We start from the raw sequence: 57,671 nt of genomic DNA, 5'->3' as shown, positions 1-57,671 counted from the left end.
GGTGGATCAGCGACAGCCCCGCCTCGTCGGCCAGCGCGGTCAGCTCGGCGACGGCGGTCAGCTTGCTCGCGTTGGCCGGCACGGCCGGGTCGTACCGCGCCGGGAAGCGCTCGGCGCGGCGGGACACCGGCCCGTCCGCCCCGGTCTGCGGCCGCCCGGACAGCCAGCCACCGGCCAGCGGGCTCCACGGGATCACCGCCAGGCCGTGCCGCTGCGCCACCGGCAGCACCTCGCGTTCGGCGCCGCGCGCCAGGATCGAGTACGGCGGCTGCTCGCTGACCACCCGCTCCCGGCCCCGCTGCTGCGCGATCCACTGCCCTTCCACGATCGCGGACGGCTCGAACGTGGACGTGCCGAGGTAGCGGACCTTGCCCTGGCGGACCAGGTCGGACAGCGCGCCGAGGGTCTCGTCGAAGTCGGTGTCCGGCTCGGGCCGGTGCACCTGGTACAGGTCGATCCAGTCGGTGCCCAGCCGCCGCAGGCTGTTCTCGACGGCCCGGTGGATCCAGCGGCGGGAGTTGCCGCGGTGGTGCGGGTGCTCGCCGACCTGGCCGTGGAACTTGGTGGCGAGGAAGACGTCGTCGCGCCGCCCGCCGGCCAGCGACTTGCCGACGATCTGCTCGGATTCGCCGTGGGAGTAGACGTCGGCGGTGTCGATGGCGTTGATGCCCTCGTCGAGAGCCCGGTGGATGATGCGGATGCCGTCCTCGTGGTCCGGGTTGCCCCGGGCGCCGAAGTTCATCGCGCCGAGCGTCAGCGTGCTGATCTGCACGCCGGTGCGCCCGAAGGGGCGGTAGTCGACCATGGTGGGTCCTCTCTGCGGGTCAGTGGGCGGCGGCGGGCTGCCGTGTGTGCCGGTTGGCGGGGCGGGGCAGGCCGTAGTGCTCGCGCAGGGTGCTGCCGGTGTATTCGGTGCGGAACAGGCCGCGGCGCTGCAGGATCGGCACGACGTGGTCGACGAACGTCGCCAGCCCCGACGGCAGCACCGGCGGCATGATGTTGAAGCCGTCGGCCGCGCCGCTGCGGTACCACTCCTCGATGGCGTCGGCGACCTGCTCCGGAGTGCCGGCGAAGGTGCGGTGGCCGCGCCCGCCGCCGAGGCGGCCGATGAGCTGGCGTACGGTCAGCCGCTCGCGCTGGGCCAGCGTGACGATCAGCGTGTACCGGCTCTTCGCGCCCTCGATCTCGTCCTCGTCGGGCAGGTCGGCGGGCAGTTCCCGGTCCAGGTCGAGGTCTTCGGGGGCGACCCGCAGGGTGGTGGCGAGCTGCATTCGGGCGTACTCCGGCTTGATCAGCCGGTCCAGCTCGGCCTCCAGCGCGAGGGCTTCGGCCTCGGTGGACCCGATCGCGGGCACGATGCCCGGCAGGATCTTGATCGTGTCCGGGTCGCGGCCGGCCTGCGCGGTGCGCCACTTGAGGTCCCGGTAGAACGCCTGGGCCTCGGCGAGGGTCTGCTGGGCGGTGAAGACCGCCTCGGCGTAGCGGGCGGCCAGCTCCTTGCCGTCCTCCGACGAGCCCGCCTGCACCAGCAGCGGGTGGCCCTGCGGCGAGCGCGGCACGTTGAGCGGCCCGGCGACCCGGAAGTGCCGTCCGGTGTGCTCCGGTGGGTAGAGCAGCGTGTCGTCGCCCCACCGGCCGCCGTCCTTGTCGCCCAGCGGCGCGGCGTCGTCCCAGCTGTCCCACAGCTTCAGCGACACGTCGACGAACTCGGCGGCCCGCTCGTACCGTTCCCGGTGGGCGGGCAGCTCGTCGAGGTTGAAGTTGCGGGCCGCGTCCACGCCCGCGGTGGTGACGATGTTCCAGCCGGCCCGGCCGCCGCTGATGTGGTCCAGCGAGGCGAACCGGCGGGCCAGGTTGAACGGCTCGTTGTAGGTGGTCGACGCGGTCGCGATCAGCCCGATGTGCTCGGTCGCCCCGGCCAGGGCGGTGAGCAGCACGGTCGGTTCGAGGGTGCCGGACGGCCGCCGCCCGATGCTGTTCCACAGCACGGGGCTGTCGGCGAGGAACAGCGAGTCGAGCCGGCCCCGTTCGGCGATGCGGGCCAGGTGCTTGAAGTGCTCGACGTCGGTCTGCGCGAACGGGTCGCTCTCCGGCAGCCGCCAGGCGGCCTCGTGGTGGCCGACGCCCATCAGGAACGCGTTGAGGTGCAGCATGGTCATCCTTCCGTCTCGACGCCCAGCGAGCGCAGCAGCGACTCCCGGTACGCCTGGAACCGCGGCTGCCGGTGGGAGCGCGGTTCGGGCAGGTCGATGGTGGTGTCGACGGTGATCCGGCCCTGGTCGATCACCAGGACCCGGTCGGCGAGGGTGACGGCCTCGTCGACGTCGTGAGTGACCAGCAGGACCGCGGGCCGGTGGCGGCGGCACAGCTCGCGCAGCAGGTCGTGCATGCGCAGCCGGGTCAGCGCGTCCAGCGCGCCGAACGGTTCGTCGGCCAGCAGCAGGTCCGGCTCGGAGACCAGGGCGCGGGCCAGCGCGACGCGCTGCTGCTCGCCGCCGGACAGCTGGTGCGGCCAGGCCTGCTCGCGCCCGGACAGGCCGACCTCGGCCAGGGCCGCCCGGCCGCGCTGCGGGGCGTCCGGCCCGGACAGGCCGAGCACGACGTTGTCGAGCACGTGCTGCCAGGGCAGCAGCCGGGCGTCCTGGAACACGACCGAGGACTTCTCCGGCACGTCGATCGCGCCGGAGCCGGCCACGTCGCGGTCCAGTCCCGCGAGCGCGCGCAGCAGGGTGCTCTTGCCCGAGCCGCTGCGGCCCAGCAGCGCGACGAATTCGCCCGCGCCGATCTCCAGGTCGAGGCCGTCCAGGACGAGGCGGTCGCCGAAGCCGCGCCGCAGGTCCCGGGTGCGTACCGTGCGGGTGCCGGTCAGTCCGCCAGGGTGCGTCGCCATGACAGCGCCTTCCGCTGGGCGAGCCGTACGGCGCCGTCGGACAGCAGCCCGAGCAGGCCGTACAGCACGAGGCCGACGATGATGACGTCGGTCTGGCCGTACTGGCGGGCCAGCTCCATCATGTAGCCGATGCCGCTGGTGGAGTTGATCTGCTCGACGACCACCAGGGACAGCCACGCCCCGACGACCGCGAAGCGCATCCCGAGCAGGAAGCCCGGCAGTGCCCCGGGCAGCACGATCCGGCGCAGGAACACCCCGGGCCGCAGCCGCAGCGACTCGCCCAGCTCGACGTAGCGGCTGTCGATGCTGCGCAGGCCGTTGTGGGTGTGGATGTAGACCGGCACGAAAACGCCGAGCACGATCGTGATGATTTTCATCTGCTCGCCGATGCCGAGCCAGAGCACGAGCAGCGGGATCAGCGCGACGCCCGGGATGGCCCGTTTGATCTGGACCGGCCCGTCGAGGATCGCCTCGCCCCAGCGGCTGAGCCCGGAGAGCAGCGCGAGCACGGTGCCGATGGCGGTGCCGACGGCCAGGCCGAGCCCGGCCCGCTGGGCCGAGACGGCGAGGTTGTCCTGCAGGCGGCCGTCGGCGATGAGCTCGCCCGCCGTGGTCACGACGGTCCAGGGCGCGGACAGGGTGCGGGTGTCGAGCCAGCCCGCCGCGGAGCCGATCGCCCACAGCGACAGCAGCAGCAGCGGCCCGAGGACCGCCCCGAACGGGAGGGGCCGGCCGGGTCCGAGCCGGCGGCGCGGCCTGCGGGCGGGTACGGCAGCCGCGGACGTGCGCGGCCGGGCGAGCACGGAGGCGGTCACCGGGCACCTCCGGCGGCCAGCGCGTCGGCGGCGACGGTCTCGTACCGCCGGTCGTACAGGTCCTCGGCCTTGAGCGGCTTGTTGCCGGTCTCCTTGGCGAGCAGGTCGATGGTCTCCTGGTGGCGGGAGATCGCGTCGTTCCACGTCGGCGGGATGTCGGCGACACCGGCGTTGGCCACGATCCACCGGCCGTCCTCGACGGTCAGCCCCTGGTCCTTGACGTAGTACCGGTCGATCCACTCGTCGGGGTTGGCCTCGCGCCAGCGCCAGGCGCGCGCCCACACCTGCACGTACTGGCGGATCGCGGCCGCCTTCGCCGGGTCGGCGAGCACGGTGACCGGCGCGTACAGGTGACCGGGGTCGTCGCGCAGCCCGTGCGCGATCGTCGTCGCCCCGTCCTTGCCGTACTTGGACTCGTACCGCTTGACCTGCACGCCGCCGATCGGGGCGACATCGACCTGCCGGGCGGCCAGCGCATTGGCGTAGACGTCGCCGGTGCTCGGCAGCTCGATCAGGTCGACGTCCTTCTTTGCCAGCCCGGCCTTGTGCATCACCCGCAGCACCAGCGCGCCCTGGGCCTGGCCCGGGCTGTAGGCGACCTTCTTGCCCCGCAGGTCGGCGAGGGTGGCGACGGCGACCCCGGGCGCGATGCCCAGCCGGTAGACGGCGTGGTCGAGCGGGTCCTGGCGGAACTTCGAGGCCACGATCTTGGTGGGGATGCCGGTCCAGTGCGAGTGGATCGGCGGGATGTCGGCGACCGAGCCGATGTCCAGCGCCCGGGCGCGGAAGGCCTCCAGGGTCTGCGGGCCGCCGCTGAGGTTGGCCCACTCCACGTCGAACGTCAGGTTCTTCGCCTCGCCGGAGAACTCGATCGCCTTCTGGTGCTCCTTGTCGCCCACGACGAGCTTGGTGCCGGTCGGCGTGGACTCCAGCAGCGGCGCGGTGAGGGCCAGCGCGGCGGCCGGGGTCTCGTCCTGGGCGCACCCGGTCAGGCTCAACGCGACCGCGCCGAGGGTGGCGGACAGGAACGTGCGGCGGTCCAGGGATGGGGGTTTCACAGGGGTCTCCTTCGTCGTGCGGGGACGCAGAGATGGAAGGCGGCATGAGGGTTGTCCCGGCGACGGGGTGCGCGTCGGTCGGGTGTGGACGAGCACGGCGCGGCAGGGCGCGGCCGTGGATCGGGAGGGAGGCGGCAGCCGGTCGGCTTCGTCGCGAGAGGGGGCGGCGCTGCTCAGCAGCAGCCGCGCGCGGTGGTCCAGCAGCGGCAGCAGCCCCGCGACACCGCGACTGCGGTGGCGTCGAGCGGGGTCTGTCGGCTGGTCATGGTGGAGACGTTATCCCACATCTCCTATCTGTGAAATAGGAGTTCCAATTAGTGGGATTCGGCAGCAAAAAGTCGTGCCGGGCCAGGCGTTCGCCCAGCCCGGCACGAGAACCGGAGACGTGACTCAGCCGGCGCGATACGCCCGGATGATGGTCTGCTCCACCGCGCTGCCCGCGGAGGCCGCTACCTTGACCCGCAACGACACCGACTGCCCGGCCGACGGCGTCGGCAGCGTCGCGCCGAAGCCGTCACCGCGGGCCGTCACGGCCGCCGGCTGCCAGGTGGCGCCGTCGTCCAAGGAGGTCCACAGCCGGAACGACGTGACGTCCTGCCGGGGCACGCCGTGCGCCTGGCGGACCTTGAACTCGGCGGCGCCCCCGGTCGGCCGGTTCGCCACGTCCAGCGGCAGCGCGTAGTCGACCGACAGCAGCGCCACCGGGGCGCTGCCGGTGCCCGCGGGCCCGGCCGACCGGAACGTCCACGCGGTGGTCACCCGGGTGGAGACCGGCAGCAGGACGCTCGCGTCCAGGTCGTACGTGAGCCGGTAGGCACCCGCGGCCGCCGGGATCGCGAAGTCGCCGAACGACTCCGGGTACTGTCCCAGCAGGACCCCGTTGCGGTGCAGGGTCAGCGTCCGGGTCGTCTCCGACCAGCCGTCGCCCCAGCCCAGGCAGTCGAAACGCTGATGCTCGTCGGTCAGGTCGACCAGCTCGACATGCAGCACGCCGCGGGTGCGCGACACCGGCGCGGGCCGGCAGCCGCTCGACGACGGCGCCGGATCGTCGTACCAGTCCGGCCGCAGCGGCTGGCGCACCCACACCTTCTGCTGCCGGCTGCCCGGCTCGTACCGGCGCAGCGACTCCTGCGTCACCACGCCGTAGCCGATGTTCGCGTCGTAGAACGCCTCGTCCTTCCAGGAGTAGTCGGGCGTGACGTAGTCCACGCGGTCACCGGACAGGCCGTGGGTGTCCGCCTCGGCGATGTACCCGCCCGTCGGGCTGTACCCGTACCGCTTGTGGCCGACGTACGTGTCCTCCTTGTCCAGCAGGTGGAAGCGCTGGTCGATGCGGGCCAGCCGGGCCTGCTCGGCTACGCCGACCCGGTAGGCGAGATCGTCCGGGATCCGGTGGCCCAGCGGCCGGATCAGGTCGTACAGGAACGGGCTGGGCCCGTCACCAGGAGCGACCAGCGAGTACGAGGCGTACGCGTCGAACGTGCCGACGCCCGGCCCGTCGGTCGGGGTGGCGAACACGCTGCCCTTGCCCGCGTCCGCGCCCCACGCGAAGGCGAAGTCCGACCAGCCCGGCCCGTGCCGGGGCACCTGCTCGTAGGTGAGCCCGACCGCGTTCGCCACCGTCTCGACTCCGTCCACGGCGGCCGTCACCGGCTTGGCCCGCGCGCCGTCGAGCACGAACGCGGTGTCCGCGGCCACCGTCACATCGGGATCGCCGACCAGGCCCATCCGCGACGACGCCTCGCCCAGGTCCCAGATCGACGACACGATGCTGTACCGGCCGGCGGGCACCCGTGCCGTCACGGTCTCGCCGGGCGGGACATCCCACCGGCGCGCGTACAGCGCGCGGTCGTCGAGGTTCACCACGATCGCGGAGACGTACACGTCCGAGCCCTCGGGGGTCTGCGGCAGGGGAGTGGAGGTCAGCGTCAGGTCGTAGCTGGGCGGCTCCACGTAGAAGGTCACCGGCGTGCTGGACACGAACCCTCCGCCGAACGTGTGCGCGGTGACCACGGCCGTGTACAGCCCCGGCGCGGCCGCGAGCCGGGACCGGTCGATCCGCAGGCCGACCGTCGCCTTCGCGCCGGGCGCGAGGACCGCCGACGACGCCGACAGGGTCGCGGTGCGGGGCACGGCCGTCCCGTGCCGGTCGGTGACGGCGACGCTGAACCGGAGCTTGGCGGGTTCGGCTGAGGTGTTCGACCACGACAGCGTCGTGCGCGCGATGCCGGACTGCGGGTACGGGAACGTCCCGAGGTTGACGACCGGCTGCTCGCTGACCGCGCCGCTCAGCGCACGGACGACGTTCAGGCGGCCCGCGCCGACGGTGTACGGGTCCGCGCCGGCCAGCGGCTCGCTCGCTCCCACCAGCGCGGCCTTGTACTGCGCGGGTCTCCAGTCCGGGTGCCGCTGCGCCAGGATCGCGGCCGCGCCCGCGACGTGCGGGGCGGCCATCGAGGTCCCGGACACGGCCGTGTACCGGGCGTCGATCACCCGGCCGATGCCGGTGCCCGCCGCCCGCGCGGCGACGATCTCCACGCCCGGTGCGACCAGCTCGGGCTTGGCGGCCCACGTGTTGACCAGCGGGCCCCGACCGGAGAAGTCCGCCGGCACGTCGGCGGCGTCCACCGCGCCGACGGTCAGCGCCGAGGCCGCCGCGGCGGGCCACGACACGGTGCCGTCCGCCGGGCCGTCGTTGCCCGCGGCCACCACGAACAGCGCGCCGTGCTGCTCGGTCAGCGCGTCCACGGCCAGTGACAGCGGGTCGGTGCCGTCGCTCGGCTCCCAGCCGCCCAGGCTCATGTTGATCACATCGGCGCGGGTGGCCGCCCACTCCATCCCGGCGATGATCTGCGAGTCGGTGCCGTACCCGTAGTCGTCGAGCACCTTGCCGATCACCAGGTCGGCCTCGGGGGCGACACCGCGCCGCGCGCCGCCGGAGGCCGCGCCCGTGCCCGCGATCGTGGCCGCGACGTGGGTGCCGTGCCCGAACCGGTCGACGCCGTCACCGTCCTCGGTGCTGAAGTCGGCCCACTGGGTGACGCGGCCCTTCAGGTCGGGGTGGGTGAAGTCGACGCCGGTGTCGAGCACCGCCACCTTCGCGCCCCGGCCGGTGAAGCCCGCCGCCCACGCCTGCGGCGCGCGTACCTGGCGCAGGTTGGCGTCGAGGCCCGCGCCGCCCGCTTCGGCTGTGGCCCGCACCTGGCGGTCCAGCCACACCCGGGTGCCGGAGCCGGTCGCCGTACGGGCAGTGGTGAGCTGCGACAGCATGGTCGTGAACTCGGCGGCCTTCGCCTTGGGCCGGCGTCCGGCGACGGCCCCGATGCTCGCCAGCTCGCGCGTGCGGTCGAGCCCTGCGGTCAGCGACTGCCTTGCCTGCGGCCCGCTGCCCTGCCGCACGATCAGCGGGATGTCCTTGGCCCGCGCGTCGTCGTGGCCTTCGAGGATCAGGGTGGTCACGTCGAACAGCGCCTCGTCCAGCACCGAGCCGATCAGCGCAGCGGCCTGCGCCGGCACGACCCGCACGTGCCCGTCGGGGCCGCAGTTGCGGTGCAGCACGCCGCTCGGCTTCGCCGGCCGGACCGACACCAGCGGGCAGCCCTGCGGCCGCGTCTGCACCGTCACCACGTCGCCGGTCAGCAGCGTCACCGTGTACTGCTTGCCGGCCGGCAGCAGGGTGGGAGCCGCGGGCGCGGCCCCGGCGGGCTGCTCGGCGGCACCGGTGCCCGCGCCGCCGACCGAGGCGACGAGCACCGCGATCAGCAGCGCGAGCAGGAGATTTCGGGGTCCGATGTGGAACACACCGACTCCTTTCAGGATCGAGGCCGCCGTCGAGGGAGTGACCGGCGTGCCTCTGTCCATAACGGAACCCGGGCGGCGCATGGTTGTACGAGTCCACAGAATTGCCGTGTTCCGCTGTGAATCGCCTGGGCAGACGGCTGGGGCGGCCCGCCAAACGGCGGGCCGCCCCAGGGACCGGTGCCTCAGGCGTCGATCCGCTCGCGGCCCGGGGTGGCCTCGACCGGGGCGAAGGCCACCGTGCGGGGGGTCGTGAAGGCGTGCACGAAGCCCGCGACCGACAGCAGCGCCAGCACCAGGGCGGCGAGGTAGGCGACCAGCGCGGCCTGGCCCGCCTTGACGCCGAACTCGCTGAATCCGTAGGTGGTCAGCAGCAGGCCGCGCAGGGTCTCGCCCTTGAACACGGTCTCCCGCTGCGCGGTGACGTCGGTCAGCTGCTGCTGCAGGGCGGCGAGGTTCGGGTCGTTGTTCTTGGCCGCCTCGGCGACCTGGGTGCGGAGCTGGGCCTGCGGGACGCCCAGGTCGGCGTAGGTCCTGCCGCCCGCGGTGTTCTTCAGGTGCAGGCCGATGAACTCGTTGGCGTACACCTCGGCCTGCTTGCCGGTGGTCAGCTGCTGCCCGGCGTACTCGACCAGACCCGGCTGCTCGCGCTCCTCGGGGGTGAGGGTGTCCAGGGTCTTGAACGTGATGTTCTGCTGGGTGAGCTGGTCGGCGACGTAGGTGCGGGCGAAGTCGGCGTTGGCCGACAGCACCACGCCGGCGATCGTCAGCAGGATGGCGACGGCCACGCCGCCGAGGCTGAACATGAGGTCGAGGGTCCTGCGCTTCATCGTCGTCTCCTTGGACGTCGGGGGTCTGCACCCAGAATCCCGCCCGTCACACCGGTCACAGCAGAGTTCGACGGCCCCTCGTGACGGGACCAAAGACTCCCCACCGGGCGGACCGTGGACCCGCCTATCCTTTGCGGAGCAGCGCATTCGTCGAGAGGGGCCCGCAGGTGAGCGGGGAGCACCGGGTCGTGATCCGGGTCGCGGGAAACACCGGCGGCCCGGCGCTGTTCGCGTTGCGGGCGAAGGGCTGTGCAGTCTCGCTGAGCTACCTGCGCGAGGGACCCGGCGAGTACACGGCCGAGTACACCGCGGCCAAGGACGGCTGCCTGTTCAGCGCCGGCACACCGGAGGAGCTGCTCGGGCTCGTCGCGATGTGGGAGGTGCGCGGCGACGACTGGCGCGCCGGCACCGACGACGAGCGGTCATGGCGCGTCGCCCTCGAACAGGCGGCGACGGTCCATGACCGCGACGGCAACGTGGTGGACGACGACTAGTGCTCGTCGACGGTGGCGGTCTGCTCGAACGGCAGCCGCAGCGCCCGCACGAGCCGCATCGCCTGCGCGGTGACGGGGACGTCGCCGGTGACGGTGACGGTCGCCAGGTGGTCGGGGCGGTCGGTTCGGGCAGCGGGCGCACCGCGGTGTCGAGGCCCTGGGCGTGCAGCGCCGTCTGGGCGTGGTGCAGCGCGGCGCCGCAGCTCACCAGCAGCATCCGCTGGTCCGGATCGGTGCCGGGCAGCGCGCGGGTCGTGTCGGAGTACAGGTCGAGCCGGTCGGGGTGGATCTGCCAGTGCCACGGCTGGGTGTTGTGGATCGACGGTGCGTGCCCGGGACTTTCGCCACTGCTCACCTGTGCTCGGTCAGCACGTCCGCGACCGGCCGCCGCGACGTCGGACCAGTGGCGACCGCGTACCCGGCGCGCAGCAGCATCTGTGGCGCGCCGCGGCGGTGCATGCCCAGGCGCAGCTGCTCGCGGATGGCGGGCACGTCGATCGGCTGCGAGGTCAGCGAGGTGGCCAGCCCGGCCGCGGTGGCGGTGAGCAGCACCCGTTGCAGGCCCTGCCCGGCGCGCAGGTCGTCGTGCGGGGTGTCGCCGTGCGCCCCGAGGAGCGCCACGAACGGGCTGGACTCGTAGTCGCGTCCCGGTGGGCGGGCAGCGCCGCCGAAGTCGCGGCGGGTGAACACGTCCTGCGGTTCGGGTGCCGGGCCGCCGTCGCGGCGGGCCACACCGTCGGGGCTGGCCGGGTCGTCGCGGATCCACGCGGCCAGCTCCGCCCGGTAGCCCGGCGTCTCCAGCAGCAGCTGGTCGGCGACGCGGACCAGCCCGGCGACCAGGTCCTGGGCCACCGGGCCGAGGATCAGGTCGAGCCAGCACCCCTCGGCGTCGGCGGCGTCGTGGAGCCTGGCCCGCACGTCGAGCGGCACGGCCGTGTCCAGGAACGGGCCGCGGTTGCTGTGCCGCCGGCCGATCGCGGCATGCAGTTCCTGCTCGGCGGGGGTGGCCGGGTGCGGGCCGACGGCGCGGACGCGCGCCAGGTGCAGCGGCTCGGCGGCTCCGGCGTCCAGCAGCGTCTCCGTGGACCAGCCGTGGTGGGCCAGGGCGAGGCGGGCGTTGAGGATCGCGCCGCCGCACGACACCCGCAGCGCCCGGCCCGTCGGGTCGCTGACCGGCAGCAGCCGGGACGGGTCGGCGTACACGTCGATGGTGTCGGACCCGAGGTGGAAACGCCACGGCTGGGTGTTGTGCACCGACGGCGCGCGCACGGCGGCGGCCACGGCGGCCCGCAGGGCGGTGTCCAGGTCGGCTGACGTCTGCATGGCCTCCACTGTCGTCGCCGCGGGCGGGCCTGTTCAGGGCCGTTGGTCCCGACCTTGCGGGACCTGCCGCGGTACGCGGACCGGCCGGGCGGGCGCGGATGGCCCCGGCCGTCGAGTTCATCACCCACGGCATGACTCCGGAGCAGCACGCGGCGACCGGCGCGCTGCCCACCGGGCATGGTGTGCTCGGCCTGCTGATCAGCGACCCGGAGCCGGTCCGGATGGCCGACATCTCCACCCACCCGCGCTCGGTCGGCTTCCCGGCGAACCATCCGCCGATGCACAGCTTCCTCGGCGTGCCGACCCGGATCCGCGACCACTCCCGGGACCTGCACGACGTGGTCATCCAGCGGCTCTTCGCGACCGGCCCGCAGCTGCAGACCGTCGCGTCGCTGGCCGCCGGCCGCCCCGAGCTGGCCGGCCGGATCAGCGCGGCGGCCGCTCGCCCAGCTTCACCGCGAACACCGCCGCCTGCGTACGCCGTTCCAGGCCGAGTTTGGCCAGCAGGCTCGACACGTAGTTCTTGACCGTCTTCTCGGCCAGGTACATCCGTTCGGCGATCTGCCGGTTGGTCAGCCCGTCGGCGACGTGGCCGAGGATGCGGCGTTCCTGCTCGGTCAGCGCCTTGAGCTGGTCGGGCTCGTGTCGCGGGTTGCGGATGCGTTCGAGGACCCGCTGGGTGACCGCCGGGTCCAGCAGCGACTGGCCCGCGGCGACCCGGCGTACGGCGTCGACGAGATCGGTGCCCTTGATCTGCTTGAGCACGTATCCGGCGGCCCCGGCCATGATCGCGGCGAACAGCGCCTCGTCGTCCTCGTACGAGGTGAGGATCAGGCCCTTGATGTCCGGGTCGACGGAGCGGACGTCGCGGCAGACGTCGATGCCGCTGCCGTCGGGCAGCCGGGCGTCGAGCACCGCGACGTCGGGGCGCAGCGCGGGGATGCGCCGGGCGGCCTCGGCCGCCGAGCCGGACTCGCCGACCACCTCGATGTCGCCGCCCGCCTGCAGCAGGTCGCACAGGCCGCGCCGGACCACCTCGTGGTCGTCGAGCAGGAACACACGGATCACCCCCGCATTGTCCGCTCCGGCCGCTGTGCCGGGGAAGGGACCAAAGACCCGTCCCCGGCCGGGACCCTCGCCCCGCCCGACGCGGGCCGGCCGGCACTGCCCGCCGGCCCGCGCCGGGCGGACAGTGAAGGCATGACAGCAGTCGAGACGAACCGCGAACAGGTGCTGCGCGACGCGGCCCGCACCGCGCTCGCCGCGCCGTCGGTCTTCAACACCCAGCCGTGGCGCTGGCACGCCGGTCCGGACGGGCTGCGCCTGTACGCCGACCGCCGGCGCTCGCTTCCCGTCGCCGACCCGGCCGGCCGGCTGCTGACCGTCAGCTGCGGGGCCGCGCTGCACCACGCCCGCACCGCCCTGGCCGCCGCCGGGCACGACGTGCAGGTGCGGCAGCTGCCCGACCCGGCCGACCCGGACCTGCTCGCCGAGCTGCGCATCGTCGGCCCGTACCGGCCGCACCTGGCCGAGCTGCAGGCGAGCGCGGCGATCAGGCGCCGCCGCACGGACCGGCGGCCGTTCACCTCCGAGCAGGTCACCGAGGCCGAATGCTGGGCGCTGATCGTCGCGGGGGAGCGGGAGCACGCCCACGTGCACCTGGTCGACATCGACCAGATCCCGGTCCTGGCCCTGGCGGCCGTGCGGGCCGGCGCGCTGCAGCTGTCCGACGCCGACTACCGGGCCGAGCTGGCCGACTGGACGCACCGTCCGCCGTGGAGCGGCGAGGGGGTGCCCACCGAGACCACGGTGCGGGCGGTGCAGCGGCGGGTGCCGATCCGCGACTACGCGCCGTTCGGCGGGCAGACCATGCATCCGGGCCGGGACACCGACGCCGGAGCCCGCTACCTGATCGTCTTCACCGACGACGACACCCCGCCGGCGTGGCTGCGGGCCGGGCAGGCGCTGTCCGCGGTGCTGCTCACCGCCGCCGTGCACGGCCTGGGCAGCGCGCCGATCAGCGACGTCACCGAGGTCGCCGACACCCGCGACGAGCTGCGCCGGCTGCTGCCGGGACTAGGCGAGCCGCAGGTGTGCGTCCGGGTCGGCCATGCCCCGCCCGGCGAGCCGCCGCCTGTCACGCGCCGGTCCGCCGAGGAGTCGATCGATGCCGTCACCCCGAACCGGGGACAGCCGTGACCGGCGGCGGTTCCGAACCTGCCGCCTGGTGATCAGCGGCCGCGCCGCTTCGGGGTGGTGCGGGGGCTGGGTCCGCCGCGCCGGGCGGGTGTCCGCTTGGCCGGGGGTGTGGCGCGGGGCGCGGCCTTGGCCGCCGGGCGGGCGGGCGGTTCGGGCTGGGCGCGGCCGCGGGTGCTGTTGGCGGTCCGGCCGCGGACGATGCCGATCATCTCCTCGACCAGGTCGGTGTACCGGTCGCGGGGCCACACCAGCCCGATCGACGACGTCGGGGCGTCGGTGACCACGCGGTAGGTGAGGTCGCGGCGCTGGTGGGCGCGGGCCAGCGACTGCGGCACGACGAGCACGCCGACCCCGGCGGCCACGAGTTCGACGGCGTCGGCCGTGGTGTCCGGGCGGTGGTCGAGCACGGCCGGGGCCCCCGGCACACCGGTCCAGTCGATCACGTTGTCCATGGGGCTCAGCAGCATCTCGTCGGCGAGGTCGGCGACGGTCAGCTCGTCGCCGGCGGAGAGCAGGTGGTCGCGCTGCACGACGACGACCGTCACCTCGGTGTACAGCGGGATGGCGTGGAAAGTGTCCTGGTCGACGGGCATCCGCAGCAGGCCGGCGTCGGCCTCCACGGCCAGCAGCGCGGCGGCGTCGGCGGCCTCGGCGGGCTCCACCCGCAGCTCCACCGCTGGCTGCCGCTCGGACCAGACCCGGGCCCACTTGTCGACGGTGACGCCGGGCACGGCCAGCAGGCGGAACGCGGGACGGGCGTCCTCGGGGTCGGGCACGGTTACCTCCGGAGCGTCGACCGGCCAGGCACCGGCGTACGGGCAGCGCTGCGGTTGGCGCAACCTGGTCAGGGTACCGGGAAGCCCGATGTGCCCGATCGGTGACGGCAGGCACCGCGGTCAGCGGCGGCCTGCCGGGCCGCTAGGCTGAGTCGGTGACCAAGCCCAAGAAGCCCCAGGTGATGAAGGCCGCCACGGCGGCGCTGAAGCTGGACGTGTACCTGCCGGCCACGCCTAAGGAGTTCCAGGAGAGCTTGGTGTCCCGCGAGGAGCTCGACGAGCTCCAGCGCAACCCCCCGCAGTGGCTGTCCGACCTGCGCCGCGACGGTCCGCACCCGCGCAGCGTGGTCGCCGCGCGGCTGCGGGTGTCCAACAGCGGGCTCGCCCGCGCCGGCATCACCGAGGCGCTCACCACCGCGCAGATCGCGGAGCTGGTCGCGGACCCGCCGGAGTGGCTGGTCGCGGAGCGCGCCACGCACGCCGAGGTGCTGCGGGAGCAGAAGCGCCTGAAGGAGCGGCAGGAGCAGGAGCCGGCGGCGAAGCCCGCGCCTGCGAAGCGCCCCGAGCGCCGGAAGACCCCGGCCGCGCGGGGTGGGCGCACCGCGCGCCGGTGAGCCGCCGCCCGGCCGGGGCGAAGCACGGACCCGGCCGGGAAAAGATCGTTAGCATGGATGGGTGCCGGCTCTGGGCGATCCGTCGGCGGCCGCTCTCGAAGAGGCTGCCTCGGTGTTCGCGAGCCTGCGCCCGCGCCTGTTCGGCATCGCCTACCGCATGCTCGGCAGCGCGGCCGAGGCCGAGGACATCGTGCAGGAGGCCTGGCTGCGCTGGCAGGCCTACGACCGCGACACGGTACGCGATCCGGGCGCGTTCCTCGCCACGACGACGACCCGGCTGGCGATCAACGCCGCGCAGTCGGCCCGTTCGCGCCGGGAGACCTACATCGGGCCGTGGCTGCCCGAACCGGTCGACACCAGCGCAGATCCCGCTTTAGGGGCGGAACGCGGCGAGGCGCTGGAAATGGCGATGCTGGTCCTGATGGAGAAGCTGACACCCACCGAGCGCGCCGCGTACGTGCTCCGCGAGGCGTTCAGCTACCCCTACCGGGAGATCGCCGACATCGTGCAGGCCACCGAGGACAGCGCCCGCCAGTTGGTCAGCCGGGCCCGCAAACGGGTCGCCGACTCCCCGCGCGAGTCCGTACGCCCGGCCGAGCAGCGGCCCCTGCTGACCGCGTTCCTGACCGCGGCCCGCACGGGCGACTTCGCCGCGCTGGAGGAGCTGCTCGCCTCGGACGTCGTCAGCTACTCCGACAGCGGCGGAGCGGTGCGCGCCGCCCGGATCCCGGTCGTCGGCCGCACGACGGTGGCGAAGTTCATCGTCGCGTTCGCCCCGCACTTCTGGACCGGGGCCGAGTTCACCTGGGTCGAGGCCAACGGCCGGCCGGCGGTGCTGATCTCGCGGGACGGCGCCGGCGTCGCGCTGGCGGCGATCCATGCCACGCCGGAAGGCATCGACCAGGTCATGTGGGTGATGAACCCCGCCAAACTCGCCCGGATCTCCGCCGCGAGGCCCGGATGACCGCACGAGCTGTCACAGGCCACCGGGCTGTCCGGTCTTAGCTGGTGGTGACCTGCCCTGGAGGAGACATGAACATCCCGACCGGCGACAACGCCTTCCTGCACGACCTGGAGGCCGAGGTCAGGGCCGAGCTGGCCCAGGCCGAGGCGAGCCTGCCCGAGGAGCAGGCCGTCGAGGTGCCCATCGACGAGTGGGTCCTCGATCCGGCGTACACCCAGAGCGAGGAGGTCGGCCTGCGCAACCTGCTCGGCGCGGTGCAGGCCGTGGAGGACGACTCCCGGCCCGACGACGGCCGCCGGAGGCGGGCATGACCGCGGGCCGTCTGCCCAACCAGGCCGGACCGGGCGACACCGGGGCATACGCTCGGCAGGTGAGCGGCGCTCCGGCACACGCGCACGGCAGCCGGGTCGCCGCCCGCGACCACTGCCTGAGCATGGCGCGCGCCGTGGACCGGCCCACCGGCGCGGCCCGCTACGGGCGCATGTTCCCCGGCCTCGCCCCGCTGGGCACCGACCCGCAGCTGCTGGTGCGCGCGGGCGTCGACGGCGGGGTCTGCGACGCCACCGCGGTCCTGGACCGGCTCGACCCCGGCCGCGACGACGCCGCCGAGGCCGCCGGCTGGCCCTTCTTCGGCCAGCTCATCGCCCACGACATCACCGCCGACCGCTCGCCGATCATGGGCGGCGTCGACCCGGAGGCGCTGCGCAACGCCCGCGCCCCGAAACTCAACCTGGAGATGGTCTACTCCGACGGCCCGATCGGCTCGCCGTACCTGTTCGACGTGCACGATCCGGCGAAGTTCCTGCTCGGGCCGGACGGCGGCGACGTGCCGCGCAACCAGCAGGGCGTGGCGCTGATCGGCGACCCCCGCAACGACTCGCACCTGTTCGCGCTGTCGCTGCACATGGCGCTGCTGCGCGCGCACAACCGCATCGTCGACCTGCTGCGCGAGGCCGGGACGGCCGAGGTCGACGTGTTCGACAAGGCCCGGATCACCCTCACCTGGCACTACCAGTGGATCGTGGTCCACGACTTCCTGCCGCGCCTGGTCGGCACCGAGCTGGTCGAGCAGGTGCTCGCCGAGGGCGGCCGGTGGTTCGCGCCGCCGGTCGGGCAGGCGTACATCCCGCTGGAGTTCGCCGACGCCGCGTTCCGCTACGGCCACGGCCAGATCCGGCACACCTACCGGCTCGTCGACGGCGGCCCGGCGGTGCCGCTCTTCCCGGACCTGGTCGGCTTCGGCCCCGTGCCCGCGGACCGCAGACTCGACCTCGCCCAGGTCTTCGACCTGCCCGGCCACCCGCCCGCGCAGCGGGCCAAACGCCTCGACGGGCGGCTCGCCGCCAGCCTCATCGGCCTGCCCGAGCAGGTCACCGGGGCGGTCGACACGGCGGCGTACCGCTCGCTGGCCGTCCGGGACCTGCTGCGCGGCGACACGACCGCGCTGCCCAGCGGCGAAGCCGTCGCCCGGCTGCTCGGGGTGGACCCGCTGACCTCCGACGAGCTGGAGCAGAGCTGGCCGGACGGCACCCCGCTGTGGTTCTACATCCTCAAGGAGGCCGAACACCGCGGCGACGGCGACCGGCTCGGCCCGGTCGGCGGCCGCATCGTCGCGGAGGTCCTCATCGGCCTGCAGCGCGCCGACGCCGCGAGCCACCTCAGCCTCGAACCGGACTGGCAACCGATCCTGCCCGCCGCCGGTGCGAAGTTCGGCATGGCCGACCTGCTCGCCCTCGGCCTCACCCCCGGCTCGGCCGACCGCCCGGCATGACCGCCCATCTCACTACGGAGGTGTCTCCCATGGCAGGCAGCAACCCGGCCGGCGGGCAGCCGAGATCGAACGCGTGGCAGACGGCGCTCACCATGCTGCAGGAGGCGCAGCCGCCGTTCATCCCGGCCGGAGCCCACGCGATGACCGTGGTCATCGAGTATCCGCCCGGCGACCCCGGCACGCCGCCGCACCGGCACTCGGGCCCCGCGTTCGGCTACGTGCTGGAAGGCGAGATGGTGTTCGAACTGGAGGGCGAGCCCGAGCGGATCGTCCGCGCGGGCGAGGTGTTCTGGGAGCCCGGTGGCGACGTCATCCACTACCAGGACGGCAACAACCGCGACGACGTGCGCGTGCGCTTCCTCGTCACCATGCTGTGCGAACCGGGCAAGCCGATGCTCGTCCTGGTGGACGACGAGGAACTCGCCCAGCGCAAGGACAGGCGTGCGCCTCGGCCGACGTGAGCCGCGCGCCCGCGCCACGCGGCCGGGCAGCGGCGTCCAGCGGCCGCCGAACCCGGCCGCCGACTGGGCTGCCGACCAGGTCGCGGGGGTACGCGACGACCCGCTGCGCCGCATCGCGCTGCTGGCCCGCACCTACCACGGTCCCGAGGGCCAGGCCCCACGGCACCTGCCGTTCCGGCGGGCCGCCATGTCGTTCATGCGCTGGCAGGCCCGCCGGGGAGTGCTCAACTCCCTCAGCTCGCAACCGCCGGGCAGCCGCTGGTGGCGAGCCGTCAACGACCGGCTGCTGTACGACGGCTGCGAGGCCATGGCCCGATCGGGCGGCGTGCCGGGCGAGCCGTCGTCACCGGCGGTCGTGCTGTGGACCGCGTTCATCCACCACCCGACGGCGCGCAACTGGTACCGGGCCCACAACGCCAGCATCGTCAGCGGTTACCTGGACAACCGGGAGCTCGCCGAACAGGAGCCGATGCCCGAGCGCTTCTTCCTCAACGTCGCCCTGCTCCGGGTCCTGTACACCCACGCGCTGGTCGCCGCGCCGAAGCTGGCCCTGGGCCGGCTCGCGGTGCTGGGCAGGTTCCTCGGGGACCCGCGGCTGGGCATGGCCGGGGTGTTCCTGTCGCTGGGCCGGGTCCTGCCCGACCGCTACCCGCCGGCGGCGGAACTGCGCGCCTACCTCGCCCACGAGCACCGCCTCGGCCGGATGCTCGACTACGGCGTGATCCAGCCGCGCCTGCAGCTGCTGTACGAGTGGTCCGCCCACGAACTCGGCCTGCCCGGCCTGCGCGACCTCGTGCACGACGGCAACCCCGTATACGCGTGGTCCTACCAGGACCGCGACGTCTGGTCGCCGCCCGCCGGACCGCTGCCCCGCCTCCTGGGACGGCTGACCGCCGCCCGTCCATGACGGAGCCGCCACGGAAAGCGGCCCGCACGCGTGGCCGATCCTGCCCTACGATGTGCCGTCACGGAAGGCGGAGCCGATGGGGCATGCGCAGAGCGCGACCACGACGTTCCAGTGCCCGCGATGTGCGGGTGTGGTGACGTATGAGCTGGTCGGCTGGCTGGACGGGCGACGCCTCAGCTGGGATGCCTCGGAGCGGTGCGCGGGCTGCGAGTACGCCGTGGAGAGCTACCTCGGCCCGAGCGTCGACGGTGCCGAGCATGCGCTGCTGCGCGAGCAGGGCGGCTGGTTCGGGTTGCAGGTCACCGTCGCGGACACCGACCGGGTCCGGCTGGTGAAGGAGCTGCGTGCGGCGCTGAACCTGCCGATGTCCGAGGCCGCCCGCATGCTGACCGTGCGGACGGGGCCGCTCGCCTGCGGGCTGGAGCTGGAGATGCGCAGGCTGGAGGCCATCGTGCGGCTGGCGGTCGCCGACGCGCACACCGCGGTCGTACGCGTCGGCGACTGAGCAGGGTCAGGCCGTCGCCGGGTGTACGCCGGGGCGGCTCCACTGGGCGGTCGGGCGGCCGTCGAGCCGCCACGGGTGTCCGCTCAGCCGCGGCCAGCCGTCGGGGGAGTCCTCCCAGGCCTCCTGCCGGCCGTACACCGTCAGGTCCAGGGCGTGGTAGCTGGTCATCAGCGCCTCGACGCCCCGCCCGGTCGTCCAGTAGGTCTCGTAGACCTGGTCGCCGTCGCGCAGGTAGCAGGCGATGAACCCGAAGTCGCGGCCGTCGGCGAGGGCCGGATCGCTGTCGCGCGCCGAATACCAGGGGAACGGGTATCCCATGAACCGCGCGAACGCGGCGCTGTCGGCGTACGGGCCCTGGCAGAACACGGCATAGGTGACGTCCCGGGCGTGCAGGTAATCCAGCGGCCCCACGTGGCAGGTGGAGAAGGTGCATCCTTCGCACTGCCGCTCGAACGGCTCGCCGTCGTGCCACATGTGGAAGTACGCGATGAGCATGCGGCGTCCCTCGAACACGTCCACCAGCGGGGTCGGCCCGCCGGGGCCCTGCACGGCGACCGGCGGCATCAGCGTCATCGGCAGCCCGCGGCGGGCGGCGGCGATGGCGTCGCCTTCGCGCGTGTGGGCCTTCTCCCGGGCCAGCAGCTCGTCGCGGGCCCGCAGCCAGGTCCGCCGGTCGACGACCGGTGGTGTCTCCGCGCCGAGCATGGGGTTTGCCGTCATCGTGTCGTCCTTTCGCGAACCGGATCGGTCACGGTTCCAGACGAGCGCGGACGCGAACCTTCATCGCTCACCGATGAAGGACGGCCTTCTCGATCGTCAGTACCGTCGTGACGACGAACGAGCTCCGGGAGAACCGCATGTCCGACGCGGCCGGCCGGCTGCGGGACGCTTTCGGCGAGCACCGCCGCGACCTGCACCTGCACTGCTACCACCTGGTCGGCAACGTGCCCGACGCCGACGACCTGGTGCAGGAGACGTTCCTGCGCGCGTGGCGGGCCCGCGACCGCTTCGAGGGACGTGCCTCCGTGCGGACCTGGCTGTACCGGATCGCCACGAACGCCTTCCTCGACAGCCGCAAGGCGGCCGGCAACCGGGCCGTGCCGTCCGGGGACCTGCTGGAATGGTCGACCGACATCGGCCCCTATCCCGATGCGCTGCTGGCCGCTGATCCGCAGGCCGGTGTCCCGGCCAGGGAGACCGTCGAGCTCGCCCTGATCGTCGCGCTGCGATACCTGCCCGGCCGGCAGCGCGCCGCGTTCGTGCTGTGCGACGTGCACGGGTGGCGGCCGCAGGAGGTCGCCGCCGCGCTCGGCGCCCCGGTCACCGCGGTCAACAGCCTGCTGCAGCGGGCTCGGCACACGGTGCGCCACCACGCCCCGGCCGATCCGCGGGACTGGCGGCGGCCGCCGCTGACCCGCCGGGACGAGGGGATCCTGCGCCGGTACGCCGACGCGGCCGACCCGCCGTCGCTGCGTGCCCTGCTCGCCGAGGACGTGCGCATCACGATGCCGCCCGCGCCGCCGGTCGTCGGGATCGACGCGGTCGTGGCGTTCCTCAGCCGTCCCCTGGACTGGCGTACCTTCCCCAGCTCCGCCAACGGGCGTCCCGCGCTGATCTGCTACCTGCGCGGTCCCGGCAGCCCGCGCTACGAGGCCCTGGTCGTCGACGTGCTCCGGATCGAGCAGGGAAGGATCGCCGAGAGCAACGCCTTCGTCGGCGCGCGCCACGTCGCCGCCTTCGGCATGCCCGCGACGTTGGAGCCTTAGCCGGCGCAGGTCACCAGGCTGCACCAGCGGCGCATGCCGGCCTCGTCGAGGAACAGCCACCGGCAGTGGGACTGCGTGCAGGACCGCACGGTCAGCCGGCGGGGGTCGGCGAGCAGTTCGGCGGCGCTCCAGGCGGCGGCGTGCAGGGGCAGCCGCAGCCCGGCCGCCAGGCTGGGCCGCCAGCGGCCGCCGCCGGTCTCGTCGCGGGTGTACTCCAGCGTCTTGGCGGCCGCCTCGGCGGCTCTGGCGACCGCGTCGAACGCGGCGTTGTCGGCGTGCCCGCGCAGGCAGGCGTACACGTGCGAGCGCAGCGTCCACGCCTCGGCGAGGGTCTGTCCTGCCTCGACGGGATCGCGGTCGGCCAGGGTGAGCAGGCGGCTGACCGTCGGGTCGTCGACGAGGCCGAGGTAGCCGGACCAGACGGCGAAGGTGCGGTAGCCGCGCAGCCACTCGGCGCCGGGCAGGGGTGTGGACAGGCCCCAGCCGGCGTAGGTGTTGCAGAAGTCGAGCGCGGGGTGGCCGCCGACGGTCCAGGGCAGCGTCTCGTCGCGGACCCGGACCTCGTACACGGCGCGGCGGGGCTGGTCGAGGCGCGGGTCGTTGCGCAGGATGCGCCGGTGCAGTTCCTGCAGGTCGGGGCCGGGGTCGACGCCGAGTTCGGTGGCCAGGGCCTGCCGGGTGGCCTCGTACAGCAGCAGCGCGTCGGCCTGGCGGGCGGCGCGGTAGTGAGCGGTCATCAGCAGGCCGACGAGCCGTTCGCGCAGGGGGTGCCGCGTGGCGAGGTCGGCCAGGTCCTTGGCCACGCGGGGGTGCTTGCCGAGGGCGAGCTGCGCTTCGGCGCGCGCCTCGACGGCCACGAGCCTGGCCTCGTCGACCTGCCCGTCGAGCCGGTGCCGCAGCGTCTCGTCGGCCACGTCGGCGAGCAGCGCTCCCCGCCAGAGCCGCAGCGCGTCGTCCAGCAGGCCCGCGCGGGCGGCGGGGTCGGCCAGTTCCAGGGCCCGCTGCACGGTGCGGTGGAAGTCGGTGACGTCGACACGGTGCTCGTCGGCCTCGACGAGGTAGCCGTCGGCGCGGGTGGTGATGCGCACGCCGTACGGGCTCAGCGTGGCGCGCAGGCGGCCCACGTAGGTGTACACGGCGCCGCGGGCCGAGGCGGGCGCGTCGCCGTTCCACAGCAGGCCGATGAGCCGGTCGATGGTGACCGGGTGTCCGAGGTCGAGCAGCAGCAGGGCCAGCAGGCAGCGTTCCTGCCGGCGGCTGGCGATCTCGACCGGGCGGCCGTCGTGGCAGGCCTCGAACGGGCCGAGCAGGCGGAACTCCATACCGTTAGGACGCCCGGCCGCCGCCGACCGGTTGACCTTGGCGCGTGTCGAGGCGGTGGTGAGGCAGCCGCGCGCGGCCGTCGGAAGCCTGTCGCCGGAGCGCCGGTTTGCCCGGAGGTGTCCTTTCCCGATGGTCAGGCGCTGGTGAGGCGGCCGGGCCAGGCTGTGCCGGCAGTCGACGAAACAAGGGAAGGAGCGCTCATGCGCAGATCAGTCATCGCGATCGTGGCGGTGGTCGGCGCGCTGCTGGCCGGGGCCGCACCGGTTCAGGCGGCGGAGGCGGGTGCGCACGGCGGCTGGGTGCCCGCCCCGCAGGGCGGCTACGAGCAGCCCGCCGGGGCGCGCTGCGACTTCGCCGTACGCAGCGAGCCGGTCCTGGACGAGGTGCGCAAACTCGTCCTCGACAGCTACCCCGACGGCTCGCCGAAGCGTGAGCTGTACGCCGGCGACCTGATCGTGAAGTTCACCAACCTGGAGACGGGGGTGTCGAAGGAGTTCGACGCGAGCGGCACCGCGATGATCGACTACGGCACCGACGGGTCGATGACCTGGTACGTCGTGGGGCCCGCGATCTTCGGGTTCCGGGCGGACGGGAGCAGCCTGCCGCGCGGGATCTGGGTGATCGACGGCGTCTACACCATGGCGTTCACGCCCACGTTCCAGAAGACCCTGACGATGGTCCACGGCACCACGGACAACGTCTGCACGCACCTCGACTGAGCGGTGCGTGGCCGGGTGGGGCCGCCCACCCGGCCACGCGCCGCCGGAATGTGGCGCTGATCGCCCTGTCACGGGCGCTTACGGCACGAGCGGGTTCGATACCGTGAGCGCATGGCTGACGACACCGCACCTGCCCGGCGGTCCCTGCGCGCGATGCTGGAGCGGGCCGAGGCGGGGGTGCTGCTGCTCGGCATCACCCCGCCGCGCAGCAGCGTCTCGGCGGAGCAGGCCGCGCAGATCGCCGAGGTGACCCTCGCCCGGCTGGCCACGGTGGACCTCGACGGGCTGATCCTCTACGACATCGACGACGAGAGCGACCGCAACCCGCAGGAGCGCCCGTTCCCGTACCTGCCGACGATGGACCCGGTGTCGTTCCACCGCGATCACCTCGGCGGCTGGGAGCGGCCCGCGGTCATCTACCGGTGCGTCGGCAAGTACACCGAGCCCGAGCTGGCGGACTGGCTCGGCGAGGTGGACACCGACCGGGTGCTGAGCGTCTTCGTCGGCGCGTCGTCGCGGGACAAGGGCGTGCGCACCGGCCTGACGCAGGCGTACACCCTGCGCGACCGGGTCCGCGCCGACCTGCCGCTGGGCGCGGTCGCCATCACCGAGCGCTACACCCGCAGCGGCGACGAGCACCTGCGCATGCTGACCAAGCAGGACCGCGGCGCGTCGTTCTTCATCACGCAGGTGGTGTACGACGTCGACGCGACCAAGAGCATGCTCTCGGACTACTTCTACACCTGTGCGGCCAAGGGCGTCGCGCCCCGTCCGGTGATCTTCACGCTGTCGGTGTGCGGTTCGCTGAAGACGCTGTCGTTCCTGCACTGGCTGGGCGTGGACGTGCCCCGCTGGCTGGAGAACGCGCTGCGCTTCTCCGAGGACCCGCTGACGGAGTCCTACCAGCAGTGCATCGCCACGGCCCGCGAGCTTTCCGCGTTCTGCCGGCGGCTGGGCGTGCCGTTCGGGTTCAACGTCGAGAGCGTGTCCATCCGCAAGGTCGAGATCGAGGCCTCGGTCGAACTCGCCCGCGAGGTCCGCGAGCTGCTGAACTCCTGAGCACGGGTCACACGCCCGGGGCCGTGTGGAAGACCACCGACCACGGCGGCGGCGCTCCCTCGGCCCGCTCGGGCGCGGGCAGGCCCGCGGACCGGGTGAGGACCTCACCGGCGACCGCGGCGAAACGCTGCGCCGCCGGGTGCGGCGACCGGCGCGGCCACACAGCCGCGACCTGCTGCCATAGCGGGTCGCCGGTCAGCGGCCGCCAGGTGACCCGCGGTTCGCGGCGGGTCGCGGACTCCCGCTCCAGCGCCACGCCCTGACCGGCGAGCACCAGCCCGCACAGGAACTCGGGGTTGCGGGCGTGCCGGATCCGGCCGGGGGTGAAGCCGTGCTCGCGGCACACCGCCAGCAGGTGGTCGTGCCAGCCGGGCGCGGTGGCGCGGGGGAACACGACCAGGCCGTGCCCGGCCAGGTCGGCCAGGGCCAGCTCGTTCGACCTGGCCAGCGGGGAGGTGCGGGGCAGCACCACGCCCAGCCGGGTGCGGACGGCGGGCCCCGCGCACAGGTCTACGTCGTCGACCGGCTGGTGCACCAGGCCCACGTCGAGCCGGGCGGCGGCGAGCAGTTCCAGCTGCTCGGCCGTGGTCAGCTCCTGCAGGTCGACGTCGAGGCCGGGGGCCTGCTCGGCCAGCCGGCGCAGCAGCTCGCCCAGGGCCGCGGCCGGGGTCTCCGGCGGCACCCCGGCGCGCAGGGTGCCGAGCGCGCCGTCGCGGATGGTGCTCATCAGGGTGCGCATGCGCTGCTCGGCGGCCAGGAACTCCCGCGCCTCGTCGCGCAGCGCGTGCCCGGCGGCGGTCAGCGCGGTCTCGCGGGGCAGCCGGTCGAACAGGGTCACGCCGAGCTCGTCCTCCAGCCGCCGCATGGCCTGGCTGAGCGGGGGCTGCGCGATGCCCAGGATCGCCGCCGCCCGGCTGAAGTGCAGCTCCTCCGCGACGGTCAGGAAGTAGCGCAGGTGTTTGGAGAGATCCACTGTCCGACCATAGGCTGAACCGATGTTGATCACGAACCGGATCGCGGAGGTGTTCGCCGCCGCGGGCATGCGGGGGTGGCTGCACGCGCGCGACCTCGACACGGGCCGACAGATCGCCGTCGGGGCCGACGACCAGGTCGTCATCGGCTCCATTTTCAAGATATTGCTGGTACTTGAGTTCGCCCGGCAGACCGTCGCCGGCTCGCTGGACCCGGCCGAGCGGGTGCTGGTCCGCTCACGCGACCGGCTCGGCGGCTGGGGGACCGCGGGCTGCGCCGACGACGTCGAGGTGTCCCTGCGCGACCTGGCCTACTTCACCATGTCCGTCAGCGACAACACCGCCGCCGACATGCTGCTTGGTCGCGTCGGCGGCCCCGATCTGCTGCCGCTGCTCGCCCAGGAGCTCGGCCTGACCCGCACCCGGCTGATCGGCGGGCCGCGGGAGCTCCTGGAAACGATGATCGCCGACGTCGGCGCGGGCGACGACGACGAGTTCGCCCGGATCTACCCGGCCCTGCCCGAGGAGCAGGTCCGGGCGCTGCGGGTGTACGACCCCGCGCGCACCAACTCCAGCACCCCGGAGGAGATCACCCGGCTGCTCGCCCTGATCTGGCGGGACGAGGCCGGCCCGGCGCAAGCCTGCGCGACCGTACGCGCGCTGATGTCCCGGCAGCTGTTCTGGACCCGGCTCGCCGCCGCCTTCCCGCCCGGCGTCCGGGTCGCGGCGAAGACCGGCACGCTGCCCGGCCTGCACATGGAGGCCGGCGTCGTGGAGTACCCGGACGGCGGCCGCTACGCCGTGGCGGTGTTCGGCAGGACCGAGCGGCAGTCCATGCCGCGGCTGGAACTGGACCTGGTGCTCGGGCGGGCCGCGAATCTGGCCGTCGGCGAGCTGCGCGGAGAGTGACATAAGACACCGGCCGCCATCCTCGGCTGGCGTCTGAACTGGGGTGATATCCGGCCCGATATGGCAGGTGCCGCTCTGCGATCTTGGACGGTGCCGACGGCCGGATGTTTCGCTGCGCTGGTCAACTTGATCCACCGCACGAGGGGAACCACATGTCAGAGCACCAGGTCGGCCGCCGCCGCTTCCTCGCGACGGCCGCCGCGGGCACCGCGCTCACCTCGATGGCCGCCATCCCGGTCGCCGCCGCCCCGGCCGCCGCCGCACCCGCCGCCCGGCCGGGCACGGCGAAACGGCAGACGGCGACGTTCCGCTGGCTGGGTACCTCCGGCTGGCGCATCGACGTCGGTGCCCGCACCGTCCTGATCGACCCGTACCTCACCCGCTTCCCGACGGGCCTGTTCACCGGCGCGTTCGACCCCGCCACCGAGCTCACCGTCGACGCCGCGACGGTGGCCGCGCACGTCGGCAAGCCGGAGAACGTGTTCGTCACGCACACCCACTGGGACCACTTCAACGACGTGCCGCACGTGGCCACGACCACCGGCGCCCGGGTCTTCGGCACGCTCACCGCGTACCACCTCGGGCTCGCCGCGGGCGTGCCCTCCGCGCAGCTCAGCCCGGTCAAGGGCGGGGAGGTGCTGGCGTTCGGGGACTACTCGGTCGAGGTCGTGTCCGCGCTGCACAGCCGCAACGGGTCCTGGTCGATGGCGTTTCCCGGGGTGCGCACCAGCCCGCCGAGCCCGGCCCCGGCCACCATCGCCGACCTGCCCGAGGGCGACACCCTGTCGTACCAGCTCACCGTCACCGGCGGGCCGTCGGTGTTCTTCATGGGCGCCAGCGACTTCGTCGAGCGCAACCTGCGCGGCCTGAACCCGGACGTCGCGATGCTGGCCCTGCCGTCCAGCAGCTCCACCCACGAGTACGTGCCCCGGCTGATCGAGGCGCTCGGCCACCCGGCGGTCGTGGTGCCGGTGCACTGGGACAACTTCGAGACCCCGCTGCAGAACCCGCCGGTCGTCGCACCCGCCGACCTCCAGCGGCTGACCGCGTTCGAGGCGGCGATCCGCCAGGTCGCCCCGCGCACGACGATCCTGCGGCCGCAGTACGCCACCCCGTACACCTTCTGACCCGGCACGGCCTCGACCGGGTCGCCAAACCCGGTCGAGGCCGACGGCCCGATGGTGCGATCATCGGCCGATGACCAGGCAACGGATCGTCATGAGCGCCGACTACTGCTGCGGCCACCCGCTGTCGGTCACCGACGCCGACGGGATTTCGCAGGTGTGCGACCCCGCGTCCCTGCCGATCAGCGAAGCGCTGGTCGACGGTCTGGCGGCCTGGAAGCAGCGCTTCGACCTGACCCTCGACCATCAGTACCCGCCGGACTCCGGGTTCGCGTCGCCCGACGACGAGTACGAGTTCTACGCCGACGGGCTGGTCCTGGCCGCGGCGCTGGCCGTCGAACTACTGGACAGCCACGCCGTCGAATACCACGACGAGCGTTACCCGGTGCGTCAGCGGGAGCTGCGCCTGCTGGCCGACGGCGCCGTGGCCGTGGACGGAGGGCGGGCCGTCCTGCCGACCCACTGGGCGGATCTCGCCGACGACCCCGACCGGCGGGCTGCCCTGCTGGCGCAGTTCGAGCACGAGCGGGCCGCCGGGCACGTCCTGGAAGGCAAGGATCTCGTGCTGCTGGCGCGCTGCACGAGATGCGACGACGTCCTGTTCCGGATCCAGGACGGCGGCGGGTACGCCGTCGTGCACCTCACCCGCAGCAGCAGCCGGGAGCCGAGCGCCGAGTTCCCGTGGACCGAACGGCACGACGACGGTGTCGCGCTGCTCGCCGACGTCGGCGAACGCCATCGGTGAGCCCGCCGGGCCTCAGGCCTTCGACAGGCTCCGCAGCAGGTCGGCGGTGGCGGGGTCGGCGGGGTAGAACGACTCGATGGCCAGCTCGGCCAGGGTCACGTCCATCGGGGTGCCGAACGTCGCGATGATGCTGAAGAAGCGCAGCTCCAGGTCACCGGCCCGGACCCGCAGCGGCACCAGGATCTCGCCGGGACCGGGCAGCTCCACTGCCGGTTCCGGTTCCGGGCACGGGTAGCCGGACAGCTCCCGGTGCAGCGCGGTCAGCCCCGGGTCCGCGGTGATCTCGATCTGCCGCCGCAGCCGGGTGAGCAGGTGCGCCCGCCACTCGCCGTGGTTGACGATGTGCCGGGCCAGCCCGTCCGGGTGCAGGCTGGCCCGCAGCACATTCGCCGGCGGCGCGAGCAGGTGCGGCGCGACCAGGTCGGTGAACAGCGACAGCGCGCTGTTGGCCTCGACCAGGTTCCAGGCCCGGTCGACCACGACCGCCGGGTAGGGGTCGTGGCCGTCGAGGACCTGGCGCAGCGCGGCCCGCACCGAGGCCAGCTGCGGCGCGTCGAACGCCGACTCGGCGTACACCGGCGCGTAGCCCGCGACGAGCAGGAGTTTGTTGCGCTCCCGCAGCGGGACCTCGAGGTGGTCGGTGAGCACGAGGACCATGTCCCGGCTCGGCGTGGAGCGTCCGGTCTCGACGAAGCTCAGGTGCCGGGTGGAGATCTCGGCGAGGTTGGCCAGTTCGAGCTGGCTGTACCGGCGACGCTCGCGCCACTGCCGCAGCTGGGCGCCGATGGGGTGGGCGGTCGTCACGCCGCCCACCTTAACCTCGATCGCGATCATCGACGGGCGCGCCGGACACCGATGAACTGCAGCTCGGCCAGCAGCCCGACGGCCGCCGCCTGCGCGAGGACGTAAACCGTGCCCAGGGCGGTCAGCGGGGCCAGGCCGGTGGCGAGCACGGCCGCGCTCAACAGCACCCAGCCGAGGTTGAGCACGATGATCGACCGGACCGCCCGCAGGTTCACCTCGGGGCGGGTGGCGGTGAACCCTACGAAGGCGGCGAAGGCCAGCAGGAACAGGCCGGTCGGCAGGGTCAGCGCGACGGGCAGGCCGAACAGGTCGGCGTGCAGCCGCCCGGCGGCCAGGAAGCCGATCCCGGTCGCGCCGGAGGCGATCGCGTCGACGCGCAGCGCGTTGCGCAGCAGGCGGGGGGTGGCGGTGGCGAGCAGTGCGTTGTTCGTCATGGGCACCACGTTTCCGCACCGCGCGCCGGTGGTCGATTACCTGGCAGGTAATGCGCCGCGTTCGACCGGGAAGCGTTCGCAGGTTCCTCTCAGCTTCACCGACCGTCCACGCCGAACCCGTGCCTCACTTAACGTGATTCCATGCGAAAAGCCCGAATCGTGTGCATGGTGGTCGCCACATCGTCGCTGCTGGCCGGCTGCAGCCTCCTCCCGCCGAGCCTGACCGGGCAGGTCGGCCTGGCCGGCATCGGGGACCCCTACTTCCCGACCTACGGCAACAGCGGCTACGACGTCGAGCGGTACCAGTTGAAGGTCAAGTTCGATCCGGCCACCGGGCGGCTGGACGGGACCACGACGGTGCGCGCGAAGTCGACCCAGCCCCTCGACCGGTTCCACCTGGACCTGTACGGGCTGACGGTCAGCAAGGTCACCGTCGACGGCACGGCTGCCGAGTCTTCGCGGGTCGGCGACGAGCTGGTGATCACCCCGGCCGCGCCGGTCGCCTCCGGGGCGGTGTTCACCACCGAGGTCGTCTACGGCGGCCGTCCCGCCGACACCCCGGAGGGCGACGCCGAGAACAACGGCTTCTTCACCAGCCGGCGCGGCGCGGTGGCCGTCGGGGAGCCGCAGTCGGCGGCGGCCTGGTTCCCGGTCAACGACCATCCGCGCGACAAGGCGCTGTACGACATCGAGCTGACCGTGCCGCCCGGCTACAGCGGGATCAGCAACGGGCTGCTGCGCGGGCGCACCGAGGACGCCGGCTGGAGCACCTGGCGCTGGGAGGTCACCTCGCCCATGGCGTCGTACCTGGCGCTGATGGCGGTCGGCAAGTTCCGGCTGGCGCAGGGCGAGCACAAGGGCAAGCCGGTGATCACCGCGATCGCGGAGAAGGTCCCGGTGGGGGAGGCCGACCGCAACCTGGCCCGGACCCCGGAGGTCGCCGACTTCCTGGAGACGATCGCCGGGCCGTACCCGTTCGACGCCTACGGCGGGATCGTGGTCGCCGAACGCCGCGTCGAGGACGAGATGGAGAGCCAGACGCGCCCGGTGTACACGGCCGAGACCTGGGCCGACGGCCCCGACACCGGCATCCTCGCGCACGAGCTGGCACACCAGTGGTTCGGCGACAGCGTCTCGGTCGACACCTGGCGCGACATCTGGCTCAACGAGGGCTTCGCCACCTACGCCGAGTGGATGTGGCTGGAGCACGACGGCGGCCCGACCGTGCAGCAGCAGTACGACAAGCGGTACGCCGACGCGAAGTCGGACCTGTGGAAGATCCCGCCCGGCGACCCGGGCCGCGAGGAGATCTTCTCCGACAGCGTCTACGAGCGCGGCGGCATGACCCTGCACGCGCTGCGCCGCCTCGTCGGCAACGAGACGTTCTTCGGCATCCTGCGCACCTGGACCGAGCAGCACAAGGACGGCAACGCCAAGACCGCCGACTTCATCGCCCTGGCCGAGCAGGCCGCGAACCGGGAACTGGACGGCTTCTTCGACCAGTGGCTGTACACCACCGGCCGCCCGTCGTCCTGACGGCCCGGTCGAGGCCCGGCGACCTGCGCCGGGCCTCGACCGTGGTCAGGCCACCTCGAAGTAGTCCAGTTCGGCCCAGCGCGACAGGAAGGTCAGCCGCACCGTGTTCGTGCCCGCCGCCAGGGTGACGTTGACGGGGACCTGCCGCCAGGTCTCCCAGCCGGTGTTCGGGTAGTTGACGGTGGTGGGGGAGCCGCCGTTGACGGTCAGCGTGTGCTGGGCGTCGCCGAAGCCCGCCGCGTACGCGACGTACACCGTGTAGGCCCCGGCCCGGGGTGCGAAGACGCTCAGCTGCACCCAGCTGTCGGCGTAGTCGATGTACGCGACGGCCTGGCCCTGCGAGGCGGTGGTGGTGCTCCGGATCGAGCAGCGGTTCAGAGTGCCACGCTCGGCCTCGGTGCGCACCCGGCTGCCCCGGACCACGGGGAAGCCGCCGGACCAGCCGAGCGCCGCCACGTACATGCCCCGGGCGCTGTAGTTGTTGATCCAGCCGTGGAAGACGAGGTGGTCACCGGCGGGGTCGCGGACCACGTCCGCGCCGCCGGGCCCGCGGACCGCGCCGTTGACGCTGTCGGTGGTGAGCAGCGACCGGTACGCCTTCGTGTACGGCCCGGTCAGCGACGCCGAGGTCGCGTAGCTGGTCTGGTAGGCGTCGCCGCCGTAGCTGCCCAGCGAGTAGAACAGCACGTACTGCGCGCCGACCTTGGTCAGCACCGGGGCCTCGATGACGCCGTTCTCCTCCGGCCGCCCGCTGCGTAGCAGCTCGACGCGCCCGCCCTGGAAGGTGAGCCCGTCGGCGGCGACGCCCTGCAGCCACAGGCTGGTCGGCTGGCCGATGGCGTTGCCGTCGTCCTTGTACAGCAGGTAGCGCGCGCCGGTGCTGTCGACGAAACTCGACGCGTCGATGTCGCCGCCCTCGCCGCCGTTGCAGACCAGCGGCTGGGTGCCGACCGGGGTGAACGGCCCGATCGGGGAGGTCGCCAGCGCCGCGCCGATGCACTGCCGGCCCACGGCCGTGCTGCGGGCCGTGTAGTAGAGCAGGTACCGGCCGTCGGCCCGGCGGGTCACCTCGGGCGCCCAGGTCAGGCCGCCGCTGGCCCACGCGCCGAGGCTCGGCAGCGCGTTGCCGCGGCGGGTCCACGGCCCGGTCAGCGAGGTCGCCGAAGCGACCGGGACGTTGCCGAAGCCGTTGTTGGTCGAGTAGGCGTAGTAGACGCCGTCGAAGCGGGTGACGTCGGGGTCGGGGAAGTCGCCGTTGACGACCAGCTGGGGTGCGGTGGTGGCGGCCGCGGCGGGCGCGGCGGTGACGAGCTGGACGCCGACGAGGGTGGCGGCGATCGACGCGAGCGCGAGGCACGCGGAGACGACGGGGGATCGGGTGCGGGGCATCGCTCCTCCTCAGAACGCTTTCGTAATAGGAAAGAAAGCATCTAGAAAGAGAAGGGTATCGAAGTATGACGTTATAGTCATCCGTTCGGCCAGGCCGTGATCGCCGCTCGCCGCGCGTTGCTCACCAGCCGAGTCGGGCCGCCACCGGCAGGTGGTCGCTGCCGGTGGCGGGCAGCACCCACGAGCTTTGCGGCTGTACGCCCCTGGTCAGGATCTGGTCGATCCGCACCACCGGGAACGCGGCCGGCCAGCTGAAGCCGAAGCCGTCCCCGGCCGTGACCTGGGCCGAGCGCAGTCGCGAGGTGAGGCCGGCCAGCGCGCGGTCGTCGACCGTGCCGTTCAGGTCGCCGAGCAGCACCACCCGCTCGTTGCGCTCGGCGGCGACGGCCTCGGCGAGCGCCTGGGCGTTGCGGTCCCGGTCGCCGGTCGAGAAGCCGCCCCGGGGATTGACCCGGGCGGACCCCAGGTGGGCCACGTACACCGCCAGGGGACCCTTGCCGGTGGCCACCGTGGCGCGTAGCGCGCGGTTGTAGACCAGTTTCTCCTCGGCCGTCTTGGCGTCCCCGAGCGGCCCGACGTCCATCCCGGTGTCGATCGGCCGGCTGTCCGACAGCGGCAGCCTGCTCCACAACCCGACCGTGCCCAGCACCGTGTGGTGGGGGTACGCCGCGGCCAGCCCTTGCTCGTACGTGCCCCGGTCCTGCTCGGTCAGCTCCACCAGGGCCAGCACATCCGCCCCGGAGGCGGCCAGGTCACGGGCGGTGCCGGCCGGGTCGGCGTTCTCCGCGCCGACGTTGTGCTGCACCACCATGAGGTCGCCGCCCGGCCGGGACTTGTCGCCGAGCAGCCCGCCGAACAGGTTCAGCCACACCACGGACGGCAGCAGCAGCGCGGCCACCGTGGCGGGGGAGCGGCGCCACAGCGCCCCGGCCAGCAGCACCGGGATGCCCAGGCCGAGCCACGGCAGGAATGTCTCCACCAGGCTGCCCAGGTTCCCGATCCGGTTCGGGACCAGGTCGTGCAGCAGCAAGAGCACGCCCAGCAGCAGGGCCAGCGCGGCGAGCACCGGGCCCCGCCTCCAGAACCCGGGCCGGGACGCGGCGTGTATCGCTCCGCGGGCCTTAGCGCGCCAGGTCCCTGCTGCGGTCTCCGTCGTGTCCACCTGCGTCATCGTGCATCCTCGTTCATCGCCGACTTCCGCCGGTGATTCGATCACGCAGCGTGTTACCGGAGCGTGAGTGGTACCGGTAGCGCGCACCTGCCTGGTGCGCACACCTCGCTCCGGTGGGCCTGCCGCACGGCCGTCAACGCATGCGGCGTGTGGAGGTGGTGAGCGTGGACGTGAACGCGCGGTCGAGTTTGACGACGTCCAAAAGTATGCGGCGCAGGTAGAGATCGTGAGATGGTGTCGGATTCCTCGGCGATGTCGATGAACTCCGCAGGCCCGAGCCGGCCCCGGGCGGGGTGGTTGCAGCGCGTCAGTGCGTCGAACCCGACGGCGGCGGAGTCGGCAAGCCGGACCATGGGCTGGTACTCCAGCAACAACCGCCCGCCGGGCGCGGCCCGCTCCAGCTCGGAGCGCGGCCGCACGCGCCGCATGGCGTGCGCTCCCAGGCTCGCGTCGTGCGGCGCCCCCAGATGTATTGATCGGTGCATGGCTCTGTGATTGCGGCGACCCGTTCCAAGGTTCAGTAACCGACCTCAAGGTACGTGTGACGCAAGTCACGGGGTGGTGGGTTGTTGCAATGAGTGACCGCTGAGACGACTACGCACGGTGATTTTCCGTGGCCGAAGTGTGGCGATCGTCGATGGCCGCGAGAATCTTCATCCGCTCGTGTCCGGATTGGTGGAAATCGTAAGGGCAGCGCGTCACTGGCTCTTTGGCATAGCGTGCCGCTCCAAGCGTTCTTGGAGGTTGGTCATGCGGGGTCTGCTCTTAGCTGAACGACGCAGGGTTGGTCGGTCGTTTGGTGCCTTATTCGCGACCGTCGTGACGACGGTCGGCTTGCTGGTCGTGCCTGCATCGGCGCAAGAGCGCGTTGAGCCATCCGCACAGCCGATGGTCGAGGCCGTCGCTGGTGATCCGGGTGATCTGATGGCGAGGGCACATGCCAATGCGGCAGCAGCGGCTCGTATGTCTGGACATCGGGTGCAGGTCGATGAGCTGACCTCAGAGACGACCGAAGTCTGGGCGCTGCCTGAGGGCGGCTTCGAGGCGACGCTGAGCTCTGGCCCCGTACGTGTCAGGCGAGACGCCGGCTGGGTGCCTATGGACCTGACACTGGTCAAGGACCCTGCTGATGGTTCGGTCCGGACGGTGGCTGACCCGTACGACGTCCGGCTTGCGGGCGCGACCTCGGTGGGGTCTCACGAGCTTGCTGTATTCGGTACGGGTGAAGACCGCTTGTCAGTGGTCTGGGACGGTGCGTTGCCCGAGCCGGTGCTGCAGTCCAACAAGGCGACCTACGTCGATGCTCGGCCTGGGGTCGATCTGGTGGTGGAGGCGACCGGGACAGGCGTGGAGACCTTTCTGATCGTGAAGAGCCGCGCCGCGGTGGATCAGGTGCGTGAGATCGTGTTCCCGGTCACGGGCAAGAATGCGGCGGCGATTGAGCGTGACCAACACGGCAACATGACGATCGTCGACGGCTCCGGGCGTGGGGTGGCCGAGGTGCCAGCACCGGAGATGTGGGACGCAGCGCTCACGCCGACCAACGAGCCGGCACGGGTGCGGGCGGTTGACACGCAGGCTTCGGCGCTCGTGCAGGGCAGGCGAACGTCGCAGGCCGAGCCGGGTCTTGAGCTGCGACTGACGCCGGATGTGGCGTGGATGACCGATGCCGCAGCGTCGTGGCCTTTGGTGATCGACCCCGTGATCAACGCTCTCACCAACTCCTATGACATCTACGCCAAAGAAGGCGAGACCACCCATAAGGGTGGCAACAACGACTTGCATTTCGGGCATGCCTCTAACGGAACCGCACGGGCGTTCATCCGCTGGGATAGCACTGTCTTGGTAGGCACGTCGATCACGTCAGCGTCGCTGAAGTTGTTCAACTACTACTCGGGAACATGCTCGCCCCGAGAGTGGCAGGTGTGGACCACCGGTTCGATCCCCAACGGGGTCCTATGGGGCAACCAACCTGCCTGGATCACCAACCAGAGCAGCTCGACGGAGACCACGGGCTTTAGCACCTCCTGCGGCGACGGATGGGTGTCGGTGGACGCCACAAACTTCTTCCGGACCGCCGCCGCTGCCGGAGACACGAGCGCGGACATGGGGATCAAGGCAGCATCGGAAACCGACGTGACCTACTGGAAGCAGGTGCGCGCCAACCACGCCTCCTATCTGGATTTCGCGCCGGTAGCGACGGTCACCTACAACTCTTACCCGACGGTCGGGACCCTGTCGACCAGTCCTGCCACCGCGTGTGTTACCGGCTCGGCCCGGCCGGTGATCAACACGCTGACGCCGCAACTGTCGGCGGTGATCTCCGACGTCGACGCAGGCGCTGTGGTGAAGGCCGAGTTCGAATGGTGGGCTGTCGGCGGCGGCGCCAAGATCGGGTCAGCGATCACCGGCACCGCGGCGCCCGGGACGACATTCTCCAGCACAGTGCCCTCCGGCGCGTTCACCGAGGGCGGCATCTACCAGTGGCGGACCCGCGGCAACGACGGCAGCCTCGACAGCAACTGGTCCTCCTTCTGCGAGTTCCAGGTGATGATCCTGCCACCGCCCGTGCCCGGCTGCGCCAACGGTGTGGACGGGGACTTCAACGGTGACGGGGTCCGCGATGTACTGATCGCTGACCCGCAGGCGACTGTCAACGGCGACGCCAACGCAGGACTGGTTCGAATCATCAACGGCTCCGATGGAGCCACCCGAGCGATCACCCAGGACGACGCCGAGGTTGTCGGCGACTCGGAGCCCGACGACCGGTTCGGACATGCGCTCGCGATCTTCGACGCGAACAAGGACGGCTGCGCCGACGTGGCGGTCGGTACGCCGTTCGAGGACAGCGGCTCGACCGTGGACACCGGTGAGGTACAGCTGCTGTTCGGCTCCCCTTCGGGTTTGAACAGGAGCAGCAGCGCTCCGCCGATGCTGTACGAGCAGGGCGCCAACGGCGTGCCAGGCGCGAAGGCCGCCTCCGACAACTTCGGCTTCTCCCTGACCGCAGGCCAGACCCCGGCTGGGCAGCCGTTCCTGGTGGTAGGCGCACCTGGCGAAGACGTCAGCGGCCATGCCGACGCCGGCGTCGTGTACTACTTCCGTGGCTCGGTGAAGGTCGCGTTCGACCAGAGCAACGGCGGTGGTGGCACTGCCGAGACCGACGACAGGTTCGGGTACGCGGTCGCGGCAACCCCGTACCACCTCGCAGCCTCGGCTCCGGGCGAGGGCAAGAACGCGAACACACAGTTCGCCGGTCAGGTCAACGTCTACAGCCACACCCTGACCAGCAACCTGCCGACCAGAACCGGGACGGTGGACCAGGACAGCTCTGGGATCTCCGACGCCATGGAGGCCGATGACACATTCGGCAAGTCGATCGCGATGGCACCGTACTGGCCCGCCGGTGACTCCATCCTCGCAGTCGGTGTTCCAGGGGAAGACGACTCTACTGCGAACGCAACCGATGTGGGACTGGTGCAACAGTTCAAGATGTCCGGCACCAGCCTGACCGAACTCGCCGCGATCAGCCAGGCCACGGCTAACATCGCCGACGACAACGAGGCCGGTGACCTGTTCGGAGAGAAGGTTCTGCTGGTCAACACCAATCCGGGCGTAGCGCCGACCGGGCAGACCCTGCTGATCGCGGTGGGCGCGCCGGGCGAGGACATCAGCGGCCAGGTTGTCGACGCTGGCAACATCCACGTGTTCGCTGCGGGCACAGCCACGCCAGCGTCAGACACGCTGGTCGAACGGGCGGCCGGCAAACTACCCAGTTCGTCCGGCCCACGCGAGTTGCTCGGCTATGGCATGGGTGCCTCACAGGCAGAGCTGTTCGTGTCGTCGCCCTACCACAACCAGGGTGTGTGGGCGTTGCCGTGGTCGGCGTTGGCAGCCGGGTCGGCTGCCCCGGCACAGAGTTGGCAGCCGGGCGCAGCTGGTATCCCGGCTGGTGCGGTGGCGTTCGGCACGCAGGTCGGGTGACTGGCGATGCGACGGCAGTTTCAGCACACGGATTTCAGGTCTACGGGGGAGCGGAACGGCATGAGTCAGCGGTGGCGGGTACGCGCAGTGGCGATCACGGTGGCAGCAGGACTGGTGGCTGCCGCGCTGTGGGCGGCCCCGGCACAGGACCGGGGCGAAGTACAGGCGTTGGATACTGCAGGTTCGGGACCAGGCGTGCCGCGTACGGAGGCGCAAGCGATGGCGGCCGCGCGAACGTCAGGCAGACCGGTAGAGGTGGAGTCGAAGGGCGATGCACGCCAGGTGACCTACGCGAACCCGGACGGCACCCTCACTCGCGAATCACACCTGCAGCCGTTCCGAACACTGCGCGCCGGCAGATGGGTTCCCATCGACACCACACTCATCCGGCATGACGACGGCACCGTAGGCCCGAAGGCGGCTGAGACGGAGATGCGCTTCTCCGGCGGTGGCAGAGCGCCGCTGGCGACCATCTCGCGGACGGGCCGGATGCTTACCCTGACCTGGCCCGAGGAACTGCCAAAGCCGACGTTGGACGGTGACTCGGCCACATACGCCGACGTGTGGCCCGACGTGGACTTGGTAGTTCACGCATCGGTGAGCAGCTTCACGCACGTGCTGGTGGTCAAGACCCCACAAGCGGCTCGCCTTGCCCAGCTCAAGACGATCGCATATGGGCTATCGGGGACGAACCTAGCGTTCAAGGCAGGCGCAGACGGGCGCCTGGCGGCGCTGGATGCCGGCGGAGGCGGAACCATCTTCGAGGCGCCGGCCCCGAAGATGTGGGACTCGGGTTCACCGGCAGAAGCAGCGGCGCGGGGTGAATCGTTTGACGCCTCTCGGACAGCGCCCGAGTCGTCCCGACGTTCGGGGCTGGGGGTCATCGTGGCAGGCGGCGAACTGCGGCTCTCGCCCGACCAGCGGCTGCTGACGGACCCGTCTGCCCGATTCCCGATCTACATCGACCCGCACGTCGCTACTCACAAGAACACCAAGTGGGCGATGGTCGACTCCGGCTACCCCAACGAGGAGTACTACAACTGGGATGGCGACACGGACCAGCGGATCGGCTTGTGCCCGCGTGGGTACTCGTCGACCTGCAACTCATCGCAGGTCAAGCGCCTGCTGTTCACCATGGATTCGCCGTACGCCGATGACTCGATTTCGATCCTGAGCGCCGAGTTCAAAGTCTCGATGGCGTCGATCGTCGTCAGCGGAACCAAGCGAAACTTCTCTCTGTACCGCACCAGTGGCTTTTCGTCGGCGACGAACTGGAGTAACCAGCCTGCGTGGTCGTCGACGAACAAGCAGCAGACATTGGACACAAGCACCACTGCTTCGTGCACAGGAAACCCCAACGTTGTGTTCAACGCAACGCAGGCAGTGCGGACTGCGGCCACGGACAACTACTCCACGTTGACATTCGGCATCAAGGCCGACAACGAGAGCGACGAGCTGTCCTCGAAGCGGTTCTGCCATAACGCAGTGCTCTCGGTGAACTACAACCGCCCTCCGCGTGCGCCGGACAATCTCAGCTCCAACCCTGGGGGAAGCTGCGCCACCGGATCAGCAAGGCCGATTGTGCCCACCGTACCTGTGCTGATCGCGTACCTGTCTGACCCCGACACAGGTGACGCCGAACCGCTCACCGCCACCTTCACCGTCGAGTGGACCCCAGCCGGTCAGAACAAGCAGACCAAAACATGGACGACACTGTCGAGTACCAGCCCCGAGTTCGAGTACAACCTGAACGCCTCGGGCACTGGGGTGCCGGATCTGCCGGAAAACACCGTCGTGACCTGGAAAGTGATCGCCAGCGACGGCACATCACCCAGCCCGGCCAGCCCGACCTGTGAGTTCGTGCTCGACAAGAGTCGACCTGCCGGTCCAGACATCGACTCACCCGAGTACCTGCCAGGTGACAGCGTCGACAACGGCACTGGCATGCCGGCCGCGGCGTGTGTGCAGGCTGCCGCCATCCACGACGGCGTGGGCCGTTACGGCACGTTCACGTTCACCGCAGCGGATCCAGACGTACTTTCGTACCAGTACGCGTTCGACTCGACCTTGTCTGCTGGCAGCCCTTCAGTGCCCGCGTCAGCGGTCGGCGGGTCGGCCTCGGTGCACTGGGCTCCGGCAAGTGAAGGACCGCATACCCTCAACGTCAGGGCAGTGGACGCGTCCGGCCCAGGGACGATCTCGTCGTGCTCGTTCAAGGTCTCGGCGGGTCGTCAACCGGTCGGAGAATGGGCGCTGGACGATGAGGTCGGGTCGACTGTCGCCGCTGACGCCGCCGTGCCGGGCAACCCCGCCGCGGCAGGTTCCGGTGTGAGCTTCCGTGCCGGCGGTGCCGGTGGTCCCGCCGACCCAGCCGCGCAGCTCGACGGATCCGCGGAAGGTTACCTGGCGACATCGAGCACCGGCCTTCTTGACACGGGAGGTCCGTTCTCAGTCAGCGCCTGGGTCAAGCTCGACGACTTGACGCGCAGCCAGACAGCTGTGTCGCAGGATGGAACCGGCGAGCCCGGCTTCGTCCTCGGCTACGAGTATGAAGCCGGCGTCGGCAGGTGGACGTTCCGTATCCCTGTCACCGACGTCGACTCCCTGGGCGAATGGCAGGTCCACAGCAACGTGGCGGTTTCCACGGATTGGGTGCACCTGGCAGCCACCTTCGACCCGTTCAAGGACGCGATCACCCTTTACGTGGGCGGTGCCGCGACCACTGTGGGTGCCGCCAGATCATCGTGGGCATCGCATGGCAACATCCAGATCGGCCGCCACACCGCGAAGACAGGCTACACCGGCCATTGGAACGGCCGCATCGCCGATGTTGAAGTCTATGACCGGCTCGTGCAGCCCGCTGAGATCACCAAGCTTGCCGCGATCTCGATCAAGCGTAGGGCGTACTGGCCGATGGACTCGTCGAGTCTGCTGGACGGAACGTCGCAGACCTTGCGCAGCGCGGCGTTCGATCCTGACGGAGAGGGCCCGATCGACTCCACGGTCGACGACCTGACGGTGGAGGGAGCCGATCAGGTACTGGCGGTTATCCCGGAGGACCCGGAAGAGCTGCCAACCGAGGCACTCGTCGGTGAAGGACACCTGAATTTCAACGGCAGTTCCGACTATGCCTTTACGGCTTCGAAGTTGGTCGGACAGACCACCAGCTTCTCGATTTCGGCACGCGTCAGGCTGGCGGCCCAATGTGCGAACGAGCAAGTGGTGATGTCGCAACCGGGGACCAACGTCAGCAGGTTCGAGGTGAGATGCCTGGCCACGCCGCAAGGCAACAGGTGGCAGCTCGTGCTCAACGACGTAGACCAGGTCGGTTCAGCTCAGACGATCGTCACCGACAACACCCACGCTCCTGATCCATCACTGGCAAAGGGCGAACATCTTGCTGTCACGTACAACGGACTCACCGGCGAAGTCAAACTCTACGTGCGGGGCGAACTGGCACTGTCCGCCATCGCGACGCTCACGACCGCCTGGAACGGGTCGGACGGCGGAATCCAGATCGGACGTGCACTCACCGGAGCCGGCGCTGGACTGTACAACCGCTTCTTCTCCGGCGACATCGACGAGGTGCGGATCTACACGGGCGTCATCGATGAGACCACCGTCGCGCAACTCTCCAGCACGACCGCCCTGCCTGATCTGTGACACGAAATGCGCCGGCGGTCACGCGAGTCGCGGCCGCCGCCGCAGCAAATCCGACGGTGTATATACGGCTCGCTTGACATTCCAGGTGGTGTATTAGATGAGTTCGCAACGCGGCACAAGGTCGATAATCAATCGTCGCACGGTTCGTTTGCTGGCCCTGCCGCTGGCAGCATCCATGATAATGGGGCTGGCACAGGTCCCGGCACAGGCGGCGCCTGGCGGTAGCGGTCCGGCCCCGCAGGCCCAACGACCCGCCGTACGCGGTCAGATGCTGCCGCGCGAAGTGCCTCGCACGGACCGATCGGCAGCGAATTCGATGGTGCGCGCCGATCGGGTCAAGTGGCCTGCTGGCGGCAGCGTGGAATTCGGCATCGTCTCGGGCAGGCCGATGCCCCAGTCGATTGGCGGGATGACCGTCAAAGCAGAACCGCCAAAGCCGGTTCAGGGAGTTGGCAACAAGTCGGCCGATACCACTCCACAGCGCGTCCGAGTCTCGGTTGTCGAACGTGACCGGGCACAACGCGCAGGACTTGACGGCCCGTTGGTAACCGTCAGCCGCGCGGATGAGCGCAACACCACCGGGCGTCTGCGGCTCACGCTGGACTATGCTCCATTCGCGCACGCTGTAGGCGGAGACTGGGGCGCGCGCCTCAGGCTCGTGCAACTGCCGACCTGCGCGCAGACCGACCCTAGCAAGCCTGAGTGCCGCACAGGAAAGTGGCTTGCATCCACCAACGATGCGCAAGCACAGGCCGTTTCAGCAGAGATCGAGGTGCCCTCCGCCGGCTCGGCACCGGCTCTGTTCGCGCTTACCGCGGGCGACGCCTCCTCGCAGGGCGACTATTCCGCGACCAAGCTGTCGCCATCGTCCTCTTGGTCGACAGCTAAATCCACAGGGGGCTTCTCCTGGTCGTATCCCATCAGAGTCCCGCAGACGCCAAGCGGTTTCGGTCCCCAGATCACTCTGGGCTACTCCTCGCAGTCCGTAGACGGCCGTACGGCAGCTAGCAACAACCAGGGCTCCTGGATCGGCGAAGGATTCTCCTACGAGCCAGGCTACATCGAGCGCCGGTATAAGCCTTGCGCCGATGACGGCCATGAAACCTCAGGAGACCAGTGCTGGGCGTTCCACAACGGCATGCTCGTGCTCGGCGAGCGATCGGGAACGCTCGTCAAGGTAAGCGACCGGTTGTGGAAGCTTAGCAACGATGACGGATCCAAGGTCGAGCGCCTCGATGGGACGACTAACGGCGACGACAACGGCGAGTACTGGAAGATCACCACGACGGACGGCACGCAGTATTTCTTCGGGCAGAACCGCCTGCCTGGCTGGAGTCAGAACAAGGAGGAGACGAACTCGGTCTGGACGGTGCCGGTGTTCGGCGATGACGCGAACGAACCTTGCAACAAGACCGCTGGATTCGCGGATTCGTTTTGTGACCAGGCCTGGCGCTGGAACCTTGATCACGTAATCGACCCACGCGGCAACGTCATGTCGTACTTCTACGAACGTGAGACAAACTACTACGCGCGAGGAGCGCGTACCGATGTCGACGGCGCGGCCTACCACCGCGGCGGCTGGCTCGCCCGTATCGATTATGGGCAGCGTCAGAACGAGGTCTACACGACGAACGCGCCCGCGCGAGTGGTTTTCACAACAACTGAACGATGCATCCCCGGTGGTGCTCTTGACTGCGATCCGCAGGACCTGAACGAGGACACCGCAGCCTCATGGCCCGACGTGCCTGAGGACCGGCTATGCCTACAGAACACCCACTGCGAGTACACCCAAACGTCACCGACCTATTTCACACGCAAGCGCCTGACCAAGATCGAAACCGAGATTCGTGAAGCCTCCGACTGGACGCTTGTCGAGTCCTGGAAGTTGGAACACGAGTTCAAGACCAATGATGACAACTCGCGCACCCTTTGGCTGAAGAAGCTCATCCACGCTGGGCATCGCGGTGGCACTGAGACGATGCCGGCCGTGGAGTTCGAGGGCATCCAGCTCCCGAATCGGGTCGACAGTCTCGATGACGCCATCGGTGCGTTGATCAGATATCGACTCGCGGGAATAACCACAGACTCCGGCTCCCAGATCACGATCAACTACAAGGCGAGCGACTGCGAAGCGGATCAGCCCCCAGCGGAGGGGCAGTCCACCAAGCGGTGCTATCCCGTGAAGTGGAATCCCTTCGGAGGGGGCGAGGACGACCGCGTCACCGACTGGTTCAACAAGTATGTAGTCGAAAACGTCATCGAGGACGACCTTGTCGGCGGTAACCCCGATATGGTGACCGCCTACGAGTATGTGGGCGACGCGGCATGGCGCAAGGCAGAACCTGATGGTTTCACAAAAGCGGAGGATCTCACGTGGTCTGATTGGCGCGGGTACTCACACGTGATCGTCCGTAAAGGCGACGGCCAGGTCATGGCCGGCCGGACGGAGCACTACTTTTTAAGAGGCCTCAGCGGCGGAAAGAAAGCCGATGGAACTACGCCTGTCGTGACGGTCGGCGATTCGACAGGTAAAACGTATACCGACTACAACGAACTAGTCGGCCATGAACTCGAGACCGTGCTCTACAACGGTAGTGACATTGTCACTAAGACCATCAACGAGCCGTGGCGACATGTCACGCGAACACAGAGCGAGAACTGGGGTTCCAGCGCGGCCGTGATGGTGCGCAGCGACGTTGTGCGAAGTTATACCGCGCTGCCGGACAACGCCCAAGGTCAACCCGTTTGGCGAGAGACCAAGAAGATTAGCAAGTACGACACGACCTGGGGTCGCCTTGAGTCAGTAGACGATCTTGGTGAACCGGGCGCGGACAAGCTTGCAGACGACATCTGCACGCGAACGTACTACGTCGACAACCCGGATACGTACATGTACAGCTACGTATCCCGCACACAATCGGTGTCCGTGAGCTGCTCGGACACCACGCCGGACTATGGAACCGAACTGCTGGCAGACCAGCGCACCAGCTATGACCTGCGAGCCTGGAATGAGCCACCACTTAAAGGCACTGTCACGCGCGCTGAGTCGCTCGATCGTTTCGACGGTACGACCATCCTCCATATACCCACGACCGAGGCGACGGCAGTCGATGTATTCGGGCGGTCGACCGCTGTCAAGGACGCTCGCGGCTACACAACCACCACCCAATACACCGAGATGAACGGTCTCACGGTCACCAAAATGGTGACGAACACACTCGGCCACAGCACCACCACCACCTACGACCCGGCCTACAGCGCTCCGACGGTGATAACCGATTCGAACGGCAGGCGCACGGACATCACTGTCGATGCTCTGGGCCGGATCACCGCGGTGTGGATGCCGGACCGCGACAAGAGCCAGGGTGTCGCAGCCAGCCAAAAGTTCAGGTACGACGTACGAACCAACAACGCCATGGTCGTGACGACCGAACGGTTGAACAACGATGGCACGTACCGGACTAGCCACGAGCTCTTCGACGGGATGCTGCGCTCGCGACAGACCCAGGTGCCCGGCCCAGATGGTGGATGGATCGTCGCGGACACCTTCTACCTCGGTACCGGGAATGTTGCCAAGAACAATGCGCCCTACCACGTGCTGGGCGTCGGCGGCCAGACTCCACTGACTGTGCCCGAGAGCGCCGTCAACGGGCAGACCATCTACACCTACGACGATGCGGGCCGCACCATCGTTGAGGCGTTCGCTGTAGCTGGAGTCGTGTCGAGTGTGACGACCACCGCCTACGCCGGAGATCGCCTACACATCGATCCCCCCGACGGCGGTGTTCCAGTCACCAGCGTCACCGACGCGCGCGGCAACGCCACAGAACTGCACCAGTACCTCGGCGCAGCTCCGAGCGGCGCTGCAGACGTCACCCGATACACCTACACCCCAGGCGGGCTGCTCAACACCATCACCGACCCGCTGGGCAACACCTGGGACTACGACTACAACCAGCGTGGGCAAAAAGTGCTTGTCCGCGACCCGGACAGCGGGCAGACAGAATACTCATACGACACCGCCGGAAACGTGAAGACTGCTACCAGCGAACAGGGTGGCGTCATCTCTCACAAGTACGACGAGCTCGGTCGAAAGATCGAGACATGGCAGGGTGCGGTTGACACCGGGACGAAGCTGTCCGCCTGGAAATACGACACCATCGCCAAGGGGTTCCTGTACTACTCCGCGCGTTACACGAACAACGGAACCTACTTTATAAGCTACCCGAGCCTGGACAAGCTCAACCGCCCGCTGACAACCCGCTACAGCATTCCCAGCGGAGACGTCGGACCGATCCTCGGCCGAACCTACGACTTCACCACCGAGTACAACACGGACGGAACAGTTCGCGGTGCCGGCATGCCCGCAGCGGGTGGCCTTCCAGCCGAATCGGTCGTCACCAGTTATGACTCGCTGCGGCGGCCGATCTCGCTGACCGGCAGCACGAGCTACGTAACGTCAACGGACTACGGCAAGCTCGGCGAGCTTCTCAAAGCAAACCTTTCCACAGGCGGCAGCGGCAAGTGGGCGGCCCTCAACTGGTGGTATGAGCGTGGCACCGGCCGACTGAGCAGGTCCACCGTGTCGCGCCAAGGACAGCCGGTCAGCGACCTCGACGCCTACTACAGCTACGACAAAGCAGGCAATATCAAGTCCATCGCGGACACACCGGTGGGCGGAACACGTGACGTCCAGTGCTTCAGCTACGACTATCTGAGACGTCTGGTCGAAGCGTGGGCCAACAACAGCATCACCAAAACATGCGACGACGGTGTGACCGAGACCGGAGTCGGCGGCCCTGCTCCGTATCACCAGAGCTGGACGTTCGACAAGGTCGGCAATCGCGAAACGGAGACGATCCACTCGATTACCGGTGGACCGGCGACCGAGCGCGTCTACGGCTACCCGGCACAGGGCCCCAGCGCAGACCAACCGCACACGCTCAGGACCGTCACCGAGAGCGGACCCGGCGGCGACAAGGTATTCGCGTACGCGTACGACGACACAGGCAACACGATCTGCAGGCCCGCAGGTACCAGCTCGAACACGTGCTCGCCGACTGGGTCCACGAACCACCAGGCACTGACCTGGGATGCCGAGGGCCACATGAAGTCGAGCATGCCGCAGGGCGGTGCCGCCACCAACTACGTCTATGACGCCGATGGCAGCCGAATCGTGCGGAAGGAGCCGGGAGGAAAGGTAACCCTCTACCTTCCGGGCATGGAGCTGGCGCTCACCGGTTCGACGGTCGCCGCCACGCGGTCTTACATCTTCGCTGACAAGACCGTCGCAGTGCGTAACAGCAGTGGTGTCTACTTCCAGGCGTCCGACCACCACCAGACCGCGACCTGCTCCATCAACGCTCTCACAGGAAGCATTCAGTGGCGTCGCACAACTCCCTACGGAACATCCCGCGAAGGCACGCCCCCTACGTCATGGCCAGACCAGAAGGGCTTCGTAGGGGGAGCACAGGATCCGACCACCAGCCTCATCCACCTGGGTGCCCGAGAGTATGACCCTGCAACAGGCCAGTTCATCAGCATCGACCCAGTGATAGATCCCAAGGCGCCGCAACAGCTACAGGGGTACGCCTACGGAAACAACAGCCCTGTTACCTCCAGCGACCCGAGCGGCCTGTGGTCCTTCGGGTTTGGGGACGGCATAGCAGAGAGCCTCAAGAAGAAGATCAAATGCATCTTCGGCTGTAGCAATCCCGATGCGAATGGTGACAACAAGCTCAGCACAGGCGATTTCGCGGTCAATATGGCAGGCTGCGGTGACGCGAACCAGTGGAGATACAACCTCGGCCCGCAAAGAGGCCTCTGCGGCTACAGCGGCGACATCCACGCGGGTGGCGACCTCGCCGGCGACATGCTCGGCGCTAACGACTACCTGTACTGCATCCAAGGCGACCTTTCGGCCTGTGCATGGATCGTCGGTAGTGCAATCGTAAGCGGTATCGTAGGTATCGCAGTCAAAGCGGCGGCACGCGCCATCAAGACTATCGCGCGAACCCTCAAAGAGGTGCCGGAGCCAAAAGTCGGGGGTAACCCATCGGGGACCTCTGGCCCCTGGTTGCCGGATAAGGGCGTCACTCCGGGTGGTGCACCCACTCAGACCACGCCTGGCTCATGCATCTCTGCGTGCGGGCAAATGTTGTCGAACGGCGCGCTGAGTGAAGCGGAGCTGCTGGAGAATATCGGGAACTGGGGGAATCCGAAGAGACTGGCGGACGAGCTCAACAAGCTCGAAGACGGCGGCGATTGGGTACACAGTGGTTTCGGCTCCGGCGAGCATGCGCTCGAAGCCGCGAATCGAGGTCCAATGGGCGCGGTGCTCTTCGCGCCGGGAAATAGGCACATGGTGGTGATCGAACCGTTGGGGAATGGAAACTTCCTGGTGCGTGACACGCTTCCGTCTGGCCGCACATATAAGGTAGATTCGAACTGGATCAAGACGTGGGTCGTCGAAGGCGTCTTCAGGAACTAGGGTCGAGTGAAATGCAACTCCTTTCAATTGAGGTCGTGTCCGACGACCTCTACTACGTAACTTTCAGGAAAGATGCGGAGGACATTCGAGTGCAGCTCGAGGTGGACCGGCTGGCTGACGGTATGCCGCGCGTCGCATTCGAGCCGTACCTGCCGTCTCTCGGCTTTGACGGAGACCCGAGACCGTTATACGCCCTTGGGATCGCCCTCAGAGTGGCACGGGAGTCGCTCCGCGGCGAATCTCAGTAGACAACCGCAGGTGGTGGGTTGTGGTGCGGACCAGCGCCACAACCCACCAACGTGGCGCGCGCAACCGGCGGGTCCGCTGCACCGATAGGTGACAGTTGTAGTCACGGCGTTGTTCCGTTGCCGAGGAGCCGCTTGATAAGGCCGTCGGGGACGGCGAGCAGGGCGACGGCGACGGCCTGGCGGATCCACTAGGCGGCAGCGGTGATGAGGTAGATCGTGATCAAGATGCTATCGGGCGTCGAACGGCAGGCCGTTCCACGCGGCTTGCATGCCGGCGATGCCTGCTGCGGCGAGCAGCATCGCGGTGACGGGGTGGTGCAGAGGTTCGGTCCAGGGTTTGTCGTGTAGGGCGGGGAAGAGGGGTGCGGCCAGGCCTACGGTGACCGCGACGAGTGCGGCGGGTGCGGCGGCGGCCGGGGTCGGGGTGAGGAAGTCGGGGGACAGGTCGGGTGAGCCGCCGAATATGGCGTCGGCGAGTAGTCCGAACAGGCCGGCGATGGCCAGGCCGACTGCTGCGGTGAACGTGAGCAGGCGTCCGGCGCGGGTCGTGTGGCGTCCCGGGTGCCCTTCGTCCTGGTCGTAGCGCAGCAGCGCTGCGGCGGCGAAGCGTCCACCGGCGACGGCGGCCCAGGTGGTGAGCATCGCGGCGACGGCGTACTGGGGCATGTTGAAGTAGGCGGTGATCTTGGCGTAGTCGTCGGCGGTGTACGAGAGGTTGTTCGGCAGCAGATTCTGGGCGTCCGGTGATGTCCTGGATCGCCAGGACGTCGGCAGCCACCGACGGCAGGATGACTGCGGCCAGGTGCCGTACCCGCAGCCGCGCGCCGGTGATCGGGCCCGAGGCGATAGGGGAGACGGGCTGACGGCTGTCGAGCGCCCCATAGGCCCGAGCGAAGGTGTCGGTTTCGAGAGTCACCGGCTGCAACCTGAACTGCTCCTGCAACGCTGCGCCGGCGTCGACCGGCGCGGCGGACCGGCCGAGGACGACGACTGCAGCGAGCTGCTCGGGGTCGACGTCGGTGGCGGCCACGGCCTCGACGGCCGCGGCAACCAGCTGCCGACGCATCTGGGCGGCAGGCTGATCCAGGTGGGTGCGCGTGAGCATGTGCTGGACCAGGGACACCTCAGAGCCGGTGGCGGCGGTGTCGCAGACCAGGACACATCCGCCGTCCGCAACCGGGGCGACGGTGTGGGCGTGAGCAGCCGCTGCCACAGGCGCGGCGACGATCACCGGGACCGGTAGCCCCTACGGGCACCGGGTTCGGAAGGCGTCTCAGGCCGAACCGTTGAGGGCTCAGGCGTCCGCGCCACCAACGGTGCCTGCAGCCCGGCCTGCTGCGGTGGCTTGTCCGTCGGCGTTGCGGCGCACCACGTCGACCATGCGCAGCAGCTCGACCGGCACCGGGAAGATCAGCGTCGAGTTCCGTTCGGCGCTGACCTCGACCATCGTGCCGAGCACCCGCAGCTGCAGCGCGGCGGGGTGGTCCTCCATCAACTGCGCCGCCCGGGCCAGGTCGGTGGCCGACTGGTACTCGCCCTGGGCGTGGATGACCTTTGCGCGGCGCTCACGTTCGGCTTCGGCTTGAGCGGCCATGGCGCGTCGCATGGTGTCGGGCAGCTCGACATCCTTGATCTCCACAAGGGTCACCTTGACGCCCCATGGACTGGTGACCTCGTCGACGATGCGCTGGAGGCGCTGGTTGATCTCATCACGCTTGGTCAGCAGCTCGTCCAGGTCGACCTGGCCCAGGATGCTGCGCAGCGTGGTCTGGGCGATCTGGAACGTGCCGTTGGTGTAGTTCTCGATCACCACCACGGACGAGACCGGGTCGATGACGTTGAAGTAGGTCACCGCGTTGACCCGTACGGTCACGTTGTCGCGGGTGATGATGTCCTGCGGTGGGATCTCCATGGTGACGGTGCGCAGCGATACCCGTACCACACGGTCCACGACGGGGATGATGAAGAACAGCCCCGGGCCCTTGGCGCCGATCACCCGGCCCAGCCGGAAGATCACCCCTCGCTCGTACTCGGGGAACACGCGTACCGAGGCGAAGAACAGCAGCACCGCCACCGCCACCGCGATGATCAAGGCGATGAGCGACTCATTCACGGGGAACCTCTCCTTCGCCCGGGTCTGGGCCGGCACGGTGGTCGACCGGTTCGACGAGGAGGCGCAGCCCGTCCATGCCGACCACCCGCACCTGCTGGCCGGGCCGCAGCGGTGCACCGTCAGCGGACTCGGCCGCCCACCAGGCGCCTTGCAGGTGGACGTCGGTGCCGCCGTCCGTCGCGGCGGTCACCGGCGCGGTGGCGCCGATGAGCGTGCCGGCGCCGGACACGGGCGGGCCGCGCCGGGCCCGCCACGCCAGCCGCCCCGCGATCATCGAGCCGGCGCCCACGATCAGGGCGGTCGGCACGAGCACGGCCGGGTTGACCCGCAGGGTGCCCTCGAACAGGAACACCCCGGCCAGCACGAGCGCGATCGCGCCACCGGCGGCGAACACGCCGATCCCGGGGGCGAAAAGCTCGGCGGCGAACAGGCCTGCCGCCAGAGCCAGCAGTGCCAGTCCGGCCACCGACACCGGCAGGACGCTGAGCGCGAAGAACCCGAGGATCAGCAGGATCACGCCGACCGCGCCGCTGAACCCGTGCCCTGGCGCTGCGAGCTCGTACATGACGGCGAGGGTGCCCAGCGACAGGAACAGGAACGCCAGCGTCGGGTCGGCGAGCACTCCGAGCAGCTGGCGTGCCCAGCCGGGTGCGTAGTCGGTGACCGTGGCGCCGGCAGTTCGCAACGTCACCGTGCTGCCGTCGGCGAGGGTGACCGCGCGGCCGTCGAGAGAGCTCAGCAGCGCCGGTCGGTCGGCTGCGATCAGATCCACCGCGCCGAGGCGCAGGGCTTCGGCCGCGGGCACGGCCCGCCCCTGGCGCACGGTGTCGACGGCGAAGCCGGTGTCGCGTCCGCGCTCGGCGGCCACCGACTCGGCGAACGCCGCCGCGTCGTTGATCACCTTGTCACTGGCCTTCTGCCCGGTCTGGGCGTCGACAGGGGTGGCCGCGCCGATGGTGGTTCCGGGCGCCATCGCCGCGACGTGCGCCGCGAACGTGATCAACGCGCCGGCCGAGGCGGCACGGGCACCCGGCGGACTGACGTACACCACGACCGGGACCTTCGCCGCGAGCAGCGCCTGCACCATGTCGCGCATCGACGTGTCCAGGCCGCCTGGTGTGTCCAGTTCCAGGAGCAGGGCCGGCGCGCCGAGGTCTTCCGCCTGGCGTACCGCGTCGGTGACGTAGCCGGCGGCGACCGGGGTGATCGGGCCGTCCACACGGACCGCGAGCACCTCGTCAGACGCTGCCCGCGCTGTGGCAGGGCAGAAGGACACGAGCGCAAGCGTTGCCAGCGCTAGAAGCCGTACCCCGATGGATTTCATGGCACTCACTTCGATCATGCGCTGCGGTTGGACCGCCGGCAACACGCATGTGGCAGGCCTGCGGCAGGCACTTCTGCGATCGGCCCTGGTCGCGGGCTCGAGGCAGTCGTGCCGCCGGGCCGTACCGCTGCTCGCGCGCCGCGGTTCCAGCGTAAGCCGATACGAAATGATCGCTTATCGCGCTATTCGGGATGAATATATAATCAATATTGATCTCGCATTGCGCCATGATCGTGGACAGCGGAATGCTCGGCATCCGCGCCGAGCGGCGGGTCCGTCAACGGCCGCCAGAACCGGGCGGGTCGTCCCGGTACGCGTAGAAACCATGGCGAGAGGAAATGGACGCAACGTCGCTTCGGCGGCGGCGAGCTCTGATCGAGGCCGCACGTGACGCCCTCGCCGCTCCGTCGATTTTCAACACGCAGCCGTGGACGTGGCGAAGCGCCGACGACTGGTTGCAGTTGTGGGCCGACCGCAGCCGCCAGCTGCGGTCCACTGACTTCGCCGGACGGCAGTTGACCATCAGCTGCGGTGCCGCGCTGCATCACGCGCGGGTCGCGCTGGCGGCCGCGGGCCATCAGGTACAGGTCGACCGGATCCCGGATCCCGGCTCGCCGGGGCTGCTCGCGCGCATCGCCATCACAGGTGCGCACGTGCCGACGGATGAAGAGGTCGCGTCGTACCGGGCGATCGGGGACCGCCATACCGACCGGCGGGCTTTCACCGCCGAGGCCGTCGCCGGCCGGGTGCTCAGCGAGCTGGTCGCAGCAGCGGAGCAGCAGGGGGCTCACCTGTATGCGGTGCCCGCTGAACAGGTCAGGGTCCTCGGAGCGGCCGCGGCGCACGCGGAGGCGGTGCACCAGGCCGATCCCGGATACCGTGACGAGCTGATGATGTGGACCAACCGCCCGGCCGACAGCGGGGACGGGGTGCCCGCGACGACGGCGGTCACGCCGTCCACGCGCGCTGTGCCGGTACGTGACTTCACGCTGTTCAGCCGCGGGCGTTCGGCCGGTCTCGACCACGATGCGGGCGCCCGGTTCGCGATGGTCTTCACATATGGCGACGACGTCGCCGACTGGTTGCGGGCCGGGGAGGCGCTGTCTGCCGTGCTGCTGGCTGCGACGGCCGCGCGGTTGGGCAGCGCGCCGATCAGCGACGTCATCGAGGTGCGGGCCACGCGAGAGCAGTTGGGCCGCCTGCTGCGGGGCGGCGGCCACCCGCAGGCGGTGGTGCGGGTCGGGCATCCGCCGGCCGGGGGACCGGCCACCTGTCCGCGCCGCGCGCCACCAGAGGTCATCAACCCATGAGCGCCCCGGCCGGTGGGCTGTTCATCGAACACGTAGACGCGGTCGTGTTCGACCTGGACGGGGTGCTGACCGACACCGCCAGCCTGCATGCGGCAGCCTGGCAGGAGGCCTTCGACAGCATGCTTCAGGACGTGGCTCGACAGGGCGGGCCCGCGTTCACGCCGTTCGATGCCGGCGCGGAGTACCGGGCACATGTCGACGGCCGTCCTCGGATCGACGGGGCGCGCGGGTTCATCGCGGCCAGGGGCCTGAACCTGCCGGAGGGCACGCCCGCGGACCCGCCGGGGACGGCGACCGTTTGGGCGGTCGCCAACCGCAAGAACCAGTTGCTGCGGCAAAGGCTGGCCGAGCAGGGGGTACGGACGTTCCCGTCCTCGGTCGCGCTGGCGCGGCGGCTGCGTGCGGCCGGGGTGTTCACCGCAGTGGTCACCGCCAGCCGCAACGCCACCCAGGTCCTGGCCGCCTCGCAGTTGGGCGATCTGTTCGACGTGCGGGTGGACGGCACGGACGCGGCAGCCCTCGGCCTGCCCGGCAAACCGGATCCCGCGACATACCTGGAGGCGGTGCGCCGGTTGCACGTGTCACCTGACCGCGCCGTGATCATCGAGGACGCGGAGCCCGGTGTCGAGGCGGGACGGCGTGGTGGCTTCGGACTCGTGGTCGGCGTCGACCGTGACAGCAGCGGCGCGCTGGCCGCAGCCGGGGCGCACATCGTGGTCGCCGACCTGGCCGACCTGCCCGTCGACCTGGTGGGCCTGCATACGCTGCCCGGTGACACCGGCGCGCCGCAGGGGCTGCTCGGCGGCGGCCGGCCGAGCACCGGCTGGACACTGCGCTACAACGGCTACGACCGCGGCAGGGAAGGCCTGCGCGAGGCCCTGTGCACGCTCGGCAACGGCTACGTGGCGACCCGTGGCGCCGCCGCCGAGTGCCAGGCCGACGGCGCGCACTACCCAGGCACCTACATGTCCGGCCTCTACAACCGGCTCACCACGCCGATAGACGGACGCCTGATCGAGCATGAGCACCTGGTCAACGCCCCGAACTGGCTGCCGTTGCGGTTCCGGATCGCCGGCGGTGACTGGTTCAGCCCGGACACGGCGCACCTGATCGACCACCAGCTCGAACTCGATCTGCGCGCCGGGGTTCTCACCCGGGTGCTGCGCTGGTGCGATCCGTCCGGGCGGCTGACCCGGGTGCAGCAGCGCCGACTCGTGCACCTGGCCACCCCACACATCGCCGCGCTGGAGACCACCTTCGTGGCCGAGAACTGGTCCGGTGGCCTGCAGGTGTGCACGGGGATCGACGGCGGCGTCGTCAACGCCAACCTGCCCGAGGACGCCCCGCTGACCAGGGTGCACCTGCAGACCGAACAGACGTGCATCATCGAACCCGACACGATCCTGCTGACGGCCGTGACCACACAATCGCGGATCCGCATCGCGGCGGCGGCCCGCACCCGTGTGCGCGACAGCGCGGGCCACGATGTGCCGGTGAGCCGCGCTCCGCACAGCGGCGAAGCGTCTTTCGTCGGGCAGGACATGGACCTGGACCTGGCCGAGGGCCGCCCGGTCATCGTCGAGAAGGTCGCCGCGATCGCCACCTCGCGCGACCCCGCGATCAGCGAGCCCGGGTCGGCGGTGTGCACCGCGCTCGGCCGCGCCGGTGACTTCTTCGACCTGCTGGTCACCCACGAACGGGCCTGGCAGCGGCTGTGGGACCTGTTCGATCTGACCCTCGACGCCGACGACGAGGTCACCCTCGCGCTGCGGCTGCACACGTTCCACCTGCTGCAGGCGCTGTCGCCGCACACGGCGCAGCTCGACGCGGGCGTGCCGGCACGCGGCCTGCACGGTGAGGGTTACCACGGACACGTGTTCTGGGACGAGATGTTCGTGTTCCCCGTGTTCAACCTCCGGATGCCGTCGCTGTCGCGTGCCTTGCTGCTCTACCGGTGGCGGCGGCTGGAGCAGGCACGCCACGCGGCCCGCGCGGCGGGATATCGCGGCGCGATGTTCCCCTGGCAGAGCGCCAGTGACGGCCGGGAGGAGACGCCTGACGAGCTTTTCGACCGGCGGCTCGGGCAGTGGATCCCCGACTTCTCGCACCTGCAGCGCCATGTCGGCATTGCCATCGCCTATGACGTCTGGCAGTACTACCAGGTCACCGCCGACGTCGACTTCCTCGCCGAATACGGCGCAGAGATGATCATCGAGATTGCACGCTTCCTGACCAGCATCGTCGCCTACGATCCGGTCGACGAGCGATACGGCATCGCCGGCATCGTCGGCCCCGACGAATACCACACCGCCTATCCCGGCGCGCGCGAAGCGGGCCTGCGCGACAACGCCTACACCAACGTCATGACCGCGTGGGTGCTGCACCGCGCCCTCGACGTGATCAACCTGCTTACCGGCCACCATTGCGGACTGCTGTGGGAGCAGTTGGGCATCAGCGAGGTCGAGACCCGGCTGTGGGAACAGGTCAGCAGACGGATGCGGGTGCCGTTCCACGACGGTGTCATCAGTCAGTTCGACGGGTACGGGCAGCTGGCCGAGTTCGACTGGGACGCCTACCGGGCCCGCTACGGCGACCTCGTCGGCATCGACGCGATCCTGCGCGTGCAGGGGGCGAGCCCCAACCAGTACCAGCTGTCCAAACAGGCCGACGTGCTCATGCTGCTCTACCTGCTGTCGGCCGAGGAGCTTCGCGACCTGTTCGCCCGGCTCGGCTACGACCTCGACGGCCCCACCATCGAGGCCACCGTGTGCTACTACCTGGCCCGGGTAGCCCACGGCTCCAGCCTCAGCCGGATCGCACACTGCTGGGTCCAGGCCCGGGCCGACCGCGAACAGTCCTGGGCGCTTTTCCTGCAGGCGCTACGCGCCGACCTCGACGACACCCGCGGCGGCAGTACCCGAGAGGGAGTGCACCTGGGCGCGATGGCCGGCACCGTCGACCTCGCGCTGCGCTGCTACACCGGTTTGGAGACCCGCGACGACACCCTGTACTTCCATCCCCTGCTGCCCAACGAGCTGCACGCGCTGCACGCCGAGCTCTGCTACCGCGGCCACTGGATCGTCGTCGACCTCGACCATGTACGGCTGCGACTCTTGCTGCGGCCCTGCCAGGCCGCCCCCATCCGTGTCGACGTCGACGGCAGCATCCATCTCCTCACTGCAGGTGACCAGCGCGAGTTCCCTCTTGCCAGATGACCTGATTGGTCCGGCCGAAAGTTCGAAGCGCACCTTGGCGCCCTCGGCCGCGTAGTAGCGCCACGGCCGAGGGGACACCGGGACGGTTGCCCGGACTCGTCGTCGCGATGCGCATGTACGAGACCCGTCCGCACGCGTGCGGTCAGTTGGTGGGGCTGGGTGTGGCGCCCAATAGCACCGGCCTCGGCGGGCGACGTGCGAGCGGCGTCGGCGGTTGGCCGCGCCGGTGACGCTGGGCCGCGTACCGCGCCTGGTCGGGGATTTGATCCACACCGCAGCGCTCACACGAACCTCACTTCGCCCGTGTCCAGGTCGTAGACGGCGCCTGCGACGTACAGCTGTCCGTTCCGTGCCCGGCTGCCGATGACCGGGCTGCGGTGCAGGCAACGGATCTGCAGCGCGATGTTGGCCCGGACTGCGTTGGCGACCAGGTCGCCCGGCCTGCCGAGGGCCGCTTCCACGGCTGGGCGAAGATGCTGCACGAGGATGCTGACGTGGTCGGGCATGGCGGTGGTGGTGAGTGCTCCGGCGGCGGCCGCGACCGCACCGCAGCGTTCGTGGCCGAGGACCACGATCAGTGGTGGCTGAAAGTGTTCCAGTGCGTACTCGATACTGCCGGTGACGAGGTCGTCGGCGATGTTTCCGGCGACGCGGTTGTCGAACATGTCGCCCAGTCCCTGGTCGAAGAGGATCTCCGGAGCGACTCGCGAGTCCGCGCAGCCGAGCGTGATGACGAAAGGCTGCTGGCCGGAGGCGAGCAGGTGCTGCCGACGGGGCTGCTGGTGGGGGTGGCGGGTTCGGCCCTCGACGAACCTGCGGTTGCCCTCGGTCAGCCGGGCCAGTGCTTGCGAAGCGGTGCGTGGTGCGTTCCAGGGGGCCGGGCTGGGCGAGCTGAGGGTGGGCAGCGCCAGCGGCAGACCCGCTGCCAGCAGTGCACGTCTACGCATGATGTCTCGTCCTTGCGCTGTGGGTGATGTACGTCGACGCGCACCCCTGCCGGGGCATGGGCCGGGAGCCCGGGGAAACCATGCCGCCTCCGTTCACCGTGTGGTGCCAGAACAGGCCGCCCAGGCCTGTCCTGGCGCCAAGCGTGGTCAGTCGCCGATGGGGATGTGGCCGAGGTCGGTCCACATGTCGCGCATGGCCGGGTAGGGGCGCTCCGGCAGGGTTCTGATGACCTCGATGACCTCGGGCCGGGCGTGACTGCCGGCGGCGAAGGCCAGCAGCCGGTCACGGGTGGCGGGCCCTGCGGTGAACGCGGCTTCGATGTGGTTGGCGAGCTCGGTGCGGGTGACGGTCACCGGGTTCTCCTCAGGTGTCGGTGTTCGGAGGGCGGCGTGGCCCGCCGCTCGGGGAAGGAGGATGGATTCAACGGGCCACGCCACGATCATGGGGAGGTGCGGTTCAGCGCAGTCGCTCTTTCAAGCTGTCGATCTCGGTCCACAGAATGCCCGGCAGCTTCTCGCCGAACTGGTTGAACCACTCGGCGATCTGCGGGACTTCCACGGCCCACTCGAGCGGGTCGACGTGCAGTGCCGCGGCCAGGTCGGCGTCGGTGACGTCCAGGCCGTCAGTGTCGATCGCGGCCGGGTACGGGACGAGACCGATGGGGGTGTCGACGGCGTCGGCGGTGCCTTCGAGGCGTTCGACGACCCATTTGAGCACGCGGGAGTTCTCGCCGTATCCGGGCCACAGGAAACGGCCGTCGTCGCCGCGGCGGAACCAGTTGACCTGGAAGATCTTCGGCAGCTTGTCCGGGTCGGCGTCCTTGCCGAGATCCACCCAGTGGGTGAGGTAGTCCCCGGCGTGGTAGCCGATGAACGGCAACATGGCCATCGGGTCGCGGCGCACGACGCCGACCTGCCCGACGGCGGCGGCGGTGGTCTCGCTGGACAGGGTCGCGCCCATGAACACGCCGTGGATCCAGTCCCGTGACTGGGCAACCAGCGGGACGGTGGTCTTGCGTCGG

The 57,671-nt window shown here is 70.3% G+C and carries 47 protein-coding genes and 1 pseudogene (1 of these 48 running past the window's edge); 24 read left to right on the top strand and 24 right to left on the bottom strand.

Annotated elements, in window-relative coordinates; all coding sequences use genetic code 11:
- From Cco03nite_RS07520 to Cco03nite_RS07490, 7 genes are all read right to left on the bottom strand, one after another.
- Positions 1-805, bottom strand: the 5' portion of a protein-coding gene (locus tag Cco03nite_RS07520) for an aldo/keto reductase (protein WP_203690226.1). 239 nt of this gene lie to the left of the window's left edge; the window shows 805 of its 1,044 coding nt (coding positions 1-805); its start codon is at positions 803-805; its stop codon lies beyond the left edge, outside the window.
- 19 nt (positions 806-824) lie between these two features.
- Positions 825-2,159 (bottom strand): LLM class flavin-dependent oxidoreductase, encoded by a 1,335-nt coding sequence (locus Cco03nite_RS07515; RefSeq protein ID WP_203690224.1) that lies wholly within the window; start codon positions 2,157-2,159, stop codon positions 825-827.
- Positions 2,156-2,890 carry an ABC transporter ATP-binding protein gene (locus Cco03nite_RS07510; RefSeq protein ID WP_203690222.1) on the bottom strand — a complete coding sequence of 245 codons (735 nt, stop codon included), beginning with the start codon at positions 2,888-2,890 and terminating at the stop codon, positions 2,156-2,158. The genes Cco03nite_RS07515 and Cco03nite_RS07510 overlap by 4 nt, the downstream gene beginning before the upstream one ends.
- On the bottom strand, positions 2,866-3,705 hold the full coding sequence (locus Cco03nite_RS07505) for an ABC transporter permease (protein ID WP_203690220.1): 840 nt from the start codon (positions 3,703-3,705) through the stop codon (positions 2,866-2,868). Before Cco03nite_RS07505 ends, Cco03nite_RS07510 begins: the two co-directional genes overlap by 25 nt.
- The gene (locus Cco03nite_RS07500) at positions 3,702-4,763 is read right to left on the bottom strand and encodes an ABC transporter substrate-binding protein (protein ID WP_203690218.1); all 1,062 of its coding nucleotides are present in this window, start codon (positions 4,761-4,763) and stop codon (positions 3,702-3,704) included. Before Cco03nite_RS07500 ends, Cco03nite_RS07505 begins: the two co-directional genes overlap by 4 nt.
- A gap of 390 nt (positions 4,764-5,153) precedes the next feature.
- Positions 5,154-8,564 carry a S8 family serine peptidase gene (locus Cco03nite_RS07495; protein ID WP_239167189.1) on the bottom strand — a complete coding sequence of 1,137 codons (3,411 nt, stop codon included), beginning with the start codon at positions 8,562-8,564 and terminating at the stop codon, positions 5,154-5,156.
- Between the two features lie 182 nt (positions 8,565-8,746).
- The gene (locus Cco03nite_RS07490; protein WP_203690215.1) at positions 8,747-9,391 is read right to left on the bottom strand and encodes a hypothetical protein; all 645 of its coding nucleotides are present in this window, start codon (positions 9,389-9,391) and stop codon (positions 8,747-8,749) included.
- Between the two features lie 167 nt (positions 9,392-9,558).
- Between Cco03nite_RS07490 and Cco03nite_RS07485 the strand changes: the two genes are divergently transcribed.
- Positions 9,559-9,885 carry a hypothetical protein gene (locus Cco03nite_RS07485; RefSeq protein ID WP_203690213.1) on the top strand — a complete coding sequence of 109 codons (327 nt, stop codon included), beginning with the start codon at positions 9,559-9,561 and terminating at the stop codon, positions 9,883-9,885.
- A 351-nt stretch (positions 9,886-10,236) separates the two neighbouring features.
- On the opposite strand, the gene Cco03nite_RS07480 is transcribed toward Cco03nite_RS07485, so the two are convergent.
- Positions 10,237-11,208, bottom strand: coding sequence for an Acg family FMN-binding oxidoreductase (locus Cco03nite_RS07480; RefSeq protein WP_203690211.1), 972 nt, complete (start codon positions 11,206-11,208; stop codon positions 10,237-10,239).
- A 113-nt stretch (positions 11,209-11,321) separates the two neighbouring features.
- On the opposite strand from Cco03nite_RS07480, the pseudogene Cco03nite_RS42225 reads away from it, so the two are divergent.
- A pseudogene (locus tag Cco03nite_RS42225) lies at positions 11,322-11,525 on the top strand (ATPase); the annotation flags it as partial.
- Positions 11,505-11,735, top strand: a complete 231-nt coding sequence (locus Cco03nite_RS42775; protein WP_275412014.1) for a histidine kinase — start codon at positions 11,505-11,507, stop codon at positions 11,733-11,735. The pseudogene Cco03nite_RS42225 and the gene Cco03nite_RS42775, both read left to right, overlap by 21 nt.
- On the opposite strand, the gene Cco03nite_RS07470 is transcribed toward Cco03nite_RS42775, so the two are convergent.
- Positions 11,635-12,276, bottom strand: coding sequence for a response regulator (locus tag Cco03nite_RS07470; RefSeq protein ID WP_203690207.1), 642 nt, complete (start codon positions 12,274-12,276; stop codon positions 11,635-11,637). The genes Cco03nite_RS42775 and Cco03nite_RS07470 overlap by 101 nt on opposite strands.
- Before the next feature lie 132 nt (positions 12,277-12,408).
- Between Cco03nite_RS07470 and Cco03nite_RS07465 the strand changes: the two genes are divergently transcribed.
- On the top strand, positions 12,409-13,407 hold the full coding sequence (locus Cco03nite_RS07465) for an Acg family FMN-binding oxidoreductase (RefSeq protein WP_203690205.1): 999 nt from the start codon (positions 12,409-12,411) through the stop codon (positions 13,405-13,407).
- A gap of 32 nt (positions 13,408-13,439) precedes the next feature.
- On the opposite strand, the gene Cco03nite_RS07460 is transcribed toward Cco03nite_RS07465, so the two are convergent.
- Positions 13,440-14,246, bottom strand: a complete 807-nt coding sequence (locus tag Cco03nite_RS07460) for a LysR substrate-binding domain-containing protein (protein ID WP_239167188.1) — start codon at positions 14,244-14,246, stop codon at positions 13,440-13,442.
- A 92-nt stretch (positions 14,247-14,338) separates the two neighbouring features.
- Here Cco03nite_RS07460 and Cco03nite_RS07455 point away from each other — a divergent pair, with 92 nt between their 5' ends.
- From Cco03nite_RS07455 to Cco03nite_RS07425, 7 genes are all read left to right on the top strand, one after another.
- On the top strand, positions 14,339-14,797 hold the full coding sequence (locus tag Cco03nite_RS07455) for a DUF5997 family protein (protein WP_239167187.1): 459 nt from the start codon (positions 14,339-14,341) through the stop codon (positions 14,795-14,797).
- A gap of 61 nt (positions 14,798-14,858) precedes the next feature.
- Positions 14,859-15,761, top strand: coding sequence for an RNA polymerase sigma-70 factor (locus tag Cco03nite_RS07450; protein ID WP_239167186.1), 903 nt, complete (start codon positions 14,859-14,861; stop codon positions 15,759-15,761).
- Positions 15,762-15,829: 68 nt separating this feature from the next.
- The gene (locus Cco03nite_RS07445; protein ID WP_203690203.1) at positions 15,830-16,072 is read left to right on the top strand and encodes a hypothetical protein; all 243 of its coding nucleotides are present in this window, start codon (positions 15,830-15,832) and stop codon (positions 16,070-16,072) included.
- Positions 16,069-17,532 (top strand): peroxidase family protein, encoded by a 1,464-nt coding sequence (locus Cco03nite_RS07440; RefSeq protein WP_203690201.1) that lies wholly within the window; start codon positions 16,069-16,071, stop codon positions 17,530-17,532. Before Cco03nite_RS07445 ends, Cco03nite_RS07440 begins: the two co-directional genes overlap by 4 nt.
- Positions 17,533-17,561: 29 nt before the next feature.
- Entirely contained in the window at positions 17,562-17,993 is a 432-nt protein-coding gene (locus Cco03nite_RS07435) for a cupin domain-containing protein (RefSeq protein WP_203690199.1), read from the top strand.
- Complete coding sequence (locus Cco03nite_RS07430; protein ID WP_203690197.1) at positions 17,974-18,900, top strand: hypothetical protein; 927 nt, start codon at positions 17,974-17,976, stop codon at positions 18,898-18,900. Before Cco03nite_RS07435 ends, Cco03nite_RS07430 begins: the two co-directional genes overlap by 20 nt.
- 130 nt (positions 18,901-19,030) lie before the next feature.
- Positions 19,031-19,405: a hypothetical protein gene (locus Cco03nite_RS07425; RefSeq protein ID WP_203690195.1), complete on the top strand. Its 375-nt coding sequence runs from the start codon at positions 19,031-19,033 to the stop codon at positions 19,403-19,405.
- Between the two features lie 6 nt (positions 19,406-19,411).
- Here Cco03nite_RS07425 and Cco03nite_RS07420 read toward each other — a convergent pair whose 3' ends face one another.
- Entirely contained in the window at positions 19,412-20,125 is a 714-nt protein-coding gene (locus Cco03nite_RS07420; RefSeq protein WP_203690193.1) for a DUF899 family protein, read from the bottom strand.
- Between the two features lie 107 nt (positions 20,126-20,232).
- Here Cco03nite_RS07420 and Cco03nite_RS07415 point away from each other — a divergent pair, with 107 nt between their 5' ends.
- Positions 20,233-21,171, top strand: coding sequence for an RNA polymerase subunit sigma-70 (locus Cco03nite_RS07415; RefSeq protein WP_239167185.1), 939 nt, complete (start codon positions 20,233-20,235; stop codon positions 21,169-21,171).
- On the opposite strand, the gene Cco03nite_RS07410 is transcribed toward Cco03nite_RS07415, so the two are convergent.
- Complete coding sequence (locus Cco03nite_RS07410; RefSeq protein WP_203690191.1) at positions 21,168-22,493, bottom strand: BTAD domain-containing putative transcriptional regulator; 1,326 nt, start codon at positions 22,491-22,493, stop codon at positions 21,168-21,170. The genes Cco03nite_RS07415 and Cco03nite_RS07410 overlap by 4 nt on opposite strands.
- 201 nt (positions 22,494-22,694) lie before the next feature.
- Between Cco03nite_RS07410 and Cco03nite_RS07405 the strand changes: the two genes are divergently transcribed.
- Complete coding sequence (locus tag Cco03nite_RS07405; RefSeq protein WP_203690184.1) at positions 22,695-23,213, top strand: hypothetical protein; 519 nt, start codon at positions 22,695-22,697, stop codon at positions 23,211-23,213.
- Between the two features lie 111 nt (positions 23,214-23,324).
- Positions 23,325-24,272 carry a methylenetetrahydrofolate reductase gene (locus Cco03nite_RS07400; RefSeq protein ID WP_239167184.1) on the top strand — a complete coding sequence of 316 codons (948 nt, stop codon included), beginning with the start codon at positions 23,325-23,327 and terminating at the stop codon, positions 24,270-24,272.
- Between the two features lie 7 nt (positions 24,273-24,279).
- Here Cco03nite_RS07400 and Cco03nite_RS07395 read toward each other — a convergent pair whose 3' ends face one another.
- On the bottom strand, positions 24,280-25,245 hold the full coding sequence (locus Cco03nite_RS07395; RefSeq protein WP_203690182.1) for a LysR family transcriptional regulator: 966 nt from the start codon (positions 25,243-25,245) through the stop codon (positions 24,280-24,282).
- A gap of 22 nt (positions 25,246-25,267) precedes the next feature.
- Between Cco03nite_RS07395 and Cco03nite_RS07390 the strand changes: the two genes are divergently transcribed.
- The 3 genes from Cco03nite_RS07390 to Cco03nite_RS07380 all read left to right on the top strand — a co-directional run bounded on the left by Cco03nite_RS07390 (position 25,268) and on the right by Cco03nite_RS07380 (position 28,021).
- Positions 25,268-26,152, top strand: coding sequence for a serine hydrolase (locus Cco03nite_RS07390; RefSeq protein ID WP_203690180.1), 885 nt, complete (start codon positions 25,268-25,270; stop codon positions 26,150-26,152).
- A gap of 152 nt (positions 26,153-26,304) precedes the next feature.
- Complete coding sequence (locus tag Cco03nite_RS07385; protein ID WP_203690178.1) at positions 26,305-27,279, top strand: MBL fold metallo-hydrolase; 975 nt, start codon at positions 26,305-26,307, stop codon at positions 27,277-27,279.
- A gap of 70 nt (positions 27,280-27,349) precedes the next feature.
- Positions 27,350-28,021 carry an immunity protein CdiI family protein gene (locus tag Cco03nite_RS07380; protein ID WP_203690176.1) on the top strand — a complete coding sequence of 224 codons (672 nt, stop codon included), beginning with the start codon at positions 27,350-27,352 and terminating at the stop codon, positions 28,019-28,021.
- Between the two features lie 12 nt (positions 28,022-28,033).
- Here Cco03nite_RS07380 and Cco03nite_RS07375 read toward each other — a convergent pair whose 3' ends face one another.
- Together Cco03nite_RS07375 and Cco03nite_RS07370 are read right to left on the bottom strand one after the other, a co-directional pair.
- The gene (locus Cco03nite_RS07375; RefSeq protein ID WP_203690174.1) at positions 28,034-28,855 is read right to left on the bottom strand and encodes a helix-turn-helix domain-containing protein; all 822 of its coding nucleotides are present in this window, start codon (positions 28,853-28,855) and stop codon (positions 28,034-28,036) included.
- On the bottom strand, positions 28,852-29,259 hold the full coding sequence (locus Cco03nite_RS07370; protein WP_203690171.1) for a hypothetical protein: 408 nt from the start codon (positions 29,257-29,259) through the stop codon (positions 28,852-28,854). The genes Cco03nite_RS07375 and Cco03nite_RS07370 overlap by 4 nt, the downstream gene beginning before the upstream one ends.
- 141 nt (positions 29,260-29,400) lie before the next feature.
- Between Cco03nite_RS07370 and Cco03nite_RS07365 the strand changes: the two genes are divergently transcribed.
- Entirely contained in the window at positions 29,401-30,795 is a 1,395-nt protein-coding gene (locus Cco03nite_RS07365; RefSeq protein ID WP_203690169.1) for a M1 family metallopeptidase, read from the top strand.
- Between the two features lie 45 nt (positions 30,796-30,840).
- On the opposite strand, the gene Cco03nite_RS07360 is transcribed toward Cco03nite_RS07365, so the two are convergent.
- The 3 genes from Cco03nite_RS07360 to Cco03nite_RS07350 all read right to left on the bottom strand — a co-directional run bounded on the left by Cco03nite_RS07360 (position 30,841) and on the right by Cco03nite_RS07350 (position 33,783).
- Positions 30,841-32,184, bottom strand: a complete 1,344-nt coding sequence (locus Cco03nite_RS07360) for a family 43 glycosylhydrolase (RefSeq protein WP_203690167.1) — start codon at positions 32,182-32,184, stop codon at positions 30,841-30,843.
- A gap of 121 nt (positions 32,185-32,305) precedes the next feature.
- A complete protein-coding gene (locus tag Cco03nite_RS07355; RefSeq protein WP_203690160.1) occupies positions 32,306-33,355 on the bottom strand; it encodes an endonuclease/exonuclease/phosphatase family protein in 1,050 nt (349 codons plus the stop codon).
- Positions 33,356-33,408: 53 nt separating this feature from the next.
- Positions 33,409-33,783: an EAL domain-containing protein gene (locus Cco03nite_RS07350; RefSeq protein ID WP_275412012.1), complete on the bottom strand. Its 375-nt coding sequence runs from the start codon at positions 33,781-33,783 to the stop codon at positions 33,409-33,411.
- 391 nt (positions 33,784-34,174) lie between these two features.
- Here Cco03nite_RS07350 and Cco03nite_RS07345 point away from each other — a divergent pair, with 391 nt between their 5' ends.
- The 3 genes from Cco03nite_RS07345 to Cco03nite_RS07335 all read left to right on the top strand — a co-directional run bounded on the left by Cco03nite_RS07345 (position 34,175) and on the right by Cco03nite_RS07335 (position 47,492).
- Positions 34,175-37,339, top strand: a complete 3,165-nt coding sequence (locus tag Cco03nite_RS07345; protein WP_203690151.1) for a DNRLRE domain-containing protein — start codon at positions 34,175-34,177, stop codon at positions 37,337-37,339.
- An 87-nt stretch (positions 37,340-37,426) separates the two neighbouring features.
- Positions 37,427-41,002, top strand: a complete 3,576-nt coding sequence (locus Cco03nite_RS07340; RefSeq protein ID WP_203690144.1) for a LamG-like jellyroll fold domain-containing protein — start codon at positions 37,427-37,429, stop codon at positions 41,000-41,002.
- 97 nt (positions 41,003-41,099) lie between these two features.
- Positions 41,100-47,492, top strand: coding sequence for an RHS repeat-associated core domain-containing protein (locus tag Cco03nite_RS07335; RefSeq protein ID WP_203690142.1), 6,393 nt, complete (start codon positions 41,100-41,102; stop codon positions 47,490-47,492).
- 476 nt (positions 47,493-47,968) lie between these two features.
- On the opposite strand, the gene Cco03nite_RS07330 is transcribed toward Cco03nite_RS07335, so the two are convergent.
- Complete coding sequence (locus Cco03nite_RS07330; RefSeq protein ID WP_203690135.1) at positions 47,969-48,406, bottom strand: hypothetical protein; 438 nt, start codon at positions 48,404-48,406, stop codon at positions 47,969-47,971.
- 37 nt (positions 48,407-48,443) lie between these two features.
- On the opposite strand from Cco03nite_RS07330, the gene Cco03nite_RS07325 reads away from it, so the two are divergent.
- Positions 48,444-48,983, top strand: a complete 540-nt coding sequence (locus Cco03nite_RS07325) for a hypothetical protein (RefSeq protein WP_203690133.1) — start codon at positions 48,444-48,446, stop codon at positions 48,981-48,983.
- Between the two features lie 51 nt (positions 48,984-49,034).
- On the opposite strand, the gene Cco03nite_RS07320 is transcribed toward Cco03nite_RS07325, so the two are convergent.
- Positions 49,035-49,853 (bottom strand): slipin family protein, encoded by an 819-nt coding sequence (locus Cco03nite_RS07320; protein WP_203690126.1) that lies wholly within the window; start codon positions 49,851-49,853, stop codon positions 49,035-49,037.
- Positions 49,846-51,087, bottom strand: coding sequence for an NfeD family protein (locus Cco03nite_RS07315; RefSeq protein ID WP_239167183.1), 1,242 nt, complete (start codon positions 51,085-51,087; stop codon positions 49,846-49,848). The genes Cco03nite_RS07320 and Cco03nite_RS07315 overlap by 8 nt, the downstream gene beginning before the upstream one ends.
- A 428-nt stretch (positions 51,088-51,515) precedes the next feature.
- Here Cco03nite_RS07315 and Cco03nite_RS07310 point away from each other — a divergent pair, with 428 nt between their 5' ends.
- Both Cco03nite_RS07310 and Cco03nite_RS07305 read left to right on the top strand, forming a co-directional pair.
- Positions 51,516-52,487, top strand: coding sequence for an Acg family FMN-binding oxidoreductase (locus Cco03nite_RS07310; protein WP_203690122.1), 972 nt, complete (start codon positions 51,516-51,518; stop codon positions 52,485-52,487).
- Positions 52,484-55,702, top strand: a complete 3,219-nt coding sequence (locus tag Cco03nite_RS07305; protein WP_203690120.1) for an HAD-IA family hydrolase — start codon at positions 52,484-52,486, stop codon at positions 55,700-55,702. The genes Cco03nite_RS07310 and Cco03nite_RS07305 overlap by 4 nt, the downstream gene beginning before the upstream one ends.
- Positions 55,703-55,983: 281 nt before the next feature.
- Here the strand turns inward: Cco03nite_RS07305 and Cco03nite_RS07300 are convergent, their stop codons facing one another.
- The 3 genes from Cco03nite_RS07300 to Cco03nite_RS07290 all read right to left on the bottom strand — a co-directional run.
- A complete protein-coding gene (locus Cco03nite_RS07300) occupies positions 55,984-56,649 on the bottom strand; it encodes a carbonic anhydrase (protein WP_203690119.1) in 666 nt (221 codons plus the stop codon).
- Positions 56,650-56,796: 147 nt separating this feature from the next.
- A complete protein-coding gene (locus Cco03nite_RS07295) occupies positions 56,797-57,003 on the bottom strand; it encodes a DUF2795 domain-containing protein (protein ID WP_203690117.1) in 207 nt (68 codons plus the stop codon).
- A 103-nt stretch (positions 57,004-57,106) separates the two neighbouring features.
- Positions 57,107-57,671, bottom strand: a 565-nt coding sequence (locus Cco03nite_RS07290) for a phosphoenolpyruvate carboxykinase domain-containing protein (RefSeq protein ID WP_203690115.1), incomplete at its 5' end; no start/stop codon positions are given.

This window comes from Catellatospora coxensis (assembly GCF_016862635.1).
Classification (GTDB): domain Bacteria; phylum Actinomycetota; class Actinomycetes; order Mycobacteriales; family Micromonosporaceae; genus Catellatospora; species Catellatospora coxensis.
The sequence above is the reverse complement of the archived record's forward strand: the minus strand, read 5'-3'. Positions and strand labels throughout refer to the sequence as shown.

What these genes read in the sequence shown, in the direction of transcription:
- Cco03nite_RS07515 (WP_203690224.1), bottom strand. Translation starts at nt 2,159, where the DNA reads ATGACCATGCTGCACCTCAACGCGTTCCTGATGGGCGTCGGCCACCAC.
- Cco03nite_RS07510 (WP_203690222.1), bottom strand. Translation starts at nt 2,890, where the DNA reads ATGGCGACGCACCCTGGCGGACTGACCGGCACCCGCACGGTACGCACC.
- Cco03nite_RS07490 (WP_203690215.1), bottom strand. Translation starts at nt 9,391, where the DNA reads ATGAAGCGCAGGACCCTCGACCTCATGTTCAGCCTCGGCGGCGTGGCC.
- Cco03nite_RS07480 (WP_203690211.1), bottom strand. Translation starts at nt 11,208, where the DNA reads ATGCAGACGTCAGCCGACCTGGACACCGCCCTGCGGGCCGCCGTGGCC.
- Cco03nite_RS07465 (WP_203690205.1), top strand. Translation starts at nt 12,409, where the DNA reads ATGACAGCAGTCGAGACGAACCGCGAACAGGTGCTGCGCGACGCGGCC.
- Cco03nite_RS07445 (WP_203690203.1), top strand. Translation starts at nt 15,830, where the DNA reads ATGAACATCCCGACCGGCGACAACGCCTTCCTGCACGACCTGGAGGCC.
- Cco03nite_RS07440 (WP_203690201.1), top strand. Translation starts at nt 16,069, where the DNA reads ATGACCGCGGGCCGTCTGCCCAACCAGGCCGGACCGGGCGACACCGGG.
- Cco03nite_RS07435 (WP_203690199.1), top strand. Translation starts at nt 17,562, where the DNA reads ATGGCAGGCAGCAACCCGGCCGGCGGGCAGCCGAGATCGAACGCGTGG.
- Cco03nite_RS07420 (WP_203690193.1), bottom strand. Translation starts at nt 20,125, where the DNA reads ATGACGGCAAACCCCATGCTCGGCGCGGAGACACCACCGGTCGTCGAC.
- Cco03nite_RS07410 (WP_203690191.1), bottom strand. Translation starts at nt 22,493, where the DNA reads ATGGAGTTCCGCCTGCTCGGCCCGTTCGAGGCCTGCCACGACGGCCGC.
- Cco03nite_RS07405 (WP_203690184.1), top strand. Translation starts at nt 22,695, where the DNA reads ATGCGCAGATCAGTCATCGCGATCGTGGCGGTGGTCGGCGCGCTGCTG.
- Cco03nite_RS07400 (WP_239167184.1), top strand. Translation starts at nt 23,325, where the DNA reads ATGGCTGACGACACCGCACCTGCCCGGCGGTCCCTGCGCGCGATGCTG.
- Cco03nite_RS07390 (WP_203690180.1), top strand. Translation starts at nt 25,268, where the DNA reads ATGTTGATCACGAACCGGATCGCGGAGGTGTTCGCCGCCGCGGGCATG.
- Cco03nite_RS07385 (WP_203690178.1), top strand. Translation starts at nt 26,305, where the DNA reads ATGTCAGAGCACCAGGTCGGCCGCCGCCGCTTCCTCGCGACGGCCGCC.
- Cco03nite_RS07380 (WP_203690176.1), top strand. Translation starts at nt 27,350, where the DNA reads ATGACCAGGCAACGGATCGTCATGAGCGCCGACTACTGCTGCGGCCAC.
- Cco03nite_RS07375 (WP_203690174.1), bottom strand. Translation starts at nt 28,855, where the DNA reads ATGATCGCGATCGAGGTTAAGGTGGGCGGCGTGACGACCGCCCACCCC.
- Cco03nite_RS07370 (WP_203690171.1), bottom strand. Translation starts at nt 29,259, where the DNA reads ATGACGAACAACGCACTGCTCGCCACCGCCACCCCCCGCCTGCTGCGC.
- Cco03nite_RS07365 (WP_203690169.1), top strand. Translation starts at nt 29,401, where the DNA reads ATGCGAAAAGCCCGAATCGTGTGCATGGTGGTCGCCACATCGTCGCTG.
- Cco03nite_RS07360 (WP_203690167.1), bottom strand. Translation starts at nt 32,184, where the DNA reads ATGCCCCGCACCCGATCCCCCGTCGTCTCCGCGTGCCTCGCGCTCGCG.
- Cco03nite_RS07355 (WP_203690160.1), bottom strand. Translation starts at nt 33,355, where the DNA reads ATGACGCAGGTGGACACGACGGAGACCGCAGCAGGGACCTGGCGCGCT.
- Cco03nite_RS07350 (WP_275412012.1), bottom strand. Translation starts at nt 33,783, where the DNA reads ATGCGGCGCGTGCGGCCGCGCTCCGAGCTGGAGCGGGCCGCGCCCGGC.
- Cco03nite_RS07335 (WP_203690142.1), top strand. Translation starts at nt 41,100, where the DNA reads ATGAGTTCGCAACGCGGCACAAGGTCGATAATCAATCGTCGCACGGTT.
- Cco03nite_RS07330 (WP_203690135.1), bottom strand. Translation starts at nt 48,406, where the DNA reads ATGCCCCAGTACGCCGTCGCCGCGATGCTCACCACCTGGGCCGCCGTC.
- Cco03nite_RS07310 (WP_203690122.1), top strand. Translation starts at nt 51,516, where the DNA reads ATGGACGCAACGTCGCTTCGGCGGCGGCGAGCTCTGATCGAGGCCGCA.
- Cco03nite_RS07305 (WP_203690120.1), top strand. Translation starts at nt 52,484, where the DNA reads ATGAGCGCCCCGGCCGGTGGGCTGTTCATCGAACACGTAGACGCGGTC.
- Cco03nite_RS07300 (WP_203690119.1), bottom strand. Translation starts at nt 56,649, where the DNA reads ATGCGTAGACGTGCACTGCTGGCAGCGGGTCTGCCGCTGGCGCTGCCC.